The 57,376-nt window shown below is 58.6% G+C and carries 49 protein-coding genes and 2 tRNA genes; 16 read left to right on the forward strand and 35 right to left on the reverse strand.

Annotation, left to right across the window (positions count from 1 at the left end):
- Positions 1-466: FAD-dependent oxidoreductase (locus D8U69_RS18130; RefSeq protein WP_177434580.1), on the forward strand; the 466-nt coding region annotated here is incomplete at its 5' end.
- Positions 467-647: 181 nt separating this feature from the next.
- Here the strand turns inward: D8U69_RS18130 and D8U69_RS18135 are convergent.
- From D8U69_RS18135 to rluD, 5 genes are all read right to left on the reverse strand, one after another.
- Positions 648-724, reverse strand: a tRNA-Pro gene (locus tag D8U69_RS18135).
- A 9-nt stretch (positions 725-733) separates the two neighbouring features.
- Positions 734-809 (reverse strand) — tRNA-Asn (locus tag D8U69_RS18140).
- A 300-nt stretch (positions 810-1,109) separates the two neighbouring features.
- Positions 1,110-3,674, reverse strand: a complete 2,565-nt coding sequence (clpB, locus tag D8U69_RS18145) for an ATP-dependent chaperone ClpB (protein WP_056855647.1) — start codon at positions 3,672-3,674, stop codon at positions 1,110-1,112.
- 130 nt (positions 3,675-3,804) lie between these two features.
- A complete protein-coding gene (pgeF, locus tag D8U69_RS18150) occupies positions 3,805-4,530 on the reverse strand; it encodes a peptidoglycan editing factor PgeF (RefSeq protein ID WP_056855648.1) in 726 nt (241 codons plus the stop codon).
- Positions 4,527-5,489, reverse strand: coding sequence for a 23S rRNA pseudouridine(1911/1915/1917) synthase RluD (rluD, locus tag D8U69_RS18155; RefSeq protein ID WP_056855649.1), 963 nt, complete (start codon positions 5,487-5,489; stop codon positions 4,527-4,529). The genes pgeF and rluD overlap by 4 nt, the downstream gene beginning before the upstream one ends.
- A 151-nt stretch (positions 5,490-5,640) precedes the next feature.
- Here rluD and D8U69_RS18160 point away from each other — a divergent pair, with 151 nt between their 5' ends.
- The 4 genes from D8U69_RS18160 (at position 5,641) to D8U69_RS18175 (ending at position 9,946) form a co-directional block, all read left to right on the forward strand.
- Positions 5,641-6,663 carry an outer membrane protein assembly factor BamD gene (locus D8U69_RS18160; RefSeq protein ID WP_056855650.1) on the forward strand — a complete coding sequence of 341 codons (1,023 nt, stop codon included), beginning with the start codon at positions 5,641-5,643 and terminating at the stop codon, positions 6,661-6,663.
- A 136-nt stretch (positions 6,664-6,799) separates the two neighbouring features.
- Positions 6,800-7,033 carry a PP0621 family protein gene (locus tag D8U69_RS18165; protein ID WP_056855651.1) on the forward strand — a complete coding sequence of 78 codons (234 nt, stop codon included), beginning with the start codon at positions 6,800-6,802 and terminating at the stop codon, positions 7,031-7,033.
- Positions 7,023-8,612 (forward strand): ATP-binding protein, encoded by a 1,590-nt coding sequence (locus D8U69_RS18170; protein WP_130907862.1) that lies wholly within the window; start codon positions 7,023-7,025, stop codon positions 8,610-8,612. Before D8U69_RS18165 ends, D8U69_RS18170 begins: the two co-directional genes overlap by 11 nt.
- Positions 8,613-8,614: 2 nt before the next feature.
- A complete protein-coding gene (locus D8U69_RS18175) occupies positions 8,615-9,946 on the forward strand; it encodes a sigma-54 dependent transcriptional regulator (RefSeq protein WP_130905868.1) in 1,332 nt (443 codons plus the stop codon).
- 128 nt (positions 9,947-10,074) lie between these two features.
- On the opposite strand, the gene thiO is transcribed toward D8U69_RS18175, so the two are convergent.
- Genes thiO through D8U69_RS18210 form a run of 7 tightly spaced genes read right to left on the reverse strand, consistent with a single transcriptional unit; the run spans position 10,075 to position 16,823 of the window.
- Positions 10,075-11,175, reverse strand: a complete 1,101-nt coding sequence (gene thiO / locus D8U69_RS18180; RefSeq protein WP_130907841.1) for a glycine oxidase ThiO — start codon at positions 11,173-11,175, stop codon at positions 10,075-10,077.
- 53 nt (positions 11,176-11,228) lie between these two features.
- Positions 11,229-11,630, reverse strand: coding sequence for a type IV pilin protein (locus D8U69_RS18185; RefSeq protein WP_056855655.1), 402 nt, complete (start codon positions 11,628-11,630; stop codon positions 11,229-11,231).
- A gap of 14 nt (positions 11,631-11,644) precedes the next feature.
- A complete protein-coding gene (locus D8U69_RS18190; RefSeq protein ID WP_130907842.1) occupies positions 11,645-14,728 on the reverse strand; it encodes a PilC/PilY family type IV pilus protein in 3,084 nt (1,027 codons plus the stop codon).
- Positions 14,715-15,182 (reverse strand): PilX N-terminal domain-containing pilus assembly protein, encoded by a 468-nt coding sequence (locus D8U69_RS18195; RefSeq protein ID WP_130907843.1) that lies wholly within the window; start codon positions 15,180-15,182, stop codon positions 14,715-14,717. The genes D8U69_RS18190 and D8U69_RS18195 overlap by 14 nt, the downstream gene beginning before the upstream one ends.
- Before the next feature lie 11 nt (positions 15,183-15,193).
- Positions 15,194-15,907, reverse strand: a complete 714-nt coding sequence (locus D8U69_RS18200) for a prepilin-type N-terminal cleavage/methylation domain-containing protein (protein ID WP_130907844.1) — start codon at positions 15,905-15,907, stop codon at positions 15,194-15,196.
- Positions 15,904-16,353 carry a type IV pilus modification protein PilV gene (pilV, locus tag D8U69_RS18205; RefSeq protein ID WP_130907845.1) on the reverse strand — a complete coding sequence of 150 codons (450 nt, stop codon included), beginning with the start codon at positions 16,351-16,353 and terminating at the stop codon, positions 15,904-15,906. The genes D8U69_RS18200 and pilV overlap by 4 nt, the downstream gene beginning before the upstream one ends.
- Complete coding sequence (locus D8U69_RS18210; protein ID WP_130907846.1) at positions 16,350-16,823, reverse strand: GspH/FimT family pseudopilin; 474 nt, start codon at positions 16,821-16,823, stop codon at positions 16,350-16,352. Before D8U69_RS18210 ends, pilV begins: the two co-directional genes overlap by 4 nt.
- Before the next feature lie 131 nt (positions 16,824-16,954).
- Between D8U69_RS18210 and D8U69_RS18215 the strand changes: the two genes are divergently transcribed.
- Positions 16,955-17,512, forward strand: a complete 558-nt coding sequence (locus D8U69_RS18215) for a GspH/FimT family pseudopilin (protein ID WP_130907847.1) — start codon at positions 16,955-16,957, stop codon at positions 17,510-17,512.
- Here D8U69_RS18215 and ispH read toward each other — a convergent pair.
- The 6 genes from ispH to murJ all read right to left on the reverse strand — a co-directional run bounded on the left by ispH (position 17,481) and on the right by murJ (position 24,998).
- Positions 17,481-18,428, reverse strand: coding sequence for a 4-hydroxy-3-methylbut-2-enyl diphosphate reductase (gene ispH / locus D8U69_RS18220; RefSeq protein ID WP_056855662.1), 948 nt, complete (start codon positions 18,426-18,428; stop codon positions 17,481-17,483). The genes D8U69_RS18215 and ispH overlap by 32 nt on opposite strands.
- A gap of 157 nt (positions 18,429-18,585) precedes the next feature.
- Complete coding sequence (fkpB, locus tag D8U69_RS18225) at positions 18,586-19,023, reverse strand: FKBP-type peptidyl-prolyl cis-trans isomerase (RefSeq protein WP_172668667.1); 438 nt, start codon at positions 19,021-19,023, stop codon at positions 18,586-18,588.
- 7 nt (positions 19,024-19,030) lie between these two features.
- Entirely contained in the window at positions 19,031-19,543 is a 513-nt protein-coding gene (lspA, locus tag D8U69_RS18230; protein ID WP_130907848.1) for a signal peptidase II, read from the reverse strand.
- On the reverse strand, positions 19,536-22,367 hold the full coding sequence (gene ileS / locus D8U69_RS18235; RefSeq protein ID WP_130907849.1) for an isoleucine--tRNA ligase: 2,832 nt from the start codon (positions 22,365-22,367) through the stop codon (positions 19,536-19,538). The genes lspA and ileS overlap by 8 nt, the downstream gene beginning before the upstream one ends.
- Positions 22,368-23,318: a bifunctional riboflavin kinase/FAD synthetase gene (gene ribF, locus D8U69_RS18240; protein ID WP_056855665.1), complete on the reverse strand. Its 951-nt coding sequence runs from the start codon at positions 23,316-23,318 to the stop codon at positions 22,368-22,370.
- A 141-nt stretch (positions 23,319-23,459) separates the two neighbouring features.
- The gene (gene murJ, locus D8U69_RS18245) at positions 23,460-24,998 is read right to left on the reverse strand and encodes a murein biosynthesis integral membrane protein MurJ (RefSeq protein WP_130907850.1); all 1,539 of its coding nucleotides are present in this window, start codon (positions 24,996-24,998) and stop codon (positions 23,460-23,462) included.
- A 252-nt stretch (positions 24,999-25,250) separates the two neighbouring features.
- Here murJ and rpsT point away from each other — a divergent pair, with 252 nt between their 5' ends.
- A complete protein-coding gene (rpsT, locus tag D8U69_RS18250) occupies positions 25,251-25,529 on the forward strand; it encodes a 30S ribosomal protein S20 (RefSeq protein WP_020798646.1) in 279 nt (92 codons plus the stop codon).
- Between the two features lie 135 nt (positions 25,530-25,664).
- Here rpsT and D8U69_RS18255 read toward each other — a convergent pair whose 3' ends face one another.
- The 5 genes from D8U69_RS18255 to rplU all read right to left on the reverse strand — a co-directional run bounded on the left by D8U69_RS18255 (position 25,665) and on the right by rplU (position 29,431).
- Complete coding sequence (locus D8U69_RS18255; RefSeq protein WP_056855667.1) at positions 25,665-26,126, reverse strand: CreA family protein; 462 nt, start codon at positions 26,124-26,126, stop codon at positions 25,665-25,667.
- 12 nt (positions 26,127-26,138) lie between these two features.
- Positions 26,139-27,257 (reverse strand): glutamate 5-kinase, encoded by a 1,119-nt coding sequence (proB, locus tag D8U69_RS18260; RefSeq protein ID WP_077047080.1) that lies wholly within the window; start codon positions 27,255-27,257, stop codon positions 26,139-26,141.
- Positions 27,258-27,404: 147 nt separating this feature from the next.
- Positions 27,405-28,628: an Obg family GTPase CgtA gene (gene cgtA / locus D8U69_RS18265; protein ID WP_056855669.1), complete on the reverse strand. Its 1,224-nt coding sequence runs from the start codon at positions 28,626-28,628 to the stop codon at positions 27,405-27,407.
- A 195-nt stretch (positions 28,629-28,823) separates the two neighbouring features.
- The gene (gene rpmA / locus D8U69_RS18270) at positions 28,824-29,081 is read right to left on the reverse strand and encodes a 50S ribosomal protein L27 (protein WP_003281574.1); all 258 of its coding nucleotides are present in this window, start codon (positions 29,079-29,081) and stop codon (positions 28,824-28,826) included.
- Between the two features lie 35 nt (positions 29,082-29,116).
- The gene (rplU, locus tag D8U69_RS18275; protein ID WP_003176051.1) at positions 29,117-29,431 is read right to left on the reverse strand and encodes a 50S ribosomal protein L21; all 315 of its coding nucleotides are present in this window, start codon (positions 29,429-29,431) and stop codon (positions 29,117-29,119) included.
- Between the two features lie 240 nt (positions 29,432-29,671).
- On the opposite strand from rplU, the gene D8U69_RS18280 reads away from it, so the two are divergent.
- The 3 genes from D8U69_RS18280 (at position 29,672) to D8U69_RS18290 (ending at position 31,623) form a co-directional block, all read left to right on the forward strand.
- Positions 29,672-30,640, forward strand: coding sequence for a polyprenyl synthetase family protein (locus tag D8U69_RS18280; protein WP_056855670.1), 969 nt, complete (start codon positions 29,672-29,674; stop codon positions 30,638-30,640).
- 177 nt (positions 30,641-30,817) lie between these two features.
- Positions 30,818-31,159 (forward strand): zinc ribbon domain-containing protein YjdM, encoded by a 342-nt coding sequence (locus tag D8U69_RS18285; protein WP_028624609.1) that lies wholly within the window; start codon positions 30,818-30,820, stop codon positions 31,157-31,159.
- A gap of 206 nt (positions 31,160-31,365) precedes the next feature.
- Positions 31,366-31,623 (forward strand): hypothetical protein, encoded by a 258-nt coding sequence (locus D8U69_RS18290; protein WP_130907851.1) that lies wholly within the window; start codon positions 31,366-31,368, stop codon positions 31,621-31,623.
- A gap of 112 nt (positions 31,624-31,735) precedes the next feature.
- Here D8U69_RS18290 and D8U69_RS18295 read toward each other — a convergent pair whose 3' ends face one another.
- The 3 genes from D8U69_RS18295 to D8U69_RS18305 all read right to left on the reverse strand — a co-directional run bounded on the left by D8U69_RS18295 (position 31,736) and on the right by D8U69_RS18305 (position 33,409).
- Entirely contained in the window at positions 31,736-32,353 is a 618-nt protein-coding gene (locus tag D8U69_RS18295) for an FKBP-type peptidyl-prolyl cis-trans isomerase (protein ID WP_056855672.1), read from the reverse strand.
- A gap of 121 nt (positions 32,354-32,474) precedes the next feature.
- Positions 32,475-32,783 (reverse strand): DUF6482 family protein, encoded by a 309-nt coding sequence (locus D8U69_RS18300; RefSeq protein ID WP_056855673.1) that lies wholly within the window; start codon positions 32,781-32,783, stop codon positions 32,475-32,477.
- A 137-nt stretch (positions 32,784-32,920) separates the two neighbouring features.
- Entirely contained in the window at positions 32,921-33,409 is a 489-nt protein-coding gene (locus tag D8U69_RS18305; protein WP_007970904.1) for a TIGR00645 family protein, read from the reverse strand.
- Between the two features lie 169 nt (positions 33,410-33,578).
- On the opposite strand from D8U69_RS18305, the gene D8U69_RS18310 reads away from it, so the two are divergent.
- The gene (locus D8U69_RS18310) at positions 33,579-35,408 is read left to right on the forward strand and encodes a hypothetical protein (protein WP_130907852.1); all 1,830 of its coding nucleotides are present in this window, start codon (positions 33,579-33,581) and stop codon (positions 35,406-35,408) included.
- A 6-nt stretch (positions 35,409-35,414) separates the two neighbouring features.
- Here the strand turns inward: D8U69_RS18310 and D8U69_RS18315 are convergent, their stop codons facing one another.
- Together D8U69_RS18315 and D8U69_RS18320 are read right to left on the reverse strand one after the other, a co-directional pair.
- Positions 35,415-35,756: a hypothetical protein gene (locus D8U69_RS18315; protein ID WP_056855675.1), complete on the reverse strand. Its 342-nt coding sequence runs from the start codon at positions 35,754-35,756 to the stop codon at positions 35,415-35,417.
- 320 nt (positions 35,757-36,076) lie between these two features.
- Positions 36,077-38,515, reverse strand: a complete 2,439-nt coding sequence (locus D8U69_RS18320; protein WP_130907853.1) for an ATP-binding protein — start codon at positions 38,513-38,515, stop codon at positions 36,077-36,079.
- Positions 38,516-38,793: 278 nt separating this feature from the next.
- Between D8U69_RS18320 and D8U69_RS18325 the strand changes: the two genes are divergently transcribed.
- The 3 genes from D8U69_RS18325 to D8U69_RS18335 all read left to right on the forward strand — a co-directional run bounded on the left by D8U69_RS18325 (position 38,794) and on the right by D8U69_RS18335 (position 41,802).
- Positions 38,794-39,282, forward strand: a complete 489-nt coding sequence (locus D8U69_RS18325) for a DUF3015 domain-containing protein (RefSeq protein WP_056855677.1) — start codon at positions 38,794-38,796, stop codon at positions 39,280-39,282.
- Positions 39,283-39,378: 96 nt separating this feature from the next.
- Positions 39,379-41,232: a DUF4105 domain-containing protein gene (locus tag D8U69_RS18330; protein WP_130907854.1), complete on the forward strand. Its 1,854-nt coding sequence runs from the start codon at positions 39,379-39,381 to the stop codon at positions 41,230-41,232.
- A gap of 75 nt (positions 41,233-41,307) precedes the next feature.
- Positions 41,308-41,802 (forward strand): GreA/GreB family elongation factor, encoded by a 495-nt coding sequence (locus D8U69_RS18335; RefSeq protein WP_130907855.1) that lies wholly within the window; start codon positions 41,308-41,310, stop codon positions 41,800-41,802.
- Here the strand turns inward: D8U69_RS18335 and gdhA are convergent.
- Together gdhA and ettA are read right to left on the reverse strand one after the other, a co-directional pair.
- Positions 41,799-43,136 (reverse strand): NADP-specific glutamate dehydrogenase, encoded by a 1,338-nt coding sequence (gdhA, locus tag D8U69_RS18340; protein WP_056855680.1) that lies wholly within the window; start codon positions 43,134-43,136, stop codon positions 41,799-41,801. The two genes, D8U69_RS18335 and gdhA, sit on opposite strands and share 4 nt — an antisense overlap.
- 369 nt (positions 43,137-43,505) lie before the next feature.
- Positions 43,506-45,170 (reverse strand): energy-dependent translational throttle protein EttA, encoded by a 1,665-nt coding sequence (gene ettA, locus D8U69_RS18345; RefSeq protein WP_020798667.1) that lies wholly within the window; start codon positions 45,168-45,170, stop codon positions 43,506-43,508.
- A 285-nt stretch (positions 45,171-45,455) separates the two neighbouring features.
- Here ettA and D8U69_RS18350 point away from each other — a divergent pair, with 285 nt between their 5' ends.
- Entirely contained in the window at positions 45,456-49,304 is a 3,849-nt protein-coding gene (locus D8U69_RS18350; RefSeq protein ID WP_056855682.1) for a bifunctional diguanylate cyclase/phosphodiesterase, read from the forward strand.
- Positions 49,305-49,643: 339 nt separating this feature from the next.
- Positions 49,644-50,897: a serine hydroxymethyltransferase gene (gene glyA / locus D8U69_RS18360; protein ID WP_130907857.1), complete on the forward strand. Its 1,254-nt coding sequence runs from the start codon at positions 49,644-49,646 to the stop codon at positions 50,895-50,897.
- Between the two features lie 117 nt (positions 50,898-51,014).
- On the opposite strand, the gene lanM is transcribed toward glyA, so the two are convergent.
- The 5 genes from lanM to D8U69_RS18385 form a co-directional block, all read right to left on the reverse strand.
- Positions 51,015-53,786: a type 2 lanthipeptide synthetase LanM gene (gene lanM, locus D8U69_RS18365; protein ID WP_130907858.1), complete on the reverse strand. Its 2,772-nt coding sequence runs from the start codon at positions 53,784-53,786 to the stop codon at positions 51,015-51,017.
- Complete coding sequence (locus D8U69_RS18370) at positions 53,737-54,099, reverse strand: hypothetical protein (protein ID WP_130907859.1); 363 nt, start codon at positions 54,097-54,099, stop codon at positions 53,737-53,739. The genes lanM and D8U69_RS18370 overlap by 50 nt, the downstream gene beginning before the upstream one ends.
- 522 nt (positions 54,100-54,621) lie before the next feature.
- The gene (yjiA, locus tag D8U69_RS18375; RefSeq protein ID WP_130907860.1) at positions 54,622-55,593 is read right to left on the reverse strand and encodes a GTPase; all 972 of its coding nucleotides are present in this window, start codon (positions 55,591-55,593) and stop codon (positions 54,622-54,624) included.
- A 122-nt stretch (positions 55,594-55,715) separates the two neighbouring features.
- On the reverse strand, positions 55,716-55,913 hold the full coding sequence (locus D8U69_RS18380; RefSeq protein WP_007895266.1) for a YbdD/YjiX family protein: 198 nt from the start codon (positions 55,911-55,913) through the stop codon (positions 55,716-55,718).
- 15 nt (positions 55,914-55,928) lie between these two features.
- A partial coding sequence (locus D8U69_RS18385; protein WP_130907861.1) for a carbon starvation CstA family protein occupies positions 55,929-57,376 on the reverse strand: 1,448 nt, incomplete at its 5' end.

Genomic DNA, 57,376 nt, shown 5'->3' on the forward strand with positions numbered 1-57,376 from the left:
TTTCCTCAAGGACATCGACGGCCTGGAAACCAACCGCATCAATCAGCTGCAAGTGCTGCCGACCCTGCAAACCACCCGCGACGAGAACATCTTCGCCTTCGGCGACTGCGCCGCCTGCCCGCAGCCGGGCAGCGACCGCAACGTACCGCCGCGAGCCCAGGCTGCGCACCAACAAGCGTCACTGCTGGCCAAATCGCTGAAGCTACGGATCGAAGGCAAGGCGCTGCCGGAATACAAGTACACCGACTACGGCTCGCTGATTTCGCTGTCGCGTTTTTCGGCAGTCGGTAATTTGATGGGCAACCTCACCGGCAGCGTAATGCTTGAAGGCTGGTTGGCGCGGATGTTTTACGTTTCGCTGTATCGTATGCACCAGATGGCGCTGTACGGGCCGTTCCGTACGGCAATGCTGATGCTGGGCAGCAAGATCGGACGTGGGACTGAGCCACGGCTCAAGCTGCACTAAAACACGCCAATCCCTGAGGGAGCGGGCTTGCCCGCGATTGCGGTGTCTCAGTCGACATCTTCGCTGAATGACCCACCGCAATCGCTGGCAAGCCAGCTCCCACAAGTTTTTATGGTGTTCGAGAGCGTTTTTCGAAGACAAAAAAAAATCCCCGTATCTTTCGATACGAGGATTTTTAATATGGTCGGGGTAAGGGGATTCGAACTCCTGACATCCTGCTCCCAAAGCAGGCGCGCTACCGGACTGCGCTATACCCCGGTTTGAAATTGGCTCCGTGACCAGGACTCGAACCTGGGACCCAATGATTAACAGTCATTTGCTCTACCGACTGAGCTATCACGGAACTACATATTTCAATTTACAACATTGAAGCTTTACTGCGTTCTCTTCGACTCGTTCGCATCGCTGCGTTCGTGTGTCTGAGGCGCGCTATTCTACAATCTTCAGCACCTCTGTCAACCCCCTAAATTGCTTTCAAGTTAATGATTTGCAACTTATTTTGGATTCCTGCTTGGGGAGCAAAAACCCTGGCGGGTGACTGACTGCGGGGCGCACTTTACAAGCCTTTTCCTTTGAGTTCAACAGCCTAACGAAAAAAAGGCCTCGCAATGCGAGGCCTTTTCATTTTTGCTGCCGCCGAGGATCAGACGAAGACGATTTCGTCGTTTTCCACCACACCGTGGGCTGTGTCGCCTGGCATGAATCGGCCCGACAGAATCAGCTGTGCCAGCGGGTTCTCGATCCAGCGCTGAATCGCTCGCTTGAGCGGCCGAGCGCCATACACCGGGTCGTAACCCACCGCGATGAGCTTATCCATCGCCTCAGGGCTGAGCTCGAGTTTGAGCTCACGTTCAGTCAGACGACTACGCAGACGACCCAACTGGATCTCGGTAATGCCGGCGATCTGATCCCGCGCCAACGGTTCGAAGATCACCACTTCGTCGACCCGGTTGATGAACTCAGGCCGGAAGTGCGTGGAAATCGCATCCATTACCGCCGCACGCTGTGCTTCACGATCACCGACCAGTTCCTGGATCTGCACCGACCCCAGGTTGGAAGTCATGACGATCACAGTGTTCTTGAAGTCCACCGTGCGGCCATGGCTATCCGTCAGGCGACCGTCTTCAAGCACTTGCAGCAAGACGTTGAACACATCCGGGTGCGCCTTCTCGACTTCGTCCATGAGGATCACCGAGTAAGGCTTGCGACGCACCGCCTCGGTCAGATACCCGCCTTCTTCGTAGCCGACATAGCCTGGTGGCGCCCCGATCAAGCGAGCCACGGAATGTTTCTCCATGAATTCGGACATGTCGATCCGCACCATCGCCTCTTCAGTGTCAAAGAGGAACTCGGCCAGCGCCTTGCACAGCTCGGTTTTACCGACACCGGTAGGGCCGAGGAACATGAACGAGCCGCTCGGCCGGTTCGGGTCGGACAACCCGGCGCGGGAACGCCGTACCGCGTTGGAAACCGCGACCACCGCTTCGTCCTGGCCAATCACACGCTGGTGCAACAGGCTTTCCATCTTCATCAGTTTTTCGCGCTCGCCTTCGAGCATCTTCGACACGGGAATACCGGTCCACTTCGAAACAACTTCGGCGATCTCTTCTTCAGTCACCTTGCTGCGCAGCAACTGGTTTTCCGCTTTGCCATGCTGGTCGACCATTTGCAGGCTGCGTTCCAGGTCCGGGATCACCCCGTACTGCAATTCCGCCATGCGGTTCAGGTCGCCCTTGCGGCGAGCGGTTTCCAGTTCCTGGCGGGACTGTTCGATCTTTTGCTGGATCTGCGCAGAACCCTGCACCTCGGCTTTTTCCGAATTCCAGATTTCTTCGAGGTCCGAGTACTCGCGCTCATGCCGAGCGATTTCTTCCTGGAGTTTTTCCAGACGTTTCTTCGCTGCGTCGTCGCTTTCTTTCTTCAGCGCCTGGGATTCCACCTTCAGTTGAATCAGGCGACGCTCGAGTCGGTCCAGCACTTCGGGCTTGGAATCGATCTCCATGCGGATGCGGCTGGCAGCCTCGTCGATCAGGTCGATGGCCTTGTCCGGCAATTGCCGGTCAGTGATGTAGCGATGACTGAGCTTGGCCGCCGCGATGATCGCACCGTCGGTGATCGCCACCTTGTGGTGAACCTCGTAGCGCTCTTTCAGGCCACGCAGGATGGCAATGGTGTCCTCTTCGCTCGGTTCGTCCACCAACACTTTCTGGAAGCGCCGTTCGAGAGCGGCATCCTTCTCTATATATTGGCGGTACTCATTGAGCGTGGTAGCGCCGACGCAATGCAATTCACCGCGCGCCAGGGCCGGCTTGAGCATGTTGCCTGCATCCATCGAGCCTTCGCCCTTACCGGCGCCAACCATGGTATGCAGCTCGTCGATGAACAGAATGATCTGTCCTTCCTGCTTCGACAGTTCGTTGAGCAATGCCTTGAGCCGCTCTTCGAACTCACCGCGATATTTGGCACCGGCAATCAACGCCCCCATGTCCAGGGACAACAGGCGTTTGCCCTTGAGGCCATCCGGCACTTCACCATTGATGATGCGCTGGGCCAGGCCTTCGGCGATCGCGGTTTTACCCACGCCAGGTTCACCAATCAGCACCGGGTTGTTTTTGGTGCGGCGTTGCAGCACCTGAATCGTACGGCGGATTTCGTCGTCGCGGCCGATCACCGGATCAAGCTTGCCCTCTTCAGCACGCTTGGTCAGGTCGACGGTGTATTTGTCCAGCGCCTGACGCGCCTCCTCGTGGTTCGGGTCGTTGACGGCTTCGCCACCGCGCAGGTTGTTGATCGCGTTTTCCAAAGCCTTTTTGCTCACGCCCTGACCGAGCAACAGCTTGCCGAGCTTGCTGTTTTCGTCCATGGCGGCGAGCAGGACCAGCTCGCTGGAGATGAACTGGTCGCCCTTCTGCTGAGCCAGACGGTCAGCCTGGTTGAGCAGACGCGCCAGATCCTGCGACATATTGACGTCGCCGGTCGGGTTCTGGATTTTCGGCAGTTGGTCGAGCTCTTTGGTCAGCTCTTTACGCAGGCTGTTGACGTCGAAGCCCACCTGCATCAGCAGGGGCTTGATCGAGCCGCCCTGCTGTTCGAGCAAGGCCTGCATCAAGTGCGCCGGCTCGATGGCCGGATGATCGAGGCCGACGGCCAGGGATTGGGCATCGGACAACGCCAACTGCAATTTGCTGGTTAAACGGTCTATACGCATGGGTCACCTTCCTTTTGAGCAGGCCGGACCTATAAAACATCCTGAATGAAGAAACCTGCCAGATACCGTTATAGATGCGGTCGATTCTGGGAGTTTCAAGCATCAATACATTGATGCAGATCAGAGAAGCTTAGCGGGCGAGCCAGATCAAGGAGGCGAACCGACCGGTGCGAGGGGCCCGGCGGTAAGAATAGAAACGCGGGTCGGTCACGGTACAGAAACCGCCACCGTAGACAGCGGTGACGCCGCGAGCAGCCAGGCGCAGACGCGCAAGCCTATAGATGTCGGCCATGAACTTGCCGGGGTTTTGACTCGGCACGAAGGCTTCAGCCGCCTGCGGCAATTGCTGCACGAAGGTTTCGCGCACTTCCGGGCCGACTTCAAAGGCTTGCGGGCCAATGGCTGGACCGAGCCAGACCAATACTTCGGCAGGTGGCACCGCCAGACTGTCGAGGGTGGCTTCCAGCACGCCAGCCGCCAACCCGCGCCAACCGGCATGGGCTGCAGCAACGCGGGTACCGGCACGATCGCAAAACAGCGCAGGCAGGCAATCGGCGGTCATCGCCGCGCAGGCGACGCCCGGCGTTGAGGTCCAGCTGGCGTCAGCCGTGTCCACCCGGCCCGGATCGGCATGGGCCACGACAATGCCGTGGACCTGCTGCAGCCAGGCCGGTTGAATAGAGAAATGATCGGTAAGACGACGGCGATTTTCGGCGACGGCCTCAGGGCTGTCGCCGACGTGATCGCCGAGGTTGAGGCTGTCGAACGGCGCCAGACTGACGCCGCCCGCACGGGTGGTCACACAGGCTTTGACCCCGGCCGGCGCGGGCCAGTCAGGAATCAGCCAGTCACTCATCCGATGAACGCCTCGCGGTCTTGCTTGAGCAGGGTCAGCAACCAGACGAAATCTTCCGGCAGCGGCGACTCCCAACTCATGCGCTCACCGGTCGTCGGGTGATCCAGCTCCAGGAACCGTGCATGCAGTGCCTGACGCGGGAAGTTTTTCAGCGACTCGACCATGGTCGGGTTGGCTGCCGGCGGAATCCGGAAACGACCGCCGTAGGCAGGATCTCCGACCAACGGGAAGTTGATGTGGGCCATGTGTACGCGAATCTGGTGCGTACGACCGGTCTCCAGCTTCACCCGCACGTGAGTGTGGGAGCGGAAACGCTCAAGCACGCGGTAGTGGCTGACGGCCTGCTTGCCCCCCTCCATTACCGCCATGCGCTGGCGCTGCTGGCCGTGGCGACCGATTGGCGCGTTGATCTTGCCGCCAGCCGTTACCACACCGATCACGATGCATTCATAGATGCGGCTGACGCTGCGGCTCTGCAACTGTGTAACCAGCTGCGTCTGCGCCTGAATGGTCTTGGCCACCACCATCAGACCGGTGGTGTCCTTGTCCAGGCGATGCACGATACCGGCGCGGGGCACATTGATGATGTCCGGCACATGGTGCAGCAGGGCGTTGAGCAAGGTGCCGTCGGCGTGACCGGCAGCCGGATGCACCACCAGGCCCGCAGGCTTGTTGATCACCAGGATTTCGTCGTCTTCGTAGACGATGTCCAGGGCTATGTCTTGAGCGACCCATTCGCCCTGAGCTTCCTGCTCGGCAGTGAGTTCAAGAATGGCGCCACCATGAACGATGTCTCGCGGGCGGATAACCGCCCCATCCACAGTCAGGCGGCCGTCTTTGATCCAGGCGGAAAGGCGCGAGCGCGAGTGCTCAGCGAATAATTGTGCGGCGACTTGATCGAGGCGTTGGCCGCCCAATTCGGACGGCACCTCTGCGCGAAGTTCAATTTTATCGGACATGCTCAGACTAGGCGTCGGCACAGCCTTTGGTTTCGGCTGCGCGCTTGTGGTTAAATACGGCGTCTTTTGCCCCGAGGCTATTCAACGGGGCGCTCATCATAACAGGACGGCCACGCCCAAGACAGCGGCCGTCATAGGGACGCAAGCCGCCATGCAAGTGAAACACCTGCTGCTGATCGCCATCCTCGCATTGACCGCTGCTTGCTCATCGAAGGAAGTCGTAGACGAAAACCTGAGTGAAGTCGAGTTGTACCAACAGGCTCAAGCCGACCTGGACAACAACAGCTACACCAGCGCCACCGCCAAGCTGAAGGCTCTGGAATCGCGTTATCCGTTCGGTCGTTATGCCGATCAGGCTCAACTCGAGCTCATCTACGCCAACTACAAGAACGCGGAACCCGAGGCTGCAAAAGCCGCTGCGGAGCGTTTCATTCGTCTGCATCCGCAGCACCCGAATGTCGATTACGCTTATTACCTCAAGGGCCTGACTTCTTTCGACCAGGACGTTGGTCTGCTGTCGCGCTTCCTGCCGCTGGACATGACCAAGCGTGACCCGGGTGCCGCGCGCGATTCCTACAACGAGTTCGCCCAGCTGACCAGCCGCTTCCCGAACAGCCGCTACTCGCCTGACGCCAAGCAGCGCATGATCTACCTGCGCAACCTGCTGGCAGCCTACGAAATCCACGTTGCCGACTATTACCTGACCCGTCAGGCCTATGTCGCTGCGGCAAACCGTGGGCGCTATGTGGTGGAAAACTTCCAGGAAACCCCATCGGTCGCCGACGGCCTGGCGGTGATGACCGAGGCCTACCAGCGTCTGCATCTCGACGAACTGGCCGCCACCAGCCTTGAAACCCTGAAACTCAACTACCCGAACCACCCATCGTTGGTGGACGGTCAGTTCGTACCGTCGGTTGACGAAGCCGACAACCGTTCGTGGCTGAGCAAGGCCACCCTGGGCCTGATCGAATCCCGTCCGCCGCTGCCGCCGGGAGAAACCCGCGCCAACCAGGACGTGCAGAAGCAGTTCCAGGACGCGAAGGATGCCATTCCGAACGAACTCAAGCCTAAAGACGCAGATGGCGAAGTGATCGAGGAAGAGGAACACGAAGCTGAAGGCAACAACGAAGACCGTTCGTGGTTCAGCTACATGACCTTCGGCGTGTTCGACTGACACGACCGGCGGTACAAAAGGGAGACGCTTGAGTCTCCCTTTTTTATTGGGTTTTTTTTGTGGTTGGCGAATGCGCTGTGCGCCTGTCATGTCCCCGGCTAAACTGCCTGTTCATCAGCCAATAAAGCAGCTCATCATGCTTCGTATACTCTTCTGGATCGCCGTGATTGCCGCCGCGGTGTGGTTCTGGCGCAAGTACAAGGGCCAGGCCTCCTCTCCCAAATCCAATGCCGAGCTGGAAGCAGCGCCAATGGTCCGTTGTGCTCATTGCGGTGTGCACCTGCCACGCGATCGCGCACTGAACCTTCAACAACAGTGGTATTGCAGCCAGGCTCATCTTGAGCAAGGCCCCGGTTCCAGTGATCGCTGAGGCATCCAGTCACAGCGACAAGCAGGCCCAGCGCCTGCTGCGCCTCTATCATCTCTACCGTTTAAGCGTCGGCATCATCCTGGTGCTGCTGATCTCCAGCAACATGGATAACCGGTTGCTGACGTCAGCCAACGACGATTTACTGCGCATTGGCAGTTGGTTGTACCTGGTGCTGAATATTGTGCTGGTGGTCTTCTTCGAGAACACCCGTCGACCGGCACAACTGTTCAGCCTGGCACTGCTCGATATCTTTCTGCTGTGCGGCCTGTTCTACGCCGGCGGCGGTGTGGCGAGCGCCATCGGCAACTTGCTGATCGTCTCGGTGGCCATCAGCAATACCTTGTTGCGAAGGCGCATCGGCCTGTTGATTGCCGCCCTCGCAGCGATCGGCATCGTCGGTTCAAGCTTGCTGTTGAATTTCAGCCATCGCGCCAGTCCCAACGACTATTTGCAAGTCAGTACCCTCGGCGCCCTGTGTTTTGCCGCAGCGTTGCTGGTACAGGGCCTGGCCCGACGCCTGGAAGTCAGCGAAACGCTGGTGGAGCAGAAGGCCAGCGAAGTCATCGGCCTCGAAGCACTCAACGCGCTGATCCTGCAACGCATGCGCACCGGCATCCTGGTGCTCGACGATCAGCGCCGAGTGCAATTGGCCAATCACAGCGCCTTGACCCTGCTGGGTTGTGATCGCCTTGAAGGCCGACTGATCGACGAGCTCCTACCGTCGCTCGTCGAGCGTCTGCACCTGTGGCTCAACAACCCGACGCTGCGCCCCCAGAGCCTTAAAATCGCCAGCAGCGGCATGGAGCTGCAACCCAGTTTCATTGCCCTGGACCCGAGCCCACAACACCAGACCCTGGTTTTTCTCGAAGATATCGCGCAAATCGCCCAACAAGCCCAACAAATGAAACTCGCCGCCCTTGGCCGCCTGACCGCCGGTATCGCCCATGAAATACGCAATCCGCTGGGCGCCATCAGTCACGCCGCACAGCTATTGCGAGAATCAGAGGAACTGAACAGCGCCGATCAACGTCTGACGCAGATTATTCAAGACCACTCTCAACGAATGAATCGGGTAATCGAAAACGTCCTGCAAATGTCCCGCCGCCAACAAACCGTGGCGCAGCGCCTCGACCTGAAGCCGTGGTTGCAACAGTTCGTCACTGAAATTCGCGAGGCCGCGACCGAGCGTCAGCGGATACACCTGAACATCGGCCCCGGCGACTTCAAGACGTTGATGGACCCGGACCAATTGCACCAGATCATCGACAACCTGATACGCAACGCCTGGCGCCACAGCGCGCAAAACCACGACCTGGCGCAAGTCTGGCTTGAATTGTTCATTGATCCCGACAGCCAGTTGCCGATCCTCGAAGTGCTCGATGACGGGGCCGGTGTGACGCCGGACCATCAGGCGCAACTGTTCGAACCGTTTTTCACCACCAGCCACCAGGGCACCGGCCTTGGGCTGTATCTGTCCCGTGAGTTGTGCGAAAGCAACCAGGCACGCCTAGACTTCAAACCACGCCAAGGCGGCGGCTGCTTTCGCATCACCTTTGCTCACGGACGGAAACAAAGTTGAATATGAGCCCACGGCAAAAAGTCCTGATCGTCGACGACGAACCGGACATCCGCGAACTCCTGGAAATCACCCTGGGTCGGATGAAACTCGATACCTACAGTGCGCGTAACGCGAGCGAGGCCCTGGCCCTGCTCAATCGCGAAACATTCGATCTGTGCCTGACCGACATGCGCCTGCCCGATGGCACCGGCCTGGAGCTGGTGCAGCACATCCAGCAACGTTATCCACAGATCCCGGTGGCCATGATCACGGCGTATGGCAACGTTGATACGGCAATCAACGCGCTCAAGGCCGGCGCTTTCGACTTCCTGACCAAACCGGTGGATCTCAACCGCTTGCGGGAACTGGTCAACAGCGCCCTGCTCCTGCCCTCTCCTGGCGTCGCCATCGACCGACGGTTGTTGGGCGATTCGTTGCCCATGCGCAACTTGCGCAAGCAGATCGACAAATTGGCGCGCAGCCAGGCTCCGGTGTACATCAGCGGCGAATCCGGTAGCGGCAAGGAGTTGGTGGCGCGGCTGATCCATGACCGTGGCCCACGTGCCAACCAACCCTTTATCCCGGTCAATTGCGGAGCGATCCCGTCGGAACTGATGGAAAGCGAGTTTTTCGGGCATCGCAAAGGCAGCTTCAGCGGCGCCATCGAAGACAAGCCCGGCCTGTTCCAGGCTGCGCATGGCGGCACGCTGTTCCTCGACGAGGTGGCTGACCTGCCGCTGCCAATGCAGGTCAAACTGCTGCGGGCGATCCAGGAAAAAGCCGTACGCAGCGTCGGCGGCCAGCAGGAAGAGGTGGTCGATGTGCGCATTCTTTGCGCCACGCATAAAGACCTTGGTGGCGAAGTCGCCGCGGAACGCTTTCGCCAGGACCTCTACTACCGTTTGAACGTGATCGAGCTACGAGTGCCGCCCCTGCGCGAACGCCGTGACGACATCGAGCCATTGGCCAGCCACGTACTCAAACGGTTGGCAGCCGATACGGGTCAAGCGCCGGCAAAACTGCACCCGCAAGCACTCGAGGCACTGAAAAATTACCGTTTCCCCGGTAATGTGCGGGAACTGGAAAACATGCTCGAACGGGCGCACACCCTCTGCGAAAACAAACAGATCGAGGCCGGCGACCTGCGATTGGCCGAGGGTAACTGCACGCCTGAGGGCGGGGTGCCGGATCTGACGCAAATCGACAATCTGGAAATGTATCTGGAAAACGTCGAGCGCCAGCTGATTCTTCAGGCACTGGAAGAAACCCGCTGGAACCGCACGGCGGCGGCTCAGCGGTTGAATCTTTCATTCAGGTCGATGCGTTACAGGCTGAAAAAATTAGGGTTGGATTGAGGGCCCCCATCGCGGGCAAGCCCGCTCCCACAGTTTTTGCGTCGAACACAAAATCGAGAACTCCCCGCTTCACTGTGGGAGCTGGCTTGCCCGCGATGGCAATCTGACAAGCAACAAGTTCCTGACGGTCAAATCCGCCCGGACGGAGCATACGGCGCCGGGTCAATAATCGGATCGCGATCCAACATCACATCGGCAAACAACTGGCACGACGCTGGCGCCAGCACCAGCCCATTGCGGAAATGCCCGCAGTTGAGCCACAAGCCTTCAAACCCGGGCACCCGGCCAATGTAGGGAATACCTTGCGGCGAACCCGGGCGCAAACCGGCCCAATGCCCGACCACTTCGGCATCCGCCAACGCCGGGATCAGCTCAACCGCCGAGGCCTTGAGGCTCTCCAGCGCCGATTCGGTTGGCGTCTTGTCGTAACCTTCATACTCCAGCGTACTGCCGATCAGAATGTGCCCGTCGCGCCGGGGAATCGCGTAACGCCCCTTGGCCAGCACCATGCTCGGCAGAAAATCCGCCGCGCACTTGTAGAGAATCATCTGCCCTTTCACCGGCTCGACCGGCAATTCCAGGCCCAGGCTCTTGAGCAAATCACCGCTCCAGGCACCCGCGGTCAAGACCACTTGATCGCCATGAATCGCACCACCAGAAGTCTGCACACCGACGACTTTTTCGCCTTCGCGAATAAAACCAATGACCTCGCACTGCTCATGAATCGTCACGTTCGGCAGTGCCTGCAGTGCTGCCTTGAGCGATTTCACCAAACGCGGATTGCGAACATTGGCTACATCAGCCATGTAGATGGCCCGGGAAAAACCACCGCCCAGCACCGGCACCGCATCGTGCGCCGCCGAGATATCCACAGCCCGCAACGGACGGTTCTCGCGCACTGCCCAGGCCAGCGCCTCGGCCTCGTCGTCCAGATCGAGCCAATACAGACCGGTGGTATGCACCTCTGGATCGACCCCGGTGGCAGCAAACAAGCGCTCACCCAGCTGTGGATAAAAGTCCTGGGACCAATGAGCCAGCGCGGTAACTGCCGGGTTGTAACGCCATGGATAGAGCGGCGAAACAATGCCGCCACCCGCCCAGGACGACTCCTGACCGACATTCGAACGGTCCAGCAGCACAACGCTCTGCACTTCGGACGCGAGATTGAATGCCGTCAGCAGGCCGATTACCCCGCCACCGACAATCACCACTTGCTGTTGCCTGTTCATATTGTGATCCAACCGATAAATAGACAGTGGACGCAAAAGGCGCCCGAAAAACCTCAGCGACCCCAGCAGTCCTTGGTGGTCAGGCCGGCCGTGGCGTTGACCATGCCGCGCACGCCTGTATTGGTGATCGTGAAATCACCGCACTTGTCGGTCGCCATGGCTGTACCGGCCTTGCGCACCGCCGTCAGCAGGAAAGTCTGGTCGGTCAGGGTCGACGTGATGGTGTAGTAATCATTACCAGGGCTCAGGCCGGCAACGCCGGTATACACATTCTTTTGTGTATAGAAACGCTCGAGAATCTGCGCCTGCTCGGAAAGCAGGCCGGCCACTTCGGCACGACGGCCCTTCTTCAGGTACTCGGTGAAACTGGGTGCAGCGATGGTCATGACAATCCCGATGATCGCAATCACGATCATGATTTCGATCAGGGTAAAACCGCGGTTGGATCTGTGCATGCCTCAACTCTCACTTACTGTATTTGTCGCCACATGATGCGACGGCTGCCACCGCCGGATTTTTCCACCACAGTCGTAGTGGTACCACTGGTATCGGTCACATATTTGCGTGTCCCGCCGTTGACGATGTCGTTCAAGCTCGGATTGCCACCGGTGAAAATCACACCCGCGGACACGGTATCGTTGCTGTCGACCACGCCGTCGCTATTGGTGTCGAGCACCGCATAGTTGAGCATCTTACCGCTGAACGCATCGAGTTCGACCAGTTTGCCGGTGCCGAAGCTCGCGCACGGGTCAGTGGTGTCGACACTGGCCGTGGTAAAGACGATCCGACCCAGTATCAGATTGGCCTGATTGATCACCCGCTCACCGGTCAACACGTTGTTGTACACCAATGGCAGGTACCAGCCCTTTTCCGCTGGATAAGTCACTTCATTCTGACTGGTGGTGATGAACTGGCCTGAGCTACCCGAGAACACCCCCGTCACCGCCTGAGCCTGCAAGCTCGAAGTAGTGATCTGCCCGGAACCACCGTCCGCATCCCACACCGCGTAGAACGCCTGCAAATCCTTGTTGGTCTTGTCCGCCGTTTCGTTGAATTTTCCGCTGCCGAAAAATACCACTTTGCCACCCAGCGAGTTATCCGCCAGCAAGGGTTGCGCGGTGATGGGCTGGGTCGTACCACCCGCCGTGGTGAACAACGGCTTGCCGGAAAACGCCACGCCCCAGGTGTCGGTAGAAGTACCGCTCAAGTCAAACTTCCACAGCCGCCCCTTCAAATCCCCGCCATAAGCGGCCTGCACCACGTTCTGCGAGTTGACCCTGAGCTTCACCGAGGACAAACCGTTGCTGGTCTCGCTGCCGTCGACGACGATTTTCTTGATCAGCGAGCCGTCGCGGACATCCACTACGTACAGGGCTGCGACCCCGGAGTTGCTGCCGTAGCCGTTGGAAATGAACGCAGCCCAACGACCGTCGGCCAAGCGTGCCACTTCCGGACGGGCGTAGGCATAACCCAGATCATTGAAAGCGTTTGCGGTGTTTGCGCTGGTCGGCGCGCTGATTTCCCACAACGCTCTGGTCGCATTGCCCGCCGAGGCATCGAACAGTTGCAAGGCGTAGAAGGTCCGCCCTCCCGCCCCGGTGCCGCCGAGCGCCAGGGTTTTCCAGGCACTGTTGAGTTGGGCATCGAACACGCCCACCTGCCCGTCCACCAGGAACTTGTGGCTGACGCCGTTGATGTAGCCGGTATCGGCGATGTAGCGCAGCGACGGCAACACACTCGACGGCATGTAGGCGTAGCGTCGTGCGCCGCTGGTGGAGTTGATGACGTTAACGAAACCGTCGTTGGCGTTGACCACCAGGCTGGCATTCATGTTGGCCGCTTTGGTGGCCAGATAAGCGCTGTAGGTGCTGTCGCCGGAAAGGTCGGAGGCGGTTTTGTCCGTTGGTGACGCCAGGACCAGTGGCGAGTTGATGATATCCCCCAGCAACACACTGCGTACTTTCAACCCGGTCTTGTTGGTGCCCTTGCTCCACTCCACCAGATCGCTGCCGGTGATACCGCTGGGCAGGCCTTGATTGAGGGTGGTTTGTTGGGCTGTGGAGAGGTTGGCATAGGCCAACGTCACGACGGTGTTGGTTTGACTGTTCCAGGACTGATAGGTCGGCGCCGTGGCGCCAGGCACGATGGCCGTGTCGGTGGTCCACTGCACCGCACTGGTGTTGACCGTGCCACTGGCGGTGAAGCCGTAGGACTTGATGGTGCCGCGCCAATCCTTGGGGTCATAGCTGGTTTGAAAGAAGCTGCTACCGCTGCCGAGAATCGTCCCACTGGTCACGCCACTGCCACCGGACCCCGCCTTGGAAGTGATTTCGCTCAGCGCGGAGGACAGCGCGGCATTCAGTCCGGTGCTGTCGGTAGCCTGATAGTACTTGCCCTGACCGTAGTTGGCAGCATCCGACAGCATCTGGTTCGCCGCGGTGAAACCCACGGTGTAGGTGTTCATGTTTTGCTTGGGGAAATCTGTCGCGTTCCAGCTTTTGCCGGCCAGATCGGTTCCGGTGGAGCGCATGTCGATGTCGAAGGCGAATTTGGCGATGTCGTCCAGATAGAGGGTGTCGCCCTCGCCGTCACCGCTGAGGTTGTCACCGTCGTTGGCGCTGTTGCCGTCCCAGTTCGGCAGACGAGTGCCACCCAGCGGATCGTTGGTGGGAAACGTCCGGTCGTAGGTGGGCAAACCGTCGGTAATGACCACCCCGTAGTTCTTCTGGCAGCGATACTGGATCGGGCTGGTATAGGTCGCCGGCGTGGAGTTGTAGTACGGCGCCATGCCGCGCATGTATCGCGTCACTTCGTAATAGGCTTCCGCCAACGGTGTGTTGGCCACGGCACTCAAGCCATTGATCGAGGCAATCAGTGCGTTGTAGTTGGCCTCCACCGACAGATCACTGACCGCCCGGGCAATGTAGCCTCCGTTGCCCGGGTTATTGCTGATGGGGGAATTGAACGTCGCAAGTCCGATACGCAATGAGCGATTGCTGGTGACCAGATTCTTCGAGACATCCTGAGCGACGCTGATCCGATACTCATCGGGAATTGCATTGGCGCCCGAGGTGAAATCCCGGCTCGAACCGTTGGCCAGCCCCAACAGATACGCCAGATAGTTTGCGGTATACCGGGTGTTTTCATTGCCGACCGGGTCGGGCAGTTTCAGGCAAATCGGTGTCAGCCCGAGAAAGCCTCGATAGAAACCGTACCAATTGCCGTTGTTCGGGCAACCGCCCCGGTTCAGGCTCGACAGGGAAATATTGGTGTCGCTCATGTCCAGGTTCTGGCCACTGAGGCATGACGAGTTGGAACCGCAGATCGCGATCTGCGCGCGATTGACCGTGGGATCGAATCCCGGCGCCCAGATGATGTTATTCATGCTCCCTGAATCGTCGATCATCAACATCACGTTTGGCGCGACCGCTGCGGCGCTTAACAAAGGTGAGTCCGAAGGCGTGAAGGCGTAGGTCGGTGCCGCCAGATACAGGCCCAAAACAGCACCGCAAATTAACTGCCAATACCGCGTGCGCCATTCAGTACTTCGCATAAATGCTCTCCACCACACTTCGCGAGTTGCCCGCGATGCCCACGGCAGTCACCCGGTACAAGGTTGCCGAGGTGTTGCTCGGCACGTTTACGGCCGTCAGGGTGGTGCCGATGTTTTGCACCCCGTAAAAGCCATTGCCCGAAGCGATCCAGGTCACCCCCGAGGTGGAATTGAAACCGGCAGCCTTGATGGTCGATGACTCGGCCGGCGGCGCACATTGGCTGGTGCCGCTGCACACTGCCAGTGTGAAGCTCTCGAGTTGCACTGCGCTTTCACCCACGCGCAACGCCGCTTCGGCGGTCTGGAATGACTGATTGCGCAGGCTTACGCTGCCGGCCATTTTTTCTTGCAAGGTGGCGTTCTGCATCGATGAAATGCCGATTAGCGTCAGCAATAGCAAGAAAACCAGGCTGACCAGCAATGCCATGCCGCGCTGGGCGTGAAACGCCATCATTTGTCCCCCGCTCATGGCAGTCGGTTGCGCAACGCGGCAACCACGTTGAAGGTTTGGTTACTGACCCGGTTGTTCGGATCGATGAGGGTCAAACTCAATCGCACGCTGCGGATGCGTGCCGGGTCGGACGGGTTGCTGCTGTAACTGGAAGCCGACGAGTCGGCAGCAGAGCTGGCAAGGCCAAAGCTCACATTGAAGGCGCTGACGTTGTCCACCAGGACCTGCTGGGCCGGCGTGCCTCGGCCTACACCCATGGTCAACTGGCCGTTCTTCAAGCTGTAGATCAACCGTCGAATCGGGAATGCCAACTGCCCCGAAGCCGGTGCGCGCAGGTCGCTGTATGCCGTTGCAGTGTTTCGACAGTCGGATATCACCGTCCAGGTCGGCGCCCCGCCGCTGCCTCCGACATCCGCCGTTACCAGAGTCAGTTTGAGGTTGGCGTTATCCCAACTGATCGGTGTGATTTGCGCCGCGTTGAAATCACCCGGCGTACTGGCGTCCGTGATTGTCCCCAGACAACCAAACATGCCCACCATGCGGATTTCCTGGATCATCTTGCTCAGCACGAAACGCGCGTCTTCCTGCATCGCAGCGGCGGCGTTCTGGCTGATGTAGGTGTTTTTCGACGCGATGAAAATCTGCACCACGCCCAGGACCACCACCAGACTCAAAGCCAGGGCGACCAGCAATTCGATCAGGCCGAAGCCTCTTTGCCGGCGGTTCATGGCGTCGATACCGGGTCAACGGTGGCACGACTGGTGAGGACGAAACTGCGACGTGCATTGGCGCTATTGGCGGCCCTGGAGTCATCCCAAGTGATGGTGATGGTATAAACCCGCTGATTGAGTGCGATGCTGCCCGTGGCGGTGGGACCGCCGAAGTTGACGATATTACGAGTGAAGTCGTAGAGGTCCTGGTCCCGGGCTACGTTGAGGTTGCCGGAAGTCGGAGGTGTCACGGTGTAATCGGCAGCGGAGTTGGCGCGGATACGGTCCATCATGTCGTAGGCGATGAAACTGGCCTGGCTGGTCATCCGCGCACTGTCGGTGTATTTCAGCGCATTCAATTGAAAAGCTGCCGCCCCCAACAACCCGACGCTCAATATCAACAACGCAACCAGAACTTCGATCAATGTCATGCCGTCCTGTGCATGCTTGCTCCATGACCTCATCCGCAATTTCCACCCAATAGAATTCGTCCGTTCAAACACACATTCAGCGTCCTGCTTTGCGACCCCAGCACATAACTGATCACCACCGCCGTGGACGATGACGCCAGCCCGCCCAGATTGTTGAAATCAATGGGGGTCACCCCTGAGGTTAGCGTCAGAGTCGCTCCGCTGCTCATCGCTGGAACAACCCGCAATACATTGGCCGCAGTGCCAGTACCGTCATAGACCGCTAACTCTCCGGTCCAGACGCCGTCGCCTGCCTTGGGCCGCAGCCGCGTCGTCACGCCTCGGTCGATGGCCTCGAGGCGAGCGAAATTCAGACTGCGTTGCAGGTCGCCGATTTCAGTGTCGGCCCTTGTCGTTTGGGCTGAGCGGGTAAACGCCGGGACGGCCAAAGTGATCAGCACCAGAAAGATCCCCAGCGCGATCAACAACTCGACCAGCGTGAAACCTTTTGAATGATGTTGCATCGGTGCCCTCCGTTGCCGTCGGCTATACCTGCAATTACACGCTAGAACATTCCACCGCCCCAGCGCGGTAGATTTGCCATCAGTCGCGCAGGAAGCGCACAGATTCACGCCACTCCAGGGAGGGAGATATCATGCGTCAGCACGGTTTCAGCCTGATTGAACTGCTTATGGGACTGACGATTGTCGGGATTGTTCTGCATTTGGTCAGTCCGGCATTCGCGGCAGTTACCGAATCGAACCTTCGCGAGCAGGCTGCGCAGTCGCTGTACAGTGACATCCGCACCGCCAGAACCGAGGCGATCGCCCGCCATCAGAGCGTGATGATCCATGCCATCAATGGCGACTGGGGCCAGGGTTGGCGAATCATTTTGGATATCAGTGGCAAGGGGCACAAAGACCCCGGCAATCCGCTGCTGGTCGAGCGTCAAAGTGCTACGCCGATGCCGATCGTCGGTAACCGACCTGTCAGCCAATTCGTGCGTTTCAGCCATCTGGGCGAACCACAGTTCGCCCGGGGAGAATTTCAGGCGGGGACGTTACATGTTTGCGCTGCGCGCGAAGCGGTCAGTCAGTATCAGGTGGTACTGGCGCCGAGCGGACGCGTCAGCCTGCGCAGCGCGAAGGCTGAGCAGGCGTTGTGCGCAGAAGGAAAAACGCTTAAAGCAGGGAGCGGACGCGCAGCTCTTTAGGCATGGAGAACGTGATGTTCTCCTCACGACCGGCCAGCTCATCGGCACCGGTAGCGCCCCAGGCCTGCAACTGCTGGATCACGCCGCGCACCAGCACTTCCGGTGCAGAGGCGCCAGCCGTAATGCCGATACGTTCGACACCGTCGAACCAGCTCTTTTGCAGGTCTTCAGCGCCATCAATCAGATAGGCCGGGGTCGACATGCGTTCGGCCAGCTCACGCAGGCGATTGGAGTTCGAGCTGTTCGGGCTGCCGACAACCAGCACCACATCGCATTCGTCGGCCAGTTGCTTGACCGCATCCTGACGGTTTTGCGTGGCGTAGCAGATGTCGTCCTTGCGTGGCCCGCCGATGGCCGGGAAACGCGTACGCAGAGCATCGATGACGCGACTGGTATCGTCCATGGACAAGGTTGTCTGGGTCACGAACGCCAGTTTCTCGGGGTTATGCACTTGCAGCGCGGCGACATCCTTTTCGTCTTCGACGAGGTAGATCGCGCCACCATTGCTGGCATCGTACTGGCCCATGGTGCCTTCGACTTCCGGGTGCCCGGCGTGGCCGATGAGGATGCATTCGCGACCGTCGCGGCTGTAGCGTGCGACTTCGATGTGCACCTTGGTCACCAGCGGGCACGTGGCATCGAATACTTTCAGGCCACGGCCGGCAGCTTCGGTGCGCACCGCCTGGGAAACACCGTGGGCACTGAAGATCACGATCACGTCGTCCGGCACCTGATCCAGTTCCTCGACAAAGATCGCGCCACGGTTGCGCAGGTCTTCGACGACAAATTTGTTGTGGACCACTTCATGGCGCACATAGATCGGCGGCCCGAAGACTTCCAGGGCGCGGTTGACGATTTCGATCGCCCGGTCCACACCGGCGCAGAAGCCACGGGGATTGGCGAGTTTGATTTGCATGCTGTGCCTCGTGTCTTGCGCGCAAGAAGTTAGATCATTACAAACCTGTAGGAGCAAAGCTTGCTCGCGAAAGCGGCAGATCAGTCGACATCAATGTTGGATGTGATGACGCCTTCGCGAGCAAGCTTCGCTCCTACAGTTGACCGAATCCGGTCAGTTACAGCGCTTTGACGGAGATGATTTCCACGTCAAAGGTCAACGTCTTGCCAGCCAGCGGATGGTTGAAGTCGATGGTCACTTGCGCGTCATCGAACTCTTTGACCACACCCGGCAATTCAGTATTGGCCGCATCGTTGAAGATCACCAGCAATCCTGGCGACAGGTCCATGTCCTGGAACTGTGAGCGCGGGATGATCTGCACGTTTTGCGGGTTAGGCTGGCCAAAAGCGTTTTCCGGCTCGATGCTCAGGGTTCGCTTGTCGCCCGCCTTGAAACCGAACAGTGCCGCTTCGAAACCTGGCAACAGGTTGCCATCACCGACCTTGAAGGTCGCCGGGGCTTTGTCGAAGGTGCTGTCCACCGTGTCGCCGTTCTCCAGGCGCAATGCGAAATGCAAGGTGACTTCCGTGTTCTGGCCGATGCGTTGCTCAGCCAATACCTGTTCAGTCATGAACGGTTTCTCCGGTCTTTTTACTTTTGAACATATCCAGTGCCAGCATTACCGCACCGACCGTAATTGCACTGTCGGCAAAGTTGAACGCCGGGAAGTACCAGCGGTTTTGCCAGTGCACCAGGATGAAATCGATCACATGACCCAAGGCAATGCGGTCATACAGGTTGCCCAGCGCGCCACCGAGCACCAGCGCCAGCGCAACCGCCAGCCAGGTCTCGTTACGCCCCAGACGCTTGAGCCACACCACCAGCACCGCACTCACCCCAATCGCGATCAGGGCAAACAACCAGCGCTGCCAGCCGGAGCTTTCGGCCAGAAAGCTGAATGCCGCGCCAGTGTTGTAGGCCAGGGTCCAGCTGAAGTAATCGGGAATGATCACGATCTGCTGGTACATCTCGAGCCTGCCTTCGAAGTAGAACTTGCTGGCCTGGTCGATGACCAGAACCAGCAAGCTCAACCAGAGCCAGCCCAGTCGCCCGAAGCGACCAACGGCATTAGGCATAGTGACGAACCTCGCCGGCGCCGCTGATGTTGTCGACGCAACGACCGCAAATTTCCGGATGTTCCGGGTTCACGCCGACATCTTCACGGCAGTGCCAGCAACGGGCGCACTTGGCGTGGGCCGATTTGACGATTTTCAGTTTCAGGCCGCTGACTTCGGTGACCACTGCGTCGGCAGGCGCCTGTACGAACGGCGCAACGCTGGCGGTCGAAGTGATCAACACGAAGCGCAACTCGTTGCTCAGCTTGGCCAGGTCGGCGCTCAGGGCGTCTTCGGCGAACAGCGTCACTTCGGCTTGCAGGTTGCCACCGACGGCCTTGGCCGCACGCTGGATTTCCATTTCCTTGTTGACCGCCACCTTCACCTCCATGATGCGATCCCAGTAGGCGCGACCCAGTTCGAAGCCTTCCGGCAGTTCGGTCAGACCTTCGTACCAGGTGTTGAGCATGACCGATTCGTTACGCTCGCCCGGCAGGTACTGCCACAGCTCGTCGGCGGTGAACGCCAGGATCGGCGCGATCCAGCGCACCAGCGCTTCGCTGATGTGGAACAGCGCGGTCTGGCACGAACGACGGGCCTTGCTGTCGGCGCCAGTGGTGTACTGGCGATCCTTGATGATGTCGAGGTAGAAACCACCCAGCTCCTGCACGCAGAAGTTGTGGATCTTCGAGTACACGTTCCAGAAACGGTACTCGCCGTAGTGCTCTTGCAACTCGCGTTGCAGCAGCAGGGTACGGTCCACGGCCCAACGGTCCAGCGCGAGCATTTCTTCAGCCGGCAGCAGGTCGGTGGCCGGGTTGAAACCGGTCAGGTTGGAAAGCAGGAAGCGCGCGGTGTTACGGATACGCCGGTAGGCGTCCGCACTGCGTTGCAGGATCTGCTCGGATACCGCCATTTCACCGGAGTAATCGGTAGACGCAACCCACAGACGCATGATGTCGGCGCCCAGTGTGTCGTTGACTTTTTGCGGTGCGATCACGTTGCCCAGGGACTTGGACATCTTGCGGCCGGACTCGTCGACGGTGAAACCGTGGGTCAGCAGCTCGCGGTACGGCGCGTGGTTGTCGATGGCGCAACCGGTCAGCAGCGACGAGTGGAACCAGCCACGGTGCTGGTCCGAACCTTCCAGGTACAAGTCGGCGCGCGGGCCGCTCTCATGGCCCATCGGGTGCGAACCGCGCAGGACGTGCCAGTGCGTGGTGCCCGAGTCGAACCAGACGTCGAGGGTGTCGCTGATCTTGTCGTACTGCGGTGCTTCGGCGCCCAGCAGCTCGGCGGCGTCCAGCTTGAACCAGGCTTCGATGCCTTCGACTTCGACGCGCTTGGCGACTTCTTCCATCAGCTCAACAGTACGAGGGTGCAGCTCGCCGCTTTCCTTGTTCAGGAAGAACGGGATTGGCACGCCCCAGTTGCGCTGACGGGAAATGCACCAGTCCGGACGGTTGGCGATCATCGAGTGCAGGCGCGCCTGGCCCCAGGCCGGGACGAACCTGGTCTCTTCGATGGCTTTGAGCGAGCGCACACGCAGGGTGTCGCCGCTGGTGGGCTGTTTGTCCATGCCGATGAACCACTGCGCAGTGGCGCGGTAGATCAGCGGGGTCTTGTGGCGCCAGCAGTGCATGTAGCTGTGTTCGATGACAGTGGTGTGCAGCAGCGCGCCGACTTCGGTCAGCTTGTCGACGATGGCCGGGTTGGCCTTCCAGATGAACTGGCCGCCGAAGAACTCCAGCGATGGCACGTACACGCCGTTGCTTTGCACTGGATTGAGGATGTCGTCGTTGACCATGCCGTATTTCTTGCAGGTCACGAAGTCGTCCACGCCGTAGGCCGGAGCGGAGTGAACCACGCCGGTGCCAGCGCCCAGCTCAACGTAGTCGGCCAGGTAAACCGGCGACAGACGATCATAGAACGGGTGACGGAAGTTGATCAGTTCCAGTTCTTTACCGGTGGTGGTCGCGATGACCGATCCTTCCAGGCTGTAACGGGTCAGGCACGACTCGACCAGTTCTTCAGCCAGCACCAGCAGTTTGTCGCCGACATCGACCAGGGCGTAGTTGAATTCCGGGTGAACGTTCAGCGCCTGGTTGGCCGGGATGGTCCACGGGGTGGTGGTCCAGATCACGATCGACGCAGGTTTGGCCAGCGACGGCAGACCGAAGGCGGCAGCCAGCTTGGCTTCATCGGCAATCGGGAACGCGACGTCGATGGTCGAGGACTTCTTGTTCTCGTACTCGACTTCCGCTTCAGCCAGGGCCGAACCGCAGTCGAAGCACCAGTTTACGGGCTTGAGGCCCTTGAACACGAAACCGCCCTTGACGATTTCAGCCAAGGCACGGATTTCACCGGCCTCGTTCTTGAAGTCCATGGTCTTGTACGGGTTGGCGAAGTCGCCCAACACGCCCAGACGGATGAATTCGGATTTCTGGCCTTCGATCTGCTCGGTGGCATAAGCCCGACACAGTTCGCGGGTCTTGTCCGCGCCCAGGTTCTTGCCGTGGGTCACTTCGACTTTGTGTTCGATCGGCAGACCATGGCAATCCCAGCCAGGAACATACGGCGCATCGAAGCCCGACAGGGTCTTCGAGCGGATGATCATGTCCTTGAGAATCTTGTTCAGTGCGTGACCGATGTGGATCGTGCCGTTGGCGTACGGAGGGCCGTCGTGCAAGACGAACTTCGGACGATCCTTGCCAATCTCGCGCAACTTTCCGTACAGGCCAATACTGTCCCAGCGCTGCAGAATCTGCGGTTCGCGCTGTGGCAGGCCGGCCTTCATTGGGAAGGCGGTGTCCGGAAGGTTTAGCGTGGCTTTATAGTCGGTCATTTAAGGCTCTTCATTAGCGATTGGCGCTAGGTGCGACAGGGCACGGGCGGCGGCGACATCCGCATTGATCGCCGTCTTAAGCGCCTCCAGAGAGGCGAAACGCTGCTCTTCACGCAGCTTTTGGTGGAAAACCACCGTCATACGCCGGTCATACAGATCGCCGGCAAAATCTAAAAGATGAACTTCGAGATGGGCTTTGCCATCCCCCTGCACCGTAGGTCGAACGCCGATATTGGCGACACCCGGCCAGGTCTTGCCATCGAGGTCGACGCTGACCAGGTAAACGCCTGTCAGCGGCACACGGCGACGCTTGAGTTGAATGTTGGCAGTGGGCGTACCCAGTTGGCGCGCCAGTTTCTGGCCATGCAACACGCGACCGGCAATCCGGTACGGGCGCCCGAGCAGACGTTCAGCGAGGGCAAAATCGGCAGCCGCCAGTGCGTTACGCACCTGGGTACTGCTGACGCGAATGCCATCGAGCTCGACGGTCTGCGCCGCTTCAACGGTGAAGCCCTGCATGACGCCGGCCTGTTGCAGGAAATCGAAATCGCCTACCCGGTCACAGCCGAAACGGAAGTCGTCACCGACTTCAAGGTGCTGTACACCGAGGCCGTCCACCAGAATGGTATCGACGAATTCGCTGGCGCTGAGTTTGCTCAGGCGATGGTTAAACGCCAGGCACAAGACCCGGTCGACGCCTTCGCCAGCCAGCAGCTGCAGTTTGTCACGCAGGCGGGCCAGACGGGCCGGTGCGGTGTCCGGAGCGAAAAACTCTCGCGGCTGCGGCTCGAAAATCACCACGCAGCTGGGCACGCCCAACTCGAGCGCACGCTCACGCAGCCGCGCCAGGATAGCCTGGTGGCCACGGTGTACACCGTCAAAGTTGCCAATAGTGGCGACACAGCCCCGATGCTGGGGGCGCAGATTGTGGAGGCCTCGAACCAGCTGCATAACGCGCTTCTTGCTCATAAAGTGGTCGATTATAACCACACCCGGCGGCCGACGACAGGCAACACCGTATCCCAAAGTAATCGAGCCGACAGAAATGCCGGCCCGTGCCGTTTTTTCATGACAGATATCGAGGTTTTATCCTCAGCCCAACGCCTTGCGGTTGAAGTCGCGCAAACGGAAGCCCATCAACATTAACATGCCGAAATAGGCAACCACACCGGCAACCACCAAAGCTCCGAGACGCAGGAAACGCTCAAGCATCTGCCCTTCGCCCCAGGCCGGCATAAAGTGCATCCCGGCCAGCAATACGCCGGACATCACCACCACCGCAATCACCAGCTTGAAGCCGAACTTTGCCCAGCCCGGTTGCGGCTGATACATCTGCTGCTTGCGCAATTGATAGAAAAGCAGCCCGGCATTCAGACAGGCCCCGGCGCTGATGGCGAGCGCCAGGCCGGCGTGCGCCAGCGGGCCGATCAGCAACAGGTTGAACAGCTGAGTGACCACCAGAGTGAAAATTGCGATTTTTACCGGCGTGCGGATGTTTTGTTGTGCATAAAAGCCCGGCGCCAGCACTTTGATCACGATGATCCCGAGCAAACCGACGGAATAGGCGATCAACGCACGCTGGGTCATGGCGGCGTCATGGGCATCGAACTGACCGTACTGGAACAGCGAAACCGTGAGCGGTTCGGCCAGAATCGCCAATGCCAGAGCGCAAGGCAGCACCAGCACAAAGCACAGCCGCAACCCCCAATCAAGAATGCGTGAGTATTCCTGGCGATCCTTGCTGGCGTAGGTCTTGGCCAGGGTCGGCAGCAGAATTGTCCCCAGCGCCACACCCAACACACCGGACGGCAGCTCCATCAAACGGTCGGCGTAATACATCCAGGACACGGAACCTGCGACCAGGAACGAAGCGAAAATAGTGTTGATGATCAGCGAGATCTGACTCACGGACACCCCGAGAATCGCCGGCAGCATCTGCTTCATTACTCGCCAGACACCGGTGTCGCGCAAATTCAGGCGCGGCAGCACCAGCATGCCGATTTTTTTCAGATGCGGCAGTTGATAGAGCAACTGCGCAAGACCACCCACCAACACCGCCCAACCCAGTGCCATTACCGGCGGATCGAAATACGGGGTCAGGAACAGCGCGAAGACAATCATGCTGACATTGAGCAGCGTCGGCACGAACGCCGGCACCGAAAAACGGTTCCAGGTATTGAGGATTGCGCCTGCCAGCGATGAAAGGGAGATCAGCAATATGTAAGGAAAGGTCACCCGCAACAGGTCAGTGGTGAGCTCGAATTTTTCCGGGGTATCGGTGAAACCCGGTGCTGTTACCCAGATGACCCATGGCGCGGCCAGTATACCCAACGCGGTGACCAGCGCCAGCACCAGTGTCAGCAGGCCCGAAACGTAAGCAATGAATGTTCGCGTCGCCTCATCGCCCTGCTGACTTTTGTATTCGGCGAGAATCGGCACGAAGGCTTGGGAAAACGCGCCCTCGGCGAAAATCCGTCGCAACAGGTTTGGCAGCTTGAAGGCGATGAAAAAGGCGTCGGTCGCCATTCCCGCGCCGAATGCCCGTGCAATGAGGGTGTCACGAACGAACCCCAGAACCCGGGAAAGCATCGTGATAGAGCTGACGGCGGCCAACGATTTGAGCAGATTCATTGAAAGAGTTTGTGCCTGTCGATAAACAGCAGGCGAACAATGCGCCTACTTATGCGATACTCCGCGCCGCAACAGCACAGAGCCAAAGCTCGCGAGTTTACAGGTCGCACGCTGGAAAGAAATATCCAGAGGTGTAGTACCTACCACTTAGCGGAACGTCTCAACCGCCCTTGACAAGACCTCAACTCATCGGCATGATTCGCGGCCTATTTTGTTTGCTATTTCCTAAAAAGTCTTTCGAGGAGCTCGACGGTGGCCAACTCACCTTCCGCCAAAAAACGTGCAAAACAGGCTGAGAAGCGTCGCAGCCACAACGCCAGCCTGCGTTCCATGGTTCGTACCTACATCAAGAATGTAGTTAAAGCCATCGACGCAAAAGACGCTGAAAAAGCTCAAGCTGCTTACGTTCTGGCTGTGCCAGTTATCGACCGCATGGCCGATAAAGGCATCATCCACAAGAACAAGGCTGCTCGCCATAAGAGCCGCCTGAATGGCCACGTTAAGGCCCTGAACGTTGCCGCTGCTGCCTAAGCGACTCGTTCATTAAAAAACCGACCTCAGGGTCGGTTTTTTATTGCCTGCGATTTGGTGCGCATCAATCCAACGCCTTCGCGGGCAAGCCCCACCCTGCAGGAGCGAGGCCTGGCCACGAAGACAATCTTCAAATCACTGCTGAGCCCACGGCAAAATCGGAATCGCCGTCACCGCATTCTGCGGGCTACCCTCGATCAAGCGATCGCTGTACACCAGATACACCAGCGTATTGCGCTTCTTGTCGAGGAAACGCACCACCTGCATGGTTTTGAACACCAGCGACGTGCGCTCCTTGAACACCTCGTCGCCATCCTTGAGCTCACCCTTGAAACTGATCGGCCCCACCTGGCGACAAGCGATGGACGCTTCGGCACGATCTTCAGCCAAGCCAAGACCACCCTTCACACCGCCCGTCTTGGCGCGCGACAGATAGCAGGTCACACCTTCGACCTTGGGATCATCAAACGCCTCAACCACGATCCGGTCGTTCGGGCCGACGAATTTGAACACCGTCGACACTTGACCAATCTCCTCGGCCGAAGCCAACAACGGCATTGCCAACAGCAGCCCCAACAATCCTTTTGCCACGCGCATTCAGGTATTCCTTCAGACCAGAATCAGGTTATCGCGGTGAACCAGTTCCGGTTCCGCCATGTAACCCAACAGACCGACAATCGCATCAGACGACTGACCGATGATTTTTTGTGCTTCCAGCGCGCTGTAGTTGGCCAGGCCACGGGCAATCTCACGACCGTCCGGCGCCACGCAAACCACCATTTCGCCGCGGCGGAAGCTGCCTTGGACCAGCTTGACCCCAACCGGCAACAAGCTTTTATTGCCTTGGGACAACGCGGTCACTGCACCGGCATCCAGCACCAGAGTGCCACGGGTTTGCAGATGCCCGGCCAGCCATTGCTTGCGCGCCGCCAGCATGCCGCGCTCCGGCGAGAGCAAGGTGCCAATGCGTTCGCCAGCCTTGAGGCGATCCAGCACACGCTCAAGACGCCCACCAACGATGATGGTATGCGCCCCGGAACGCGCCGCCAGACGCGCCGCGCGCAGCTTGGTCTGCATGCCGCCACGACCCAGCGCACCACCCGTACCACCCGCCACCGCATCAAGTGCGGGATCATCGGCGCGCGCTTCGTAGATCAGCTGTGCATCGGGATTGTTGCGCGGATCGGCGTCGAACATGCCGTCGCGATCGGTCAGGATCACCAGCAAATCAGCCTCGACCAGGTTGGCCACCAGCGCCGCCAGGGTATCGTTGTCGCCGAAACGGATTTCGTCGGTGACCACGGTGTCGTTCTCGTTGATGACAGGGATCACTTTCAGCTCAACCAGCGCACGCAAGGTACTGCGGGCGTTGAGGTAGCGCTTGCGGTCAGACAAGTCGTCGTGGGTCAGGAGAATCTGCGCCGTGTGCCGACCATGCTCGGCAAAGCTCGACTCCCAGGCCTGCACGAGCCCCATCTGGCCGATTGCCGCAGCGGCCTGGAGTTCGTGCATTGCACTGGGTCGGGAGGTCCAGCCCAGACGGCTCATACCGGCCGCCACCGCCCCGGAGGACACCAGCACCAGCTCGACGCCCGCCTCATGCAGGGCCACCATCTGCTCTACCCAGACACCCATTGCCGCGCGATCCAGGCCTTTGCCGTCCGCCGTCAGCAAAGCGCTGCCGATCTTCACGACCCAACGCTGCGCACCTGTCACCTTGCTCCGCATCATCTTCAACCTTTGCTTTGAGGACAGCGCGACCTGGCACTGCCCGTGACGTTATTCGTGGTTATTCGTGGTTATGAGTGACCATCGACGATTTCCAGATACTAAAACGCCGCTCGATTGAGCGGCGCTTAAGTTTATCGCAACGAATCAGTCACGCACGTAAATGATTTCCGGACCGTCTTCGTCATCCACATCTTCTTCATCCCAATCATCGTCACCGATGTCATGGACCGACTTCACGCCACTGCGACGCAGAGCACGCTGATCGTCCAGCGCCTGCAGCTGGGCACGCGCCTCATCTTCAATGCGCTGATCGAGATCGGCCAATTCTTCCTTGTAGGCCGGGTCGTTGGCCAGGCGATCGGCGCGATCTTCCAGGTAACGCATGATGTCGTGGCACAGACGCTCGGTGTTCTGCTTGGCGATGGCCGAGATCACATAGACCGGACCGGTCCACTCCAGACGATCGACGATCTCCTTGACGCGAGCATCGTGCTCTTCATCGAGGATCTGGTCGCACTTGTTCAGGATCAACCAGCGATCGCGCTCAGCCAGCGACGGACTGAATTTGGTCAGCTCGTTGACGATGACTTCGGCGGCGTCCGGAGCGCTGGTTTCATCCAGCGGCGCCATGTCGACGAGGTGCAGCAACAGACGGGTACGCGACAAATGCTTGAGGAAGCGAATCCCCAGACCCGCGCCATCGGAAGCGCCTTCGATCAGACCCGGGATGTCCGCGACCACGAAGCTTTTCCAGCGATCGACGCTGACCACCCCCAGGTTCGGCACCAGGGTTGTGAACGGGTAATCGGCCACTTTCGGCTTGGCGGCCGATACCGAACGGATAAAGGTACTTTTACCAGCGTTCGGCAAGCCCAGCAGACCGACGTCCGCGAGCACTTTCATTTCCAGCTTCAGGTCACGCTGCTCACCCGGCTTGCCCGGCGTAGTCTGGCGTGGCGCACGGTTGGTACTGGATTTGAAACGGGTGTTGCCCAGGCCGTGCCAGCCACCATGAGCCACCATCAGCTTCTGGCCGGCCTTGGTCAGGTCGCCGATCACTTCTTGAGTGGCAGAGTCGATCACCGTGGTACCCACAGGTACACGCAGGATCAGATCCTCGCCCTTCTTGCCGGTGCAGTCGGTGCTGCCGCCGTTGGAGCCACGCTCGGCATCGAAGTGCCGGGTGTAACGGTAGTCGACCAGGGTGTTGAGGTTCTCGTCGGCCATCATGTAGATGGAACCGCCATCACCGCCATCACCGCCGTTAGGGCCACCGTTTTCGATGAATTTTTCGCGACGGAAACTCATGCAGCCATTGCCGCCGTCACCGGCCTTTACTCGAATCGATACTTCATCAACAAACTTCATAACAAACGCCTCTCGCCATACGGACGAGCCGAAAAACAATCAAGACATAAGACTCTTGCAAAAATGAGCGCAGCGACCCCAAACCACGACACCTACATCGTACGCCGACAGCCCATACAAACAGCTTTGCAAGAGACTCACCCCACAAACGAAAAAGCCCCGTCGCGAGACAGGGCTTTTCCAGCGATCGCGCAATTAAGCTGCGACTACGCTCACGTAACGACGACCGAAGGCGCCTTTTACTTCGAACTTGATCACGCCTTCGACTTTAGCGAAGAGGGTGTGATCCTTACCCATGCCAACGCCGTAGCCAGCGTGGAATTGGGTGCCGCGCTGACGCACGATGATGTTGCCTGCTTTGATAGCCTGGCCGCCATACATCTTCACGCCAAGGCGTTTGGCTTCTGAGTCGCGACCGTTACGGGTACTACCACCAGCTTTTTTGTGTGCCATGAGTTCAATTCTCCTAGTGAGGAATTAGGCTGAAATTAAGCCTGAATACCGGTGATTTTGATCTCGGTGTACCACTGGCGGTGGCCCATACGCTTCATGTGGTGCTTACGACGACGGAACTTGATGATGCGGACTTTATCGTGACGACCTTGGGAGATCACTTCAGCCACAACGGTAGCGCCAGCAACAACTGGAGCACCGATATTCACGTCGTCACCGTTGGCAACCAACAGAACGCGATCAAAGGTAACGGATTCGCCGGTAGCGATTTCCAGTTTTTCGATCTTCAGGTATTCACCTGGGGCGACTTTGTACTGCTTGCCGCCAGTAACGATTACTGCATAAGACATGGTATTTCTCCGATAATCCTGCTCACCCAGCTCTTTATAAGAAGAGGTATTGGCTGGCATGGCTGCATGGGGCTGGAAGGCCCGCTTGCAATTGCGTAAGGCAGGTGCTGCCCAGGAAGTTCAGGGTGCGCGATTGTACGCAAGGCACGAGCGCCTTGCAATAGGCCGTCCATCGCGCCTTGACAGGCCCGGACGTGGGTCCTAGCATGCCGCGCAACCCTTCTGGAGCGACTGTCGCTGATGCAACCCCAAGCTTTCTACCGCGCGGTGGCGGACGATTTTAGCGCCGTCGACGGCATCATCAAGAAGCAGCTGACTTCCCGAGTGCCGCTGGTATCGAAAATCGGCGATTACATTACCTCGGCCGGCGGCAAGCGCCTGCGTCCTTTATTGGTGCTGCTGTCTGGCAAGGCCCTGGGACGTGAAGGCGATGACCTGCGACTGCTGGCCGCCACCATCGAATTCCTGCACACCGCTACCTTGCTGCATGACGACGTGGTCGATATGTCCGGCATGCGCCGAGGCCGCTCGACCGCCAACGCCATGTGGGGCAATGCACCCAGCGTACTGGTTGGCGACTTCCTGTATTCGCGTTCATTCGAAATGATGGTCGAACTGGGCTCCATGCCCGTGATGAAGATCCTTTCGCAAGCCACGCGCATCATCGCCGAAGGCGAAGTGTTGCAGCTGTCGAAGGTTCGTGACGCCAGCACCACCGAAGAAACCTACATGGAAGTCATCCGCGGCAAAACCGCGATGCTCTTCGAAGCCTCGACCCACAGCGCCGCCGCCCTGGCCGGCGCAACGCCCGAGCAGAGCGAAGCACTGCGCATGTTCGGCGATCACCTGGGCGTGGCTTTCCAACTGGTCGACGACCTGCTCGACTATAAAGGCGATGCCGAAACCCTGGGCAAGAACGTCGGTGACGATCTGGCCGAAGGCAAGCCGACCCTGCCGCTGATCTACACCATGCGCGAAGGCACGCCGGAACAGGCCGCCCTGGTGCGCAAGGCGATCCAGAAAGGCGGCATCGAAGACCTGGAGAGCATCCGCGTAGCCGTGGAAGCCTCGGGCTCGCTGGAATACACCGCACAACTGGCTCGCGATTATGTGGCCCGAGCGATCAAATGCCTCGAAGTGCTGCCGCCGAGCGAGTATCGCGATGCGCTGGTTGAACTGAGCGAGTTTTCGGTAGCCCGCACGCACTGATACTCCCTTCGTAGGAGCGAGGCTTGCCGCGAAGGCAATTTGTCAGTCAAATTGATGTCGACTGGTAGATCGCCTCCGCGGACAAGCTTCGCCCCTACAATTCAGGTGTCGCCCCTCACCCGCTAAAAACCCTATACAATGTGCGCTTTTTAGCGATCCTGAATCCAAGGAGCCTTAGTGAGCACGTTGCCACCCTGCCCGAAATGCAATTCCGAATACACCTATGAAGACGGCGCCCAGCTGATCTGCCCTGAGTGCGCCCACGAATGGTCCGCCACCGGCGAAGCCGAAGCGGCATCCGATGACGCGGTGAAAAAGGATTCGGTCGGCAACGTCCTGCAGGACGGCGACACCATTACCGTGATCAAGGACCTCAAGGTCAAAGGCACGTCCCTGGTGGTCAAGGTCGGCACCAAGGTCAAGAACATCCGCCTGTGCGATGGCGATCACGACATCGACTGCAAGATCGACGGCATCGGCCCGATGAAACTCAAATCCGAGTTCGTCAGAAAAGTCTGATATTGCTGTATTCCATCCCGCGCCAAGCGTGGGATGGTGCTTCGCCCTCTCCCGTCCCGCCCAGCAATTTCACGCAATAGCCAAAGGCCAGCCGTTTTGACCTTACGCAATCTTTACCCGGAAAAAAGCGCAAACCTCTAATCGATCCTTGCTATTTATTGAATAGGAATTATTCTCATTGAAACCATCAATGGAGATGAGAACCCATGACTTATTTGATCGATGCCTGGCTGGATCGCCCGCACCCTTACCTCAGGATCCTTCATCGGGAAACCGGGGAAGTCTGTGCCGTACTGGAAGAGGAAGCGTTGAACGAACTTCAGGATCAGGGTGACCTGGACCTCAACGGCTTGAGCTCAATCGAGCCTGTGGTGCTCAAGGAAGTGGTGCGCAACCTGTTTCTGTTCTGCTATGCCCGAGCATTGCGCCCGACAAATGAGCTGCATCACAAGATAGAAGTATGAGCCATACAAAATCTGTAGGAGCCGGCTTGCTGGCGATGCGGCCACCACGGTCCAGGCTGGAAACCGTGGGGATGCAATCGCCAGCAAGCCGGCTCCTACAGGCAGGGCAGTCTTACAGAACGTCGAGCAGTTCGACGTCGAACACCAGAACGCTGTGCGGCGGAATGCTGCCAACGCCTTGAGCGCCGTAAGCCAGTTCACTCGGCACGTACAGGCGCCATTTGCTGCCGGCATTCATCAGTTGCAGGGCTTCGGTCCAGCCAGCGATCACGCCGCCAACCGGGAATTCTGCAGGCTGGCCACGCTCGTAGGAGCTGTCGAACACGGTGCCGTCGATCAGGGTACCGTGGTAGTGAGTACGCACGGTGTCTTCACGGGATGGCTTGGCGCCTTCACCGGCAGTCAGTACTTCGAACTGCAGGCCGGAAGCCAGGGTGGTGATGCCGTCACGCTTGGCGTTTTCAGCCAGGAAGGCCAGGCCTTCGCCAGCGGCTGCTTCAGCCTTGGCTGCTGCTTCGGCTTGCATGATTTCGCGAATCACCTTGAAGCTCGCGGACATTTCTTCCTGGCCGACACGGCTAGGCAGACCGGCAAACGCGTCGGTCAGGCCGGCCAGGATCGCGTCCAGGCTGACGCCCGGTGGCGGGTTGTCGCGCAGTTGGTCGCCCAACTGACGGCCGATACCGTAGCTGACGCGTGTTTCGTCGGTGGACAGATTTACTTCGGACATGACACTGCTCCGCTGTGCGGACGGCCCGGGAACTTGCCGTGCGTGCACAGCGCGTCCCGGAGCGCCCGGAACCAAAAGGGCCAGCAGACTAGCACAGTTGCCATAGCGTTGATCAGGGGCGTCAGCCCTGATGCGGTGAACGCTGCTCGATCGGCACTTTCAGACTTTCTTCAATGCCACCCAGCCCACACATCTCGTCATGCACCAGAGTGTGCACCAGATTGAAGTTCAGCTTGGGAAAGGAGCGCAGCACATCACGGGCGTGCTCCACCGAACGCAGGTGCATCATGTGGCCGTGGGTATCGCTCAACGGATACGCCGCGCCATGCATCCGTGCCTCCAGCAAATAGATGCCTCCCTCCAGCGAGATCAGGTTCAGCTCATCGACCTTCCCGGCGACGGCATAAGCATTCAACTCTTGCAGGTTCATGAAACACACCTCACGCATTGGCGAACCAAGACATCTACAGGCATATGCCTCGGCACCTCAAAGCACAAGCCAAAAACGACGCCGCCCGTCTGTTTCTGCAACAGACGGGCGGCGGCACAGCGATCAGCAACAGGTGATCAGTGCTTGGTCACTTTATCCAGGTAACCCATGGCGAACGCTGACACGACGAAGGTCATATGGATGATCACGTACCACTGCAAATGCTCGGGATCGACATTTTTGGCGTCCATGAAGATGCGCAGCAGGTGGATGGACGAAATGGCCACGATGGAGGCGGCCACTTTCATCTTCAGCGACGAAGAGTCCATGGTACCCAGCCAGTTGAGCTTTTCCTTGCTGTCGTCGATATCCAGCTGCGATACGAAGTTTTCGTAACCGGAGATCATCACCATCACCAGCAAACCGCCCACCAGCGCCATGTCGATCAACGACAGCAGAACCAGAATCAGGTCCGATTCGGCCATCGAAAATACATTGGGTATGACGTGGAAGACTTCCTGGAAAAATTTAAGCGCCAGCGCCAACAACCCAAGGGACAAGCCAAAGTAGATCGGCGCCAGCAACCAGCGGGATGCGTACATTGCGTTTTCGATAAAGCGTTCCATTGAATCTCACAGGTGGTCTGAAAATGGACGCGAGTATAACAGCCACCTGCCCCTCCTCAGAAGCGGCCATAAACCACCGGGAATCTGCCACCTGCGCGGTGTGCGGCAACGTTTTCTGCTAGTGTCCAGATCATTGATATTGCCGTGATATCGGACAGGAAGACTGGAAATGGATGTGCGACTACCCCTGACGAGTGCCGGAATCTGCCTGGCTGTGCTGCTGAGCGGCTGTTCGCCCAGCGAAGAGAAACGCCAGGTGAGCCTCGAGGAAAAGACTGCGCAGTTCGAAAAATCGCTGGATGCGATCGAGGATCCGAAACTCAAGGATGCCGTGGCCGAGCTCGGCGGTTCGCTGCTGTTGCTTGAACGGGCGCAACTCAAGCTCGACAGCAAACCATTGGAAACCGAGTACGGCGAAGACGTCCTCGCCGTGCTAAAGCACTACCCCACGCCACAAGCGCTGGTCGATACCTACATCAACGGCCTGTTCGTACTGCATAAAGATTCCAGTTCAGATTACCTGACCGACCTGCAGCCGGTATTCCCCTTCAATTTCAGTATTCCGGCGGCCTTCATCTTCCCTCATGGGCTGCAATGGCAGTCGGTGACCCTGAGCAATAAACGGGTGATAGCCTTTCAGCCGGAATGGTCGGAAACCGATCCCGGCATTCAGTTGAGTCCTTCGAGTTCAAACCTGACCACCCCTGATGACCTGACGGTGGCCTACCCCTTCATCGACGGGCTCGACGTCGACATCAAGAATCAGCCTCAGCCGGTCAGCCTGCAAGGCACGGTGGAGGTCATCGCACCTCGCCGGCTCTATAGCTTCGACCTGACGAAAAAGGACGAGGGCCAGACCCGCACCAATGACAACCTGAGCCTCACCTTGATCAAGCTGGGCACCAACTATGCCGAAGTCGAGTTCAGCAACAGTGCGCCACAAGCCCCCGAGATCGGGGAAACCCCGCTGAACCCATTGATCGTCCAGGCCCGGGACGCCACCGGGCAATTTCTCTCACGCTCTGGCTCAATCAACGAAACCGCTACAAAAATCGCCTTCTACCAAAAGCAGCTGGCGAAGATGCAGCAACAAAAGGTCTGGAGCGAGGCGCTGGAAAAACAACTCGATGATGAGCAACGCAACTTCGAGAAACAACAAACCCACCGTTATTCAAAAGTGTATTTCAACGGTCCCATCGAAACCCTCGAAGTCAGCCTGCTGGACTTCTCGAGCGCCACGGTGACCCGCAAGGACTTGAACCTGCCGGTACGCCGTTTCGACCGCAGCACCACGGACAAGGCCATCCAACCGCTGAACCTGCCGGTGGTGGTATATGACGACCAGGCCTCGACATGGCTCAAGGGGGCAACGCTGACTGAGGAACAACTGAAAAAAGGCGTGAGCATCAGCCAATCGGTCGAAGACCCCAGCGCCGCGCGAATCGAATTCAATCACTTGAGAAGCTTCAATGACGAGTTGCTGGGGTCGTCATTCAACCCCGGTGAAAGCCCGGTCAGTTTCTTCACCGAGGACAGCCGTGGCAAACGGGATGAACCCATTGAATTGCCACCGCAGGCCTATCAGGTCGAAACATTACGCGGCAGCATCACCTACGATCTGAACCTGTTCCCGGAAACACCGGCTTATGTGGTGGGCTCCATACCGTTGTTTCTTGCGACCATCGACAAAAAGACCTTCGATGCCCATCAATTGCCCAAGGGGCTGGAGTTCAAAGGCAACACGCTAGTGGTGGATCTCAAGAAATTTCCCGAACAGGACTGGCGCTTTTTCACCAAGGATGAGAGCGGCAATTACCTCAAGGAAATTCTAGCGGTCAATCATCTCGCGAGCGCAGAAGGGCCGGCGCTGTTTGCCGTGCATTACTTCTATGGGCAGCCCACACGCCTGGAGACCTATCAACGAACTGACCTCGCCACCGTGCCCTACGGTTTCGAGGTCAGACTCGACAAGGCCGACTTGAGCAAACTGCCCGAATAGCAGAAGTCAGTGTTCGGGACGAAATTCGAAGCCACCCACGTTACGGCAGCGGCCGCCATTGATTTCCCGCAGCTGGGCTTGCAGATGCAGGCACCAGATTTGCGGATCATCGGCCAGCTCATAGCCGTGCAGTGTCAGGCTTTCAACAATGGTGTCGAGGATGGTTTCAGCCGCAAAGGGGCCATGGAACGGGCCTTGGGCTTTGATGGCTGAAGGTTGCTCGCCAGCCATTCCGGCGGCGAAGAGCAAGGTCCACATCCCCGTATCCCCGGCCAGCGGCTTGATGGCGCATTCGATACGGGTCACGAGACCCAGGCATTGACGAGTGAGGCAGAGGTTGCGCGACATGGCGGCGACCCTCGGTCGATCCGGTATTCAGCCCTCATGGGAAAGGCTGTTTCGATCCAGTGATTACTGTCCTTGTCCTTGAGCAGAGAATAGAAGAAAAGAACGAGTTGCAGACCAATCGACACCAGAAGGCGCCGAATGGTCATAGTGTGAATATTGACGTCAGAGTGATGGCGTTTTTTGTTGAGTACACCGTGTAAAAATGCAGGAGCGAGCCTGCTCGCGATGGCGGTGTGCCAAACAACATAATGTTGAATGTCAGACCGCTTTCGCGAGCAGGCTCGCTCCTAGAGTGGATCGGTGCGAAGTTCAGGTTTGCATCAAGCCGGCTTGGCCTCCACCAACGCCTCGACCGCCATCTCCTTCTCGGCCTCTTTCAGATCCTCCTCACTGATCATTTCCGCGATGACCCGCAAGCGTTCCACCACCCGCGCGTTGACGCTGCCTTCAGGGAATTCGCCATTCTCGTCTGGCTCGCCCGCAGGCTCACCCACCAGCAGGCTCAACGCCTCATCGGCCTGGCGTACCGCATAAACGTGGAATTGCCCGGCGCGAACGGCCGCCAGCACCTTTTCATCCAGCATCAGCGTGGCGACGTTGGCCTGGGGAATGATCGCCCCCTGCTCGCCCGTCAACCCGCGGGCTTCGCACAGACGGAAGAAACCTTCGATTTTCTCGTTGACCCCTCCCACTGCCTGTACTTCACCGAACTGGTTGATCGAACCGGTAATCGCAAAGCACTGCTTGAGCGGGGTTTTCGACAAGGCCGAAATCAGTGTGCATGCCTCACCGAGTGAAGCGCTGTCGCCATCCACATAACCGTAGGACTGCTCAAGGGCGATACTGGCGGAAATGGCCAACGGGAATTCCTGGGCGTAACGGCTGCCCAGGTATCCGGTGAGGATCATCACGCCTTTGGAGTGAATGGGCTGGCCGAGGTTGACCTCGCGCTCGATGTCGACGATGCCGCTGCCCCCCGGGTACACCGTGGCGGAAATCCGCGCCGGCACGCCGAAGGCCGAATCGCCGACCTCCAGCACCGTCAAGCCGTTGCACTTGCCGACAGCCGCGCCATCGGTATCGATCAGGATGATCCCCGCCAGCATGTCATCGAGAATCCGTGCCGACACGCGCCCGGTGCGGGTAGCCTTGGCTTTGAGCGCACGTTCGATGTGCCCGGCGTCGGTCATTTCATCGCCGGCCAGATGGCGAATGAAATCCGCCTCGCTGACCAATTGGAACAAATCACCGATACGCGCCGACAAGCGCCCTTGATGCTCGGCCAGACGCGCACTGTAGGTCGCCAGGCGCGCCACCGCATCGGCGGTCAGCGGCGCCATGCCTTCCTCGGAAGTGCGGGTTTTGAGCAACTGGGCGAACTGTTCCAGGCTCTCGTCGACCATCGGGATGTCTTCGTCGAAGTCCACCAGCACGCGGAACATTTCCTGGAAGTCCGGATCGAGGTCCTGCAGCGTGTAATACAGCGAACGGGCACCAATGATGACGACTTTGACCTGCAAAGGAATGTGCTGCGGGTTCAGCGTGACAGTGGCGAAACGGCCCATTTCGCCCAGCGGCGATTCCATTTTCAGCTTGCGCGATTGCAGGGCTCGCTTCAGCGCATCCCACACGAAAGGCTCGCTGAGCATTTTTTCCGCTTCGAGAATCAGGAAACCGCCGTTGGCGCGATGCAGTGCACCCGGGCGTAATTGCCGATAGGTGGTGTACAGCGCGCCCTGATCGGTGCTGTATTCAATGCGGCCGAACAGGTTTTCGTAGGTCGGGTGCGGTTCAAACACCACGGGCGCGCCGCCACTGGCCGAATGGCCGACCACCAGGCTCGGTGCGTATTGTTCCTCAAGCAATTTGCGGGCGACGGCGTCGGTCTTGCTGTCGTCTACCAATTGCTCGACCACGGTCTTGAGCAGATACACCTGCATCGCTTGCAAATACCCGCAGACGGCGGCGTTTTCGGCGTACTTCTCCGACAACGGCGACAGCAGCGGCTGCAGGGCCAGGGTGATGGTTTCTTCGTTGAGGTGGCGCAGTTGATTGCTCGATTCACGCTTCCATTGCGGCAGGCTGGCGAGCTCTTCGTTCAAGCGCTCCTCCAAAGCCGAGATGTCGTCGTGGAATCGATCGCGTTCGGCTTCCGGCAACTGCGCGAACTCCGCTTCGTCCAACGCCTTGCCTTCGCTCATCGGTGTGAAGGCGATGTTGCTGGCATCGCGGTACAGCGCGACTTCCTTCTCCAGGGCCAGGCGCTCGATCACGTCCAGCGCCTTGTCATAGCGCTGGTTGAAGGCGCGGTCGATGGCGCTTTTTTTCTGCTGGTAGGACGGGTGTTCGAACACCGCTGGAAAAGTCGCCAGCAGGTTATCGATCAAGCCGTTGATATCCCCCATGAAGGCACCGGCGGTGCCCGACGGCAGTTCCAGGGCACGCGGCTCGCGCGGCTCATCGAAATTATTGACGTAGACCCAGTCCGCCGGGGTCTGCAGGCGCTTGCCTTCGGCTTTCAGGTAGCGTTTGACGAAGGAGAACCGGCCGGTGCCTGGCTCGCCCATGACGAACACGTTGTAACCGGGGCGTGGCATGGCCACACCGAACTGCAAGGCTTCGACCGCACGTTCCTGGCCAAGCACACCGCGAAAGGGCTCCAGATCATTGGTGGTAGAGAAGCTGAACTGTTCAGCGGAAAACGGACGGGTCAGCGCTTCGGGCGCTAGACGCAAGCTGGCAGCAACAGGATCAGGCATCGGGCTTCCTTACATCAGGCGGGGCAGATAGCGGCATTCTGGCGCTGCCTGTGCCTGACTGGCAAGGAGCGCCTGCGGCCAAAGCATAGACAAGTCGCTGCGCCCCGATGAGCTTGCGTCAAATCACTGTTTTCAACGAATGTTTTGCAAAAAATCACGGAACTGCGCGATCGTGCCTAAACTCCAAACTGCGCGGCTGGACTTATAACCGGCCCAACTGACGTCGGAACGCCGTCAGACCCCTTGTCCATTGGTATGCACATAAAGAGAACAAAGCTATGAAACGGATTCTTCTCGGTACTCTCTTCACCGCTGTATCCATCAACGCCATGGCTCAGGCGCCAGGCGGCCCGGATTGCGGTTGGGGCAACATGCTGTTCGAAGGTCAGCGTGGCACCCCGGCTCACTTCCTGGCATCCACCACCAACGGCACTTCCGGCAACGCAACCTTCGGTATGACTTCCGGTACCAACGGTTGCTCCACCAACGCGTCGCTGACCTATGGCGGCAAATCCTGGTTTGCCATGAATGGCATGATGAACGAGCTGTCCGAAGACATGGCCAAGGGTCAGGGCGAAGCGCTGACTACTTACGCCGTGGTACTGGGCGTGGCGCCGGAAGACCGTGCGCACTTCGCCGCCGTCACTCACCAGCACTTCCAGCAGATCTTCAGCAAGGCTGACGTGACTGCAGAAGATGTGCATACCAACACCCTGGCCGTGCTGAAGAGCGATCCTCGTCTGGCCAAGTACGCTACTCAGGCTTAAGCTCGATCAGCCCGTTTCTCTTCGGAGAGCGGGCTTTTATTTTTTCGACCTGCCCTTCTTCGGGGTCTTTGTTTTTTCCTGTTTAAGTTGCCGACTATGCTCAAACGCCTTGCCTGGCTGGCGCTCTGTGTCTGCGCCCCGCTGTCCGCCGCGCCCGTTATCGACAATCAACGTTTGCAGCAACTGGCCAACGACCCTTTCTGGATTTCACTGGGCCATTACGAAACCGCCAAGCTCGGCGGCTGGCGCAGCTATGTCAGCGATCCGAAGTTCTTCCTTGCCGCCGATGGCAACGCACACCCGGACCGTGAACTGGCGGCCACCGTGCAAGCGCTGTACGCGCCCGCCAGCGCGGGCGAGCAGCACGCTCAATGCGTTTATCCGGCGCGCACCCGTTGGCTCAAAGCACAGCTCAACCTGACAGATCTGCCAGTCCTGGACTGCGCCGAATTCAAGCAATGGTTCAAGGATGTCTCGCCCCACAGCGCGGTAATGATCTTCCCCGCGGCGTATTTGAACAGCCCTTCCTCGATGTTCGGCCACACCCTGCTGCGTATCGATCAGGCGGATGTGCAAAGCGACAAAACTTCGCTGCTCAGCTACGCAATCAACTTCGGTGCGTACATCGAAGGTTCGGACAACAGCATTCTCTATGCCTGGAAAGGCTTGATGGGCGGTTACCCGGGGTTGTTTGCCCTGGTGCCGTATCAGGAAAAACTCTCGGAATACCGCAGCCTGGAAAACCGCGACCTGTGGGAATACCGGCTCAACCTGACCCAGCAGGAAACCGCGCGCATGGTCGAGCATGTCTGGGAGTTGAAGCAGATCAAGTTCGACTACTTCTTCTTCGACGAAAACTGCTCCTATCGCCTGCTGGAACTGTTGCAAGTGGCCCGCCCGAGCCTGCGCCTGACCGAACAATTCCCGCTGACCGCCATTCCCACCGACACCGTCAAAGCGGTGAAAGACGCAGGGCTGGTCGAGTCGATCGAGTATCGTCCATCCCGCGAACGGGAGTTGTTGAGCCGCGCCGAGCCGTTGTCCGATGAAGAACAACAATGGGTGCTGACCGTAAGCGCCGACCAGAAGCAACTGCAAACCCCGGCGTTCAAGGCCCAGCCTCGCGCGCGCCAGGCACTGATCATCGACGCGGCCTATCGTCTTGAACGCTATCGCGCCAACGGCCAGGAACGCGATCCGCAGCGGGCACAGCGCAGCTTCGAACTGCTGCGGGCGATCAACCAGAACCCGGCACCGGAACTGGACATTCCGCAACCCGGCCTGCCAGAGGATGGTCATGAATCCCGCACATGGCAGGCCGGTCTAGGTACCCGTGGCGACCGCGCCTTTGGCGAATACGGTTTGCGCATGGCCTATCACGACCTCAACGACAACTCGGAAAGCTTCCCCCTTGGCGCGCAGATCGAAATCCTGCAACTGAAGCTGCGCCAATACGAAGGCAATGATTGGCAGGTGCAGCAACTGGACCTGGCGACCATCCGCTCCCTGACCCCGCGCAACGAGTTGCTGCAACCGCTGTCGTGGCAGGTGACCGGAGGCCTGGAACGGGTGCCGGGCAAGCATGACGATGAAACCCTGGTCAGCCACGTCAATGGCGGTGGCGGCGGCACCTGGCAACTGGCCGACGACATGCTCGGCTTTGCCTTGGGCACTGTGCGGGTGGAGCACAACAATGACTTCGCCGAATTCATTTCTCCGGCAGCAGGTTTCAACACCGGCCTGCTCTGGAAAAACCCGCTGGGTAACTTGAGCCTTGAGACCAGGGGCGATTTCTTCACCAATGGCGAAGTGCGCCGCTCCATCAGCTTGAACCAGCAATGGGAGCTATCGCGCAACCTGGGCCTGCGCCTGAGCGCCCAGCGCGAATTCAGCCACCTGGCTTCGCCGGAGAACGAAGTGATGCTTGAGGTGAAGTGGTATCACTACTGATTTGAGTCGCTTTCAGACATTCAAAGAAACCAAATGCCAGCAACCATGGCCCAAACCCTATAACGGGAGAAAACCATGAGTCGCGCCTTCGTCAATGAAGATAACGCCGCCGCGCAAGCCGATCAGCCAGTTGAACGGCAGGTCAGTGCGCAACCCAACTACGTCACGCCGCAAGGGTTGAAGTTGTTGCAGGAAAAAGTCGCCGAGCTGCAAGCGCTGCATGCCGAACAATCGGCCAGGATCGACCAGACCGACAAACAACGCCTGGTCGACCTCGAACGGGACCTGCGCTACTTCAAGCAGCGATTGAGCAGCGCACAGGTTGCAGCTGTCGCCACTTCAACCGAAAAAGTGCAGATCGGCAGCTGGGTGACCTACGCCGATGAGCATGACAGCGAACACCGGGTGCAATTGGTGGGCGAAGATCAGGCCGATGCTGCCCATGGCCTGATCAATTGGGGCTCGCCACTGGGTCGGGCGTTGCTGGGCGCACAACTCGGTGACGAGGTGTTGTGGCAACGTCCGGCCGGTGATCAAGTGATCGCAGTGATCCGCATCGAACCGGCTTAAACCACACCCTGAGCAAGCATCGCATCGGCGACTTTGACGAAGCCGGCGATGTTCGCGCCCTTGACGTAATTGACCTGACCGTTCTCTTCGCCGTAATGCACACAGGCGTGGTGGATCGACTGCATGATCGCGTGCAGCTTGCTGTCCACCTCACCGCCGGTCCACAGCAGACGCATGGCGTTCTGCGACATCTCCAGACCGCTGACGGCAACGCCACCGGCATTGGACGCCTTGCCCGGGGCGAACAGGATCCCCGCCTCGATGAACAGGTCCACCGCTTCCAGCGTGGTCGGCATATTCGCTCCCTCGGCCACGCAGATGCAGCCATTACGCAGCAGAGCGCGAGCCGCCTCGGCATCCAGTTCGTTTTGCGTGGCGCAAGGCAGCGCGATATCGCACCTCAGCCCCCACGGGTGTTGCCCGGCAAGGAACTCAAGACCAAAACGGCCGGCCAATTCGCTGATGCGCCCGCGCTGGACGTTTTTCAGCTCCAGCACCGCGCTCCATTGCTCTTCGGTCAAACCGCTTTCGCAGTACAGCGTGCCTTCGGAATCCGACAGCGAGATCACCTTGCCCCCCAGGTCCATGACCTTGCGCGCAGCGTATTGGGCGACGTTGCCGGAACCGGAAATCGCCACACGCTTGCCCTCGACGGTTTGCTCGCGACGCTTGAGCATTTCCTCGGCAAAGTACACGCAACCGAAACCCGTCGCTTCCGGGCGGATCAGGCTGCCGCCGTAGCTTGGACCTTTACCGGTCAGCACGCTGGTGAACTGGTTGCTCAAACGCTTGTACTGACCGAACAGGAAACCGATCTCGCGGGCACCGACGCCGATGTCTCCGGCCGGCACGTCAACGTCGGCGCCGATGTGCCGGTACAGCTCGCTCATGAAGGCCTGGCAGAAGCGCATGACTTCGGCATCGCTTTTGCCTTTGGGGTCGAAGTCCGAACCGCCCTTGCCACCGCCCATGGGCAGCGACGTCAGCGAGTTCTTGAAGGTCTGCTCGAAGGCGAGGAATTTCAGCACGCCGAGGTTAACCGAAGGATGGAAGCGCAAACCGCCCTTGTACGGACCGATGGCACTGTTCATCTGGATGCGGAAGCCACGGTTGACCTGCACCTTGCCATGATCATCGACCCAGGAAACCCGAAACACGACTGCCCGCTCCGGTTCACAGATGCGTTCCAGAATGCCCGAGGTCAGGTAGTGCGGATTGGCTTCGAGAAACGGCCACAGGCTGCGCAGGACTTCTTCGACAGCCTGGTGAAATTCGGGTTGATCCGGGTCGCGTTTTTTCAGGCGCGCCAGGAAAGATTCGACGGATTCGATCATGAAGAGTCTCGGCAAATTTATTGTCGTTGGGAGAGATTGCGCCGGACTTTAACAAACGGATCGCGCACAGGAACAGAGCAGAATGTCGCTTCTATGAAATTAAATGGTGCACAGGATATAAATCAGACCGGTTTTTAGCCCTATTTTGCACTTCAATGGTGAGATCAGACTCAAATTATGCACCAACAGTTATATCGCCATCGCTGGCAAGCCAGCTCCCACAGTGTCAGCGGTGACTACATTTCCGGGCATGACAAAAATCCTGTGGGAGCTGGCTTGCCAGCGATGAATTCACCGCAGTATTCCTGAAAAAAACCGGGCAAAAAAAAACGGAGCCCGAAGGCTCCGCTCTTTATGCAACCAACCCAATCAGGCCAGTTTCTTGTGCCGTACACGATGCGGCTGGGCAGCCGCTTCGCCGAGACGCTTTTTACGGTCGGCTTCGTACTCGGTGTAGTTGCCTTCGAAGAACACCGCTTGGGAATCGTCTTCGTACGCCAGGATGTGCGTCGCGACGCGGTCCAGGAACCAGCGATCGTGAGAGATCACAATGGCGGCGCCCGGGAAGTCCAGCAGGGCTTCTTCCAGGGAACGCAGGGTTTCAACGTCGAGGTCGTTGGACGGTTCGTCGAGCAGCAGGACGTTGCCGCCCTCCTTCAGGGTCAGCGCCAGGTGCAAGCGACCGCGCTCACCACCGGACAGGTCCTTGACGAACTTCTGCTGATCGCCGCCCTTGAAGTTGAAGCGACCGACGTAGGTGCGCGACGGGATCTCGTAATTGCCGATGCGGATCTGGTCGGAACCGTCGGAGATCTGCTGGAAGACGGTCTTGCTGCCGTCCAGGTCTTCGCGGCTCTGGTCGACACAAGCCAGTTGCACGGTTTCACCGACTTCGATGCTGCCCGAATCCGGAGTTTCCTTGCCCATCAGCATGCGGAACAGGGTGGATTTACCAGCACCGTTACCGCCGATCACGCCAACGATGGCGCCTTTAGGCATGGAGAACGACAGGTTGTCGATCAGCACGCGATCGCCATAACCCTTGGTAACGTTCTTGAACTCGATGACCTTGTCGCCCAGGCGTGGACCGGCCGGGATGTAGATCTCGTTGGTTTCGCTGCGCTTCTGGAATTCCTGCGATTGCATTTCTTCGAAGCGTTGCAGACGAGCCTTGGATTTCGACTGGCGGGCCTTGGCGCCTTTGCGCACCCACTCCAGTTCTTCCTTCATGGCTTTTTCGTGAGCCGACTGCTGCTTGGATTCCTGGGCCAGACGATCGGACTTGGCTTCCAGCCAACCCGAATAGTTGCCCTCATAAGGAATGCCCGCGCCGCGGTCGAGTTCCAGGATCCAGCCCGCGACGTTGTCGAGGAAGTAACGGTCGTGCGTGATCGCGACCACGGTGCCCGGGAAGTCGTGCAGGAAGTGCTCCAGCCAGGCGACGGAATCGGCATCCAGGTGGTTGGTCGGTTCGTCGAGCAACAGCATGTCCGGCGCGGACAGCAGCAGACGGCACAGGGCCACACGGCGCTTTTCACCACCGGAGAGGTGTTCGACCTTGGCATCCCAGGCCGGCAGACGCAGCGCATCGGCGGCGACTTCCAGCTGACGCTCGAGGTTGTGGCCGTCGCTGGCCTGCAGGATCGCTTCGAGCTTGGCCTGTTCAGCGGCCAGTTTGTCGAAGTCGGCATCCGGATCGGCGTAGGCCGCATAGACCTCGTCCAGGCGCGCCTGGGCGTCCTTGATCACGCTGACCGCTTCCTCGACCACTTCACGCACGGTCTTGGTCGGATCAAGTTGTGGCTCTTGCGGCAGATAACCGATATTCAGGTCCGGCATCGGACGCGCTTCGCCGTCGAATTCAGTGTCGACGCCGGCCATGATTTTCAGCAGCGTGGATTTACCCGAGCCGTTTAAGCCGAGTACGCCGATCTTGGCGCCCGGGAAGAACGACAACGAGATGTTTTTCAGGATTTCCCGCTTCGGCGGAACAACTTTACCCAGCCGATGCATGGTGAATACGTATTGAGCCATGGAGAACCTTGGGTCAGTGACTATGAATAATTGGAGCGCAGGCGATGCCCGGGCCAGACCGTGCGCGTTCTACGCTTGTCGAGGGCAATGCGTGCGCGCTGAAAGAAGTCTGATTCTAGGAGCTGGAACGCTCCCGCGTAACCGGCAAAGCTACCTGAATGACAGGTGGCCGTCCAGCCGAACGGGGCTGGCACTTTGCCACAACTCAAGGCATGCTAGCCGCCCTTCGGGCGTCCGGCTTATAGTGCACGTCGCGCCAGTCCAGCCAAACCGCAGGATTAAAGTTTGTCCAACGTCCCTTCGTCCCTGATCACCAGTGCCCCCACTGCGGCGCCCGGCTCGCCCCTGCGCGGCACCCTCAAAGGCGCGCTCGCGACACTGGTGCTGATGCTGCTCGCCCTGATGTTCTGGCAGCTCCTGGATCAGTTGCGCGAAACCCAGAAAACCCAGCGCCAGTACACCATCGACTACACCGCTGACCTGGCAGCGCAAGTCAGTCTGAACATGGCGCTCAACGCGCGGATCGCCCTCAATCTGCTGCCGATTGTCGAACAGCCGCAAACAGCCGACGAACAGCAGGAGTTGCTGCGCAAGCTGCAAAAGTCCCTGCCCGATCTGATCAGCCTTGCCTTGCTGAGCCCCTCGGGCAGGATCCTGAATGACAGCGCCAGCAACAGCGAAGATGCCGACTATCTGGCCGAGCTGGTCCGGCGCAGTCGTGCCCAGCCTCATTACTTCAGCAATGCCATCGATGGCTCGGTGGTGCACCTGTTGCTGCATCAAGCCAGCGGCAGTACCCGCGGCTATTGGGCCCTGCGCCTGAAACCAACGTTTTTCACGACCTTGACCAAGCTCAATGAAGCGGGTGACCGGCCATTGTGGCTGGTGGAAAACCGCTTCAATCACCAAATCATCAGTCGTGATGAATCACTGCCGCTGGTCAATCCAGGCACGCTGACCCAGGACGACCTGACCAACAGTGTGCTGACGGTTCCCCTGAGCAGCAGCGACTGGCAACTGCGCGGCCTGTTCGATCGCCACCGCGTGCTCGAAGAACTGCTGCCCGCCTTTATCGGCAAATGCCTGCTGGGGCTGGCCTTCTCGATGCTGCCGTTCATCGTTCTACTGAACATGCGCCGCCGCCAGCGCCAATTACATGAAGGCCGGCGCCGCTATCAGGAGATTTTCGAGGGCACCGGTGTTGCGCTGTGCGTGCTCGATGTGGCCAGCCTCAAGAACGTATTCGACAAAGCCCGATTGCACAGTAACGAGCAACTGCATACCTGGCTTGCCGATCCGGAACAACGTCGGCAATTGCTGCAAGAACTGCGGATTACCGAGGTCAACCAGGTGGCCCTGCAACTGCTCAATGTCAACACCACCCAACAGGCCTGGGACTTGCTGATAGACGGCAACCCGCTGGACGGCAGTGCCATCGGTAATAAGGTGCTCGAAGCGCTCCTCAACCGGCAGGAGCAGCTGGAACTGGAGATCAAACTGCAGGACGCCACAGGCCGCGATCAGCACCTGTGGCTGGTGCTGCGCCTGCCGCAAGACCTGGCCGACTATAAAGCGGTAATCCTGAGCATCACCGACATCACCAGCCGCAAACTCATCGAGCTGTCTTTGCAAGAGCGCGAAGGGTTCTGGTCGGATGTGGTGCGTACCGTGCCCGATCACTTGTACGTGCAGGACGTGATCAGCCAGCGGATGATCTTCAGCAATCACCATCTGGGCCAGACGCTGGGCTACAACCGCGCTGAACTGCAGCAGATGGGCGAGTATTTCTGGGAGATCCTCCTGCATCCCGACGATGCCGACTTCTACCACCGTTCACGCCAGAGCCAGCGCCTGGGTGGTTACAGCCAACTGTTGCAATGCCAATTGCGCTTTCGTCACCGCGACGGTGAATGGCGGCGCTTCGACATTCGTGAACAGGCCCTGGCGCGGGACAAGCATGACCAGGTGACGCGCATCATCGGCGTGGCCAAGGACGTCACCGAACAGATCGAAGCCAGCGAGTCCCTGCGCGACAGCGAGCAGCGTTACCGGATGCTCGCGGAAAGCATCAGCGATGTGATTTTCTCCACCGACAGCCGCATGGCCCTCAATTATGTCAGCCCGTCGGTGCAAGCCGTACTCGGCTACGACGCCGAGTGGATTTTCCAGAATGGCTGGCAATCGACCATTGCCAACCCTCACCAACTGACCGGTATCTACAGCCTGATGGAACGGGTCGGCAAAGCCCTGGACCAGCCCGACCAGTTGGCACTGTTGCGCAACCAGGTGCAGACCCAACTGTTCCTGTTTGACTGCCTGCGCGCAGACGGTCGCAAGATCCCGATCGAGTTGCGCCTGGTGCTGGTCTGGGACGAGCACGGCGCCTTCGAAGGCGTGCTCGGTGTCGGACGTGATATCAGTCAGCAACGTCGCGCCGAAAAGGACCTGCGCATGGCCGCTACGGTTTTCGAGCATTCGACCTCGGCGATCCTGATCACTGACCCGGCCGGCTACATCGTCCAGGCCAACGAAGCCTTCAGCCGTGTCAGTGGCTATGCCGTGGAACAAGTACTCGACCAGTTGCCGAACATGCTGACCGTCGACGAGCAGCAGGAAGCTCACCTGCGTTATGTGCTCATGCAACTCAATCAGCACAGCACCTGGGAAGGCGAAGTCTGGTTGCGGCGCCGCAACGGTGAGCATTATCCGGCGTGGGTTGGCATCACCGCTGTGCTGGACGACGAAGGCGACCTCGCCAGTTACGTGTGCTTCTTCAGCGACATCAGCGAGCGCAAGGCCAGCGAGCAGCGGATTCATCGCCTCGCTTATTACGATGCACTGACGCACCTGCCTAACCGCACGCTGTTCCAGGACCGCTTGCACACGGCGCTGCAAGCGGCCGAACGTCAGAAGTCCTGGGTGGTGCTGATGTTCCTCGACCTGGACCGTTTCAAACCGATCAACGATTCCCTGGGCCACGCCGCCGGCGACCGCATGCTCAAGGAAATGGCGACGCGCCTGCTCGGTTGCGTCGACGATGACGACACCGTGGCGCGCATGGGCGGTGATGAGTTCACCCTGCTCCTGCAACCGCGCGCCAATCGTGAAATTGCCTTGAACCGGGCCATTCACGTAGCGGAACAGATTCTCGCCAGCCTGGTAAAACCCTTCGTGCTCGAAGGCCGCGAATTCTTCGTCACCGCCAGTATTGGCATCGCCCTGAGCCCGCAGGACGGCAACGAACTCAGCCAGCTGATGAAGAACGCCGACACGGCGATGTACCACGCCAAGGAACGCGGCAAGAACAACTTCCAGTTCTATCAGGCGGACATGAACGCCAGCGCCCTTGAGCGCCTGGAGCTGGAAAGCGACCTGCGCCACGCTCTGGAGCAGAATGAATTCGTGCTGTATTACCAGCCGCAATTCAGCGGCGACGGCAAACGTTTGACCGGCGCCGAGGCCCTGCTGCGCTGGCGCCATCCGCGCCGTGGCCTGGTACCGCCAGGGGACTTCATTCCGGTACTGGAAGAACTCGGCCTGGTGGTGGATGTGGGTGACTGGGTGATCAGTGAAGCCTGCCGTCAACTCAAGACCTGGCATCAGGCCAGATTGCGCGTGCCGAAGGTGTCGGTGAACATTTCCGCGCGGCAATTCTCCGACGGCCAACTCGGCATGCGGATCGCCACCATTCTCAAGGAAACCGGCTTGCCGCCGGCGTGCCTGGAACTGGAGCTGACCGAAAGTATCCTGATGCGAGAAGTCAGTGAGGCGATGCAGATTCTCGACGGCCTGAAAAATCTTGGCCTGAGCATTGCTGTCGATGACTTCGGCACCGGTTATTCATCGCTCAACTACCTCAAGCAGTTCCCGATCGACGTGCTGAAAATCGACCGCACCTTCGTCGACGGCCTGCCATCCGGCGAACAGGACGCGCAGATTGCCCGCGCGATCATCGCCATGGCCCACAGCCTCAACCTGGCGGTGATCGCCGAGGGCGTGGAAACCCATGAGCAGCTGGATTTCCTCAGGGAGCACGGTTGCGACGAGGTTCAAGGCTACCTGTTCGGCCGCCCGATGCCGGCCGGGCAGTTTGAAGTGCAGTTCAGCAATGATGCGCTGTTCATGTTCGACTGAGACGTTGTGGTGAAACAGCCGGGCCTCATCGCTGGCAAGCCAGCTCCCACAATGTCCGTGTCGGTCGTGAATTGATCGTTCCCACGCTCCGCGTGGGAATGCAGCCCGTGACGCTCCGCGTCACATGCGAAGCGGACGCAGAGCGTCCAGTGAGGCGTTCCCACGCAGAGCGTGGGAACGATCAAACGATCATGGCTTGCCAGCGATGGGGCCGGCACAGGTGCCGCATATCCGGTCATGAAGCCCACTTGTCTGCGACATGATGCCGTTTCATATGCCATCTAAAACCCATTGGGTTAGAATGCCCCCCTTTTCCGCCCCCGATCCTTGAGGACCGCCATGTTCAGCCGTGATTTGACTATTGCCAAGTACGACGCCGATCTCTTTGCCGCCATGGAGCAAGAAGCTCAGCGCCAGGAAGAGCACATTGAGCTGATCGCTTCGGAAAACTACACCAGCCCTGCGGTGATGGAAGCTCAAGGCTCGGTGCTGACCAACAAGTACGCCGAAGGCTACCCAGGCAAGCGCTACTACGGTGGTTGCGAGTACGTCGACGTCGTCGAGCAACTGGCCATCGACCGCGCCAAAGAACTGTTCGGCGCCGATTACGCCAACGTTCAACCGCACGCCGGCTCGCAAGCCAACGCCGCTGTCTACCTGGCGCTGCTGTCGGCCGGTGACACCATCCTGGGCATGAGCCTGGCCCACGGCGGTCACTTGACCCACGGTGCCAGCGTTTCGTCTTCGGGCAAGCTGTACAACGCCATCCAGTACGGCATCGATGCCAACGGCCTGATCGACTACGACGAAGTCGAGCGCCTGGCAGTCGAGCACAAGCCGAAAATGATCGTGGCCGGTTTCTCTGCCTACTCGCAGATCCTCGACTTCCCGCGCTTCCGTGCAATCGCCGACAAAGTGGGTGCCTACCTGTTCGTCGACATGGCCCACGTGGCCGGTCTGGTTGCCGCGGGCGTCTACCCGAACCCGGTTCCATTCGCTGACGTCGTGACCACCACCACCCACAAGACCCTGCGTGGTCCACGTGGCGGCCTGATCCTGGCTCGCGCCAACGCCGACATCGAGAAGAAGCTGAACTCCGCCGTATTCCCGGGCGCCCAGGGCGGCCCGCTGGAGCATGTGATCGCTGCCAAGGCAATCTGCTTCAAGGAAGCGCTGCAGCCTGAGTTCAAGGCTTACCAGCAACAAGTGGTGAAGAACGCCAAGGCCATGGCCAGCGTGTTCATCGAGCGCGGTTTCGACGTGGTTTCCGGCGGTACTGAAAACCACCTGTTCCTGCTGTCGCTGATCAAGCAGGAAATCTCCGGTAAAGACGCCGACGCCGCGCTGGGCAAAGCGTTCATCACCGTGAACAAGAACTCCGTGCCAAACGACCCACGCTCCCCGTTCGTCACCTCCGGCCTGCGCTTCGGCACTCCGGCAGTGACCACTCGCGGCTTCAAGGAAGCAGAGTGCAAGGAACTGGCCGGCTGGATCTGCGACATCCTGGCAGATCTTTCCAACGAAGCGGTGATCGACGCCGTTCGTGAGAAGGTCAAGGCCATCTGCAAGAAGCTGCCGGTGTACGGCGCTTAATCAGCGTTGCTGAACCGCAGTTGAAAAACCGGCCAGGAAACTGGCCGGTTTTTTTTCGTCGACAAATCAACCTGGTCAGCGCCGCTCTTTATCAAGCTGATCCTGACGCCTTTGCGCTCAAGGCTCGACTGTCGGCTGCGCGAACTTCATGGATAACACATCAGGTAAACCGCCTTCTACCGCATTCAGCAGGGCCTGACCGACACCCGTAATCCCCAGCATCAGCCCCAGGTCCGGGACACTGCCCTCCCCCAAGAAGTCTTCATCAAGGAAGTTATGGAGCACCTGAGAGAGCGCCCCCATGACCCTGGCAATGCCCGGTGCGTTGCCCGTGTCACGGTACTCGCTCAGCAAGCACATGAGATTGCCGAAATCGCCGTGACACAAACTGTAGCCCGAACCCAGCCCCTGTTCCCAAAGGTGGCGCTCACAACGCTCGGCGTCTTGTTCGAGCAAATCCCGGGTGTCGCCATCCAGCGTGCCGCCCATCGTACGTATCAACCAACGCCGGGCAATCAGAATACCCGCGTCGCCATGACACCACTTGATGGTGGACGAAGACTTCGCGTTTTCACGTAAATCAAGCCAGTACCCCTCGACAGTGAGGCGATTTTCAGCCCGTACGTACTGTGCGATCAACTGAGCCAACAGCGGATCGCGAGTCACGTCCCACACCTTGCCCAATGCGTACAGAACACCGGAAATACCATGGGAAAAACCTGTCCACAGCGGCTTGCCCGTGTTTTTTAACAACAACACTCCGTTATCCAGCGTCACTGCCGATTGGATCGATTGCGAGAAACGTTCGATCAGGGGGAGCAATGTCTCACGCTGTTCAAGCTGATAAAGGTTCACCAGTACAGTCACCGCCCCGCACCAGCCATGAATGAAATCGAACTCATCGGTTGTGCTCGGGATATCTGCCAGTTTGCCCAGCAATTCATCGACCTTTGTCTCGTACGTCAGACGACCAGTCATGAGTCGATAATTGACCAACACGTATAAGTAGGAGGACAGGCCGAAATAGGCACTGACTGTCAGTTCACTGGCGAAGTGCCCGTGGGACAGGGCCATGGAGCACAGAATGCGTTCGGCATCCTCCAGATAAGGCAATTCACCGGTGATCCGGTACAGGCTCAAGTAGAAAATCGCCAGGCCGCCCATGCCGTTGTATACACCGCAGCCCATGGGTGAAATGAAATGGCGGCTTGTACGAGGGTGCGTATCCATGAACCTCCAGACTGCATCCCCTTGCTCACCGTCAATACGCACCTTTGCGATGGCCTCAGCAATCTTCATCGCACAACGCACATACTGCGCCGAACTCAGGTCTGGCACGACGTTAAGTTGATGTTCGCGGTTCATAGGCAAGGCTTCGCTTGCCACGGGAAACAGGCACATCTGCAATACATGCCTCTGAAAGGCTTTATCGCTTGACGAGAAACTCTCCAGCTTGCGGCGGCAACTGTCGAACGAGTTCTCGATCGCCAGGGAAGCAACAGTCTCGCCATGGGCATTGATCAAGTGGCTGGATAACAATGGCAAGGTGAAACAAGGGACGTCGGTTTTTTTCAGATCCCTGATTTCATGCCGAGGTATCTCATAATCGTTGAGTGTCTCAGGCAAGTCTGACCACAGGGTCGCCAGCAACAACTCCTGTTGAACGCGACACTGAGTAAAACGCGGATGAAGCATTATCGCGATGAAATCCGCATAGCGCTGCGTATTTTTCATCAGGACCCGAGTCTTCAGTGAGGCGGCATGTTGCGCGAGCAGCTCAAGCACGGCTTCCCGAGTGTTCATCAATTCATCGTAGGCGCGCTCGAAACCCAGAAAAAATGCGGCCTGGTGATCAGCGACCGAATGCGTCGTGCCAGCGAAAACCGGCAAGTGCCGGATGACCGGCCGACTGTCGAATTCAACGGATTTCAATCGATAAAAGCGTTGCTCGCGAACCAGCTGTTTTCTCTTCCCCGTGAAGTGCTGCTGGCGGCTAAGACCGCTGTAATCATTGTCTGAATCCGGGGTGTAAGGCACGAAGCCACTTGAAAAAACGGATTGCCCATTGAGCTTGATCGTTTTGAACAGGGCGCGGCTGTGCGCCAATGGCGTTCTCAAATCAATCATGGACGGGGTGAACAAACACTCCAGATCGATCATGACCGGACTGCTGCCGCAGGCAATGATGTTTTCGTAGTGAAAGTCGATGCCGTTCAAGGCGTGGATCACTGCAACCTGGGCGCCCAGACGCTGAAAAAAAATATCCAGATCGCCTACGTTTTCGCATTCCCGGTTTTCGATTTTTTCAATCCAGCAATGATCGTCATGCGACACCATGACCGGGGCATAAACGTCAAAGCACGCATTACCGCTGCTCGCACGCAATTGCTCAAGCAATGCCCCGTAAAACAACGCTTCCCGGTTGCTGCGGGGTTTGTACACCAGTGATCGGTCGCCGACCTGAACGAAGCAGACTGTTTCACCATTGGAGTGGAAGTCGCCCAGCCCAAGGACGATGGAGTCGATGCGTCGGTCGGAAAGCGGGAAGGCCGCTACGAGTCGTTCGATATCCTGGCTGAAGTGATCGATGACCTTGTAAAGATAAGCCACAGTGTCGTCTATTCGCTGAAACAACAGATCGGTCAAAACCGGGTAGGCAGCCAGGAACGGCACTAAGGCGCCTTCTGAGAACTCTCGGTTGAATGCCTGTAGATCCAGTTCGGGGCTCTCGGCGATCCGGCTGTTCAATTGGTGAACAAGCGATTTTTCGGCCAAGTATCTGATATTCGAAATGATACTTGCGCGAGCGCTGAGCAAGAAGGCTTCGACATTAATCCATTCAAATCCATTCACAAGCTTGCGTATATTTTTGGTCACTTTTGAAAACATGTTTCAGATAAACATACCAACAAGCATGAAAAAAACCAAACCCTTCGCTATCACTGTCATGCGCTTCGAAAGGCAACGAGGCAAGATCGTCAACTCTTTCATTAAGCAGCGGAATAAAACAGCAACTTCCCCGATACGCATCCGATGAATAATAAGCCAAATTCTTTATAAGCGCTTGTCGATCAACTCCAAAGTAACGCAGTACAGCCTTGTCATCCGTGTGCAGCAGTTCTATTGTCTTGCGCAGTGTTTCAGGGGATGGAACGGTATTTTTTGCTTTCAACTCTTTAATATTCAAATTATCGGTCAACATCGCCAAACACCCAAGACAAGCAGAGCGGGACGAGCCCGCCCTGCATGGAGATCGGTTAGCAGCAGCCTAGAACAGTACACTGCAGGGTTCCACAAGACACATTAGTGCACATTGTTTCCCCTCCGACATCTGCCTGACCAGAACTTGCATACGCTTCGAACTCGGCATCCAACTCGCCCGACAGATCCATAATTTGCTCTTGCATGGGATTTCTCCTGAGATATACATTTGTCTGAATTGACGACGGCGACTTTAGCACTTGACTGCAACACGTACAGCCGCAATTTAGAACAAAATGTAAAGCAGGACACCGCATATTTCGTTACATTCAAAAGCCAATATAAAATAATTACACCGCTCCGGAACTCAACGAACTCGACACGCAAACCCTTACAAACTTCAACCCATCATAAACCTGACACACAACAAATCACGCACCATCAAACAGCAAATAAAACAAACGCCTTCAATAAAACACCTATTTAAACTGGCGTCCCTGCCGCCATTACTGCCCGTACTTTTTTAATCCGAGACAACTCGCGAAAAACCTTCGCGAATCTTTTCTTCCGGTAAATCGTCGGCAATAAACACAATCACACTCTCACGCGCTTCGCCCTCGGCCCATGGGGTGTCCCAATCGAAACCGTAAAGCTTCAGCACGCCCTGAAACACCATGCGCCGCGGTTCGCCAGCGATGTTCAACACGCCTTTGTAGCGCAGCAGTTGTTTGCCGTGGTCCTCCAGCAGCTCGTTCATGAACTCGCTGAGCTTGTCGATATCCAGCGGCTTGTCGCTACGCAGCACAAGGCTGCTAATGCGGTCGATGGAGGGCGCCTCGCTTACCGGACGCAGACTCACGCCACCGCCAAGGTCAGCATTGAGATTGAAACCACGTACGTCGAGCATTTCGGCCAGGTCGATCTTGCCGTGATCGACCACACGGATCGGAGCCCGACGATTGATCCGGGTCAGCCGTTCGCTCAATGCGTTAAAGGTCGGCTCGTCCACCAGATCGCGCTTGCTCACCAGCAAGCGGTCGGCGAAGCCGATCTGGGCCTGGGCGATGGTCTGTGTCAGGTGGGTCTCGGCATGTGCCGCGTCCACCAGGGTGATGATGCCGTCGAGGATATAGCGTTCTCGCAATTCTTCATCGATGAAGAAGGTTTGCGCCACCGGCGCCGGGTCGGCCAGGCCGGTGCATTCGATCACCAGCCGGTCGAATACGATGTCGCCGCCGTCGAGACGCTCGAGCAGCAGGTACAGGGCCTTGGTCAGGTCGGTGTGGATGGTGCAGCAGACGCAACCGTTGGACAGCGTCATCACTTGTACCGGCTCGTCACCCAGCAGTTGGGTATCGACACCGGCGTCGCTGAATTCGTTTTCGATCACGGCGATTTTAAGGCCGTGCTCGGCTTTCAGCAGGTGGCGCAGCAAAGTGGTTTTACCGGCGCCGAGGAACCCGCTGAGGATTGTTACCGGGATAGGGGGTAGCAAAGGAAAGTCTCCCATACACTGAAAAAACTGTAGGAGCCTGGCTTGCCAGCGATGGCGTCCTGAAGATCGCTATCGCCGGCAAGCCGTGCTCCTACAGTGGTGTGTTACCTAAGCGTGGTGCTTCAACAGCACTTCGGCCCACCCTTGCCACCGTAACGGGCTTCCTGACGTTCGCGGAAGAACATCTCATAGCTCATTACCGGTTTGTCCGGGTGTTTGGTTTGCATGTGCTCGACATAGTTGTCGTAGTCGGGCATGCCGACCATCAGGCGCGCGGCCTGACCGAGGTATTTACCGAGGCGACTCAGGTCATTGAACATGCTGCAAATCCTCGATTACGCATCCGGGAGTGCCTGGAAGGGCGACTCTTTATCCGTGCGTTCTTTTTTACCCCAGGCGGCGATGCCGACCTTGAGCGCATAGAACAGGATGCTGAACACCACGAACAGGAACAGCGCGGTCAGCGTTGCGTTGGTGTAGGCGTTGAAGATCACGTGCTGCATCTGAGTGATGTCCTTGGCCGGGGCGAGGATCTGGCCGTTGGCCAGGGCATCGCTGTATTTTTTCGCCAGGGCCAGGAAGCCGACTGCCGGGTTGGCGTCGAACAGCTTGATGAAGCCCGCCGTCGTGGTGCAGATCAGCAGCCACACCGCCGGCAACATGGTGACCCAGACATAACGCTGGCGTTTCATTTTGATCAGCACCACGGTGCCGAGCATCAGCGCGATACCGGCCAGCATCTGGTTGGAGATACCGAACAGCGGCCACAAGGTGTTGATGCCACCCAATGGGTCGATCACGCCCTGATACAACAACCAGCCCCACATCGCCACACAACCGGCAGTGGCGATCAAGTTGGCAGTCCAGGATTCGGTGCGCTTCAGCGCCGGCACGAACGAGCCGAGCAAGTCCTGCAGCATGAAACGACCGGCACGGGTACCAGCGTCTACCGCCGTGAGGATAAACAGCGCCTCGAACAGGATCGCGAAGTGGTACCAGAACGCCATGGTGTTTTCACCCGGCAGCACGCTGTGCAGGATCTGCGCGATACCCACCGCCAGGGTCGGCGCACCACCGGCACGGGCCAGGATGGTGGTTTCACCAATGTCATGGGCGACCGCTTGCAGCGCTTCGGGAGTAATTGCAAAGCCCCAGTTGCTGACCGCCGTCGCCACGGACACGACATCACTGCCAACCACAGCCGCCGGGCTGTTCATGGCGAAGTACACCCCTGGCTCGATCACCGAAGCGGCGACCATCGCCATGATTGCCACGAACGACTCCATCAACATGCCGCCATAACCGATGTAACGGGCATTGACTTCGTTATCGAGTAGTTTCGGTGTGGTGCCGGAAGCAATCAGCGAGTGGAAACCCGATACCGCGCCACAGGCGATGGTAATGAACAGGAACGGGAACAGGCCGCCCTTCCACACCGGTCCAGTGCCATCGACGAACTGGGTCAGCGCCGGCATTTTCAGCTCTGGCATGGTCACCAGAATACCGATGGCCAAGGCAACGATGGTGCCGATTTTGAGGAAGGTCGACAGGTAGTCACGCGGCGCCAGGATCAGCCACACCGGCAACACTGCCGCGACGAAACCGTAGCCGATCAGCATCCAGGTAATTTGCACGCCAGTGAAGGTAAAGGCCTTGGCCCACACCGGGTCAGCGGCGATTTCTCCTCCAAGCCAGATCGAACCCAGCAGCAACAGCACGCCGATGACCGAGATCTCACCGATGCGGCCCGGGCGGATGTAGCGCATGTAAATGCCCATGAACA

Source organism: Pseudomonas sp. Sample_16, assembly GCF_004307665.1.
In the GTDB taxonomy this organism is placed as follows: Bacteria; Pseudomonadota; Gammaproteobacteria; order Pseudomonadales; family Pseudomonadaceae; genus Aquipseudomonas.

Excerpts from the sequence above, each read along its gene's own strand:
- D8U69_RS18215 (WP_130907847.1), top strand. The coding sequence starts at position 16,955 with ATGCGTCAGCACGGTTTCAGCCTGATTGAACTGCTTATGGGACTGACG.
- rluD (WP_056855649.1), bottom strand. The coding sequence starts at position 5,489 with ATGTCCGATAAAATTGAACTTCGCGCAGAGGTGCCGTCCGAATTGGGC.
- D8U69_RS18320 (WP_130907853.1), bottom strand. The coding sequence starts at position 38,515 with ATGCCTGATCCTGTTGCTGCCAGCTTGCGTCTAGCGCCCGAAGCGCTG.
- D8U69_RS18255 (WP_056855667.1), bottom strand. The coding sequence starts at position 26,126 with ATGCGCGTGGCAAAAGGATTGTTGGGGCTGCTGTTGGCAATGCCGTTG.
- D8U69_RS18190 (WP_130907842.1), bottom strand. The coding sequence starts at position 14,728 with ATGCGAAGTACTGAATGGCGCACGCGGTATTGGCAGTTAATTTGCGGT.
- lspA (WP_130907848.1), bottom strand. The coding sequence starts at position 19,543 with ATGCCTAATGCCGTTGGTCGCTTCGGGCGACTGGGCTGGCTCTGGTTG.
- murJ (WP_130907850.1), bottom strand. The coding sequence starts at position 24,998 with ATGAATCTGCTCAAATCGTTGGCCGCCGTCAGCTCTATCACGATGCTT.
- pilV (WP_130907845.1), bottom strand. The coding sequence starts at position 16,353 with ATGAGGTCATGGAGCAAGCATGCACAGGACGGCATGACATTGATCGAA.
- cgtA (WP_056855669.1), bottom strand. The coding sequence starts at position 28,628 with ATGAAGTTTGTTGATGAAGTATCGATTCGAGTAAAGGCCGGTGACGGC.
- ribF (WP_056855665.1), bottom strand. The coding sequence starts at position 23,318 with ATGCAGCTGGTTCGAGGCCTCCACAATCTGCGCCCCCAGCATCGGGGC.
- thiO (WP_130907841.1), bottom strand. The coding sequence starts at position 11,175 with ATGAACAGGCAACAGCAAGTGGTGATTGTCGGTGGCGGGGTAATCGGC.
- D8U69_RS18335 (WP_130907855.1), top strand. The coding sequence starts at position 41,308 with ATGAGTCGCGCCTTCGTCAATGAAGATAACGCCGCCGCGCAAGCCGAT.
- clpB (WP_056855647.1), bottom strand. The coding sequence starts at position 3,674 with ATGCGTATAGACCGTTTAACCAGCAAATTGCAGTTGGCGTTGTCCGAT.
- rpmA (WP_003281574.1), bottom strand. The coding sequence starts at position 29,081 with ATGGCACACAAAAAAGCTGGTGGTAGTACCCGTAACGGTCGCGACTCA.
- proB (WP_077047080.1), bottom strand. The coding sequence starts at position 27,257 with ATGCGGAGCAAGGTGACAGGTGCGCAGCGTTGGGTCGTGAAGATCGGC.
- pgeF (WP_056855648.1), bottom strand. The coding sequence starts at position 4,530 with ATGAGTGACTGGCTGATTCCTGACTGGCCCGCGCCGGCCGGGGTCAAA.
- D8U69_RS18290 (WP_130907851.1), top strand. The coding sequence starts at position 31,366 with ATGACTTATTTGATCGATGCCTGGCTGGATCGCCCGCACCCTTACCTC.
- D8U69_RS18330 (WP_130907854.1), top strand. The coding sequence starts at position 39,379 with ATGCTCAAACGCCTTGCCTGGCTGGCGCTCTGTGTCTGCGCCCCGCTG.
- D8U69_RS18210 (WP_130907846.1), bottom strand. The coding sequence starts at position 16,823 with ATGCAACATCATTCAAAAGGTTTCACGCTGGTCGAGTTGTTGATCGCG.
- ettA (WP_020798667.1), bottom strand. The coding sequence starts at position 45,170 with ATGGCTCAATACGTATTCACCATGCATCGGCTGGGTAAAGTTGTTCCG.
- D8U69_RS18165 (WP_056855651.1), top strand. The coding sequence starts at position 6,800 with ATGCTTCGTATACTCTTCTGGATCGCCGTGATTGCCGCCGCGGTGTGG.
- D8U69_RS18300 (WP_056855673.1), bottom strand. The coding sequence starts at position 32,783 with ATGAACCTGCAAGAGTTGAATGCTTATGCCGTCGCCGGGAAGGTCGAT.
- D8U69_RS18310 (WP_130907852.1), top strand. The coding sequence starts at position 33,579 with ATGGATGTGCGACTACCCCTGACGAGTGCCGGAATCTGCCTGGCTGTG.
- D8U69_RS18305 (WP_007970904.1), bottom strand. The coding sequence starts at position 33,409 with ATGGAACGCTTTATCGAAAACGCAATGTACGCATCCCGCTGGTTGCTG.
- D8U69_RS18370 (WP_130907859.1), bottom strand. The coding sequence starts at position 54,099 with ATGTTGACCGATAATTTGAATATTAAAGAGTTGAAAGCAAAAAATACC.
- rplU (WP_003176051.1), bottom strand. The coding sequence starts at position 29,431 with ATGTCTTATGCAGTAATCGTTACTGGCGGCAAGCAGTACAAAGTCGCC.
- D8U69_RS18185 (WP_056855655.1), bottom strand. The coding sequence starts at position 11,630 with ATGCACAGATCCAACCGCGGTTTTACCCTGATCGAAATCATGATCGTG.
- D8U69_RS18295 (WP_056855672.1), bottom strand. The coding sequence starts at position 32,353 with ATGTCCGAAGTAAATCTGTCCACCGACGAAACACGCGTCAGCTACGGT.
- ispH (WP_056855662.1), bottom strand. The coding sequence starts at position 18,428 with ATGCAAATCAAACTCGCCAATCCCCGTGGCTTCTGCGCCGGTGTGGAC.
- D8U69_RS18200 (WP_130907844.1), bottom strand. The coding sequence starts at position 15,907 with ATGAACCGCCGGCAAAGAGGCTTCGGCCTGATCGAATTGCTGGTCGCC.
- D8U69_RS18325 (WP_056855677.1), top strand. The coding sequence starts at position 38,794 with ATGAAACGGATTCTTCTCGGTACTCTCTTCACCGCTGTATCCATCAAC.
- glyA (WP_130907857.1), top strand. The coding sequence starts at position 49,644 with ATGTTCAGCCGTGATTTGACTATTGCCAAGTACGACGCCGATCTCTTT.
- ileS (WP_130907849.1), bottom strand. The coding sequence starts at position 22,367 with ATGACCGACTATAAAGCCACGCTAAACCTTCCGGACACCGCCTTCCCA.
- D8U69_RS18160 (WP_056855650.1), top strand. The coding sequence starts at position 5,641 with ATGCAAGTGAAACACCTGCTGCTGATCGCCATCCTCGCATTGACCGCT.
- D8U69_RS18195 (WP_130907843.1), bottom strand. The coding sequence starts at position 15,182 with ATGATGGCGTTTCACGCCCAGCGCGGCATGGCATTGCTGGTCAGCCTG.
- gdhA (WP_056855680.1), bottom strand. The coding sequence starts at position 43,136 with ATGATCGAATCCGTCGAATCTTTCCTGGCGCGCCTGAAAAAACGCGAC.
- D8U69_RS18315 (WP_056855675.1), bottom strand. The coding sequence starts at position 35,756 with ATGTCGCGCAACCTCTGCCTCACTCGTCAATGCCTGGGTCTCGTGACC.
- lanM (WP_130907858.1), bottom strand. The coding sequence starts at position 53,786 with ATGTTTTCAAAAGTGACCAAAAATATACGCAAGCTTGTGAATGGATTT.
- D8U69_RS18280 (WP_056855670.1), top strand. The coding sequence starts at position 29,672 with ATGCAACCCCAAGCTTTCTACCGCGCGGTGGCGGACGATTTTAGCGCC.
- D8U69_RS18175 (WP_130905868.1), top strand. The coding sequence starts at position 8,615 with ATGAGCCCACGGCAAAAAGTCCTGATCGTCGACGACGAACCGGACATC.
- D8U69_RS18380 (WP_007895266.1), bottom strand. The coding sequence starts at position 55,913 with ATGTTCAATGACCTGAGTCGCCTCGGTAAATACCTCGGTCAGGCCGCG.